The sequence below is a fragment of the Shinella sp. BE166 genome, from assembly GCF_051201095.1.
Classification (GTDB): Bacteria; Pseudomonadota; Alphaproteobacteria; order Rhizobiales; family Rhizobiaceae; genus Shinella; species Shinella lacus.
The window spans coordinates 682218-739888 of sequence record NZ_JBPEHL010000001.1; the positions used below are offsets into that span (position 1 = coordinate 682218).

Genomic DNA, 57671 nt, shown 5'->3' on the forward strand with positions numbered 1-57671 from the left:
GCATCCCGCTCGCCATCAAGCGCAGCTTCGCCTCCGTCGTCTTCGAGCAGGCGGCGATCGATCATGTAGTGGCGCTTGCTGGCGGCGATTTCCGGAGCGACCGCATCGCCGTGCTGCGCGGCGAGGCCATCAAGGACCCGTCCGACCGCACGCCACCCTATTGGCGCGTCGAGCGCGGCGGGCGGATCATGAATTTCTCCGTCGCGCATCTGAATGCCGAGACGGCGGAAACCTTCTTCACCGCGCTCAAGGATTTTGCGCCGGGCGTCATCTGGGCCTATCCCTCCGCACTCGACATGCTCGCCGCCTGCATGGAGCAGAAGGGCTGGCGGCTCGACGTGCCGGTCGTGCTGACCTCCTCCGAGGTGCTGACGGACGAATTGCGCGCGCGCGCCGGACAGCTCTTCGGCGCCTGCGTCGCGGATTATTACGGCCAGGCCGAGCGGGTCTCCTTCGCCTATGCGCTGAAGGCCTCCACCTACCGGTTCATGCCGGCCTATGGGCGGGTGGAACTGCAACCCGTCGGCAACGAGGGCGACGGGCGCTTCCGCATCATCTCGACGAACCTGCGCAACGCCGCGCAACCGCTGGTCCGCTACGACACCGGCGACATCGCGATTGCTCGGGCTGCGCTGGATGCGCAGGGTGCGGCCGAAGTGGCCCTCGGCATAAAACCCTTCGCCCGCATCGAGGGCCGCGAAAGCGAGTACCTGATCGCGCCGGACGGCAGCCGCCTGATCGGCATGAACCACATCCCCCGCTCCATCGACGGCCTTTTGCAGATGCAGCTTCGGCAGACGGACCCTGACCGCGTGCTGGTCCTCGCCGTCGCCGAACGATCTGAAGACGAGACGCTGAAGGCGGCGATCGCGGCGAAGGTTGCCCAGCGGTTGCCCCAGACGATGCGGGTCGAAATCCGTTTCTGCGAGGCAATTGCGCGGGACAAGAGCGGGAAAATGCCGCTCGTCGTGCGCGAGCCCGGCCTTTGTGCGCCGGGATAAGGGTATCCGTAATGTTTTGCCGCTACTGACGCGCTTTCAGCAGCGACTTTCGTCATCACGCCGGGATCGGCAATATTGCAGAGGTTCGCATGAAGATTTCGCTATTTGGCCTGGGTTATGTCGGCGCGGTGACCGCCGCCTGCCTGTCGCGCGACGGGCATGAGGTCATCGGCGTCGACAATCAGCAGCTCAAGGTCGACATCATCAACAGCGGCAATTCGCCGGTCGTCGAAGAGGGCGTCGGCGAACTGATCCGCGCCGGCATCGAGAACGGCCGTTTGCGCGCCACGACCAATGTCGAAGAAGCGGTCAACGCCACCGACATGTCGCTGATCTGCGTCGGCACGCCGAGCCGCAAGAATGGCTCGCTCGACACCGACATCGTGCTGCGCGTCTGCCAGGAGATCGGTGCTGCCGTCGCGCGCAAGAAGCGCCCGCACACCGTCGTCATACGCTCGACCGTGCTGCCGGGCACCATGCGCAACCTCATCATCCCGACACTGCGCGAACATGCCGGTCCAGAGGCGCAGCTCTCCATCGGCAACAATCCGGAATTCCTGCGCGAGGCGAGCGCCGTCTACGACTACGACAACCCGCCGAAGATCGTCGCCGGTGGCGAAGACGAGGCTGTGGCTGCGCAGATCGCGTCGATCTACGACGGCATCGAGGCGCCGCGGTTCCTCACCTCCGTCGATGTCGCCGAGCTCGTCAAATATGCCGACAATGCCTGGCATGCCGTAAAGGTCGCGTTCGGCAACGAGATCGGCAATATCGGCAAGGCCGTTGGCGTCGACAGCCACGAGGTCATGAAGATCTTCTGCAAGGACGAGAAGCTCAACATCTCGCCGCGCTACCTGATGCCGGGCTTCGCCTTCGGCGGTTCCTGCCTGCCGAAGGATGTGCGCGCGCTCTCCTACAAGGGCCGCGAGCTCGACCTGGAGCTGCCGCTGCTCAACAGCCTGCTGCGCTCGAACGAGGAGCAGGTCGCCCGCGCCTTCGACGAGATCATGGCTTACGGCAAGCGCAAGATCTCCATCTTCGGCATCAGCTTCAAATCGGGCACGGACGACCTGCGCGAAAGCCCGCTGGTGACGCTGGTGGAGCGCTTGCTCGGCAAGGGCATGGACATCCTGATCTATGACCGTTTCGTCAATTTCGCCCGGCTCTACGGTGCCAACCGCGATCATATCCTCAACGTCATCCCGCATATCTCGTCGATCCTCGTCGACGATTTCGAGCGGGTGGCGGCGCATGGCGACGTGCTGATCGTCGGCAATTCCGATCCGGAATTCGAAAAACTCCCCGCACAGATGCGGCAGGACCAGAGGCTCTATGACCTCGTGCGCCTGAAGAATGTGGATGAGCTGGAGGAACGCTATGAAGGTGTTAACTGGTAAGGAGGTCGAGGCGGCCGTCGACCGGCCGTTCGACCGGCGTGTGCTCATCATCGTGGAAAACCTGCCCGTGCCCTTCGACCGCCGCGTGTGGTCGGAGGCGACGACGCTTCGCGCCGCCGGCTACACGGTCTCGGTCATCTGCCCGACGGGCAAAGGCTTCGAGGCGCTCTACGAGGAGCGCGAGGGCATCCACATCTATCGCCACCCGCTGCCGATCGATGCGCGCGGCGCACTCGGCTACCTTCGGGAATATTCCGCCGCTCTCTTCCACGAGGCGCGGCTCGCCTTCAAGATCCGCCGCCGGCATGGGTTCCACGTCATCCACGGCTGCAACCCGCCGGACCTGATCTTCCTCGTCGCCTGGCTCTTCCGGCCGTTCGGCATCAAGTTCCTGTTCGACCATCACGACATCTGCCCGGAACTGTTCGAGGCGAAGTTCGGCAAGCGCGGCATGCTCTACCATGTGACGCGCTTCTTCGAGCGGCTGACATTCCGCTCGGCCACAGTCTCCATCGCCACCAACGAATCCTACCGCGACATCGCCATCAAGCGCGGCGGCATGGCGCCCGACGACGTTTTCGTGGTGCGCTCGGGGCCAAAGATCGAGAAGTTGCAGATCCGCCCGCCGAAGGAGGAGCTGAAGAGGGGCTTTGCCCATCTCGTCGGCTATGTCGGCGTCATCGGCCAGCAGGAGGGCATGGACCTGCTCGTCGAGGCGGTCGATCACATCGTCAACACGCTTCACCGCACCGACATCCATTTCGGCATCGTCGGCGGCGGGCCGGAACTCGCGACCATCGTCGAGGACGTGGAGAAGCGCGGTCTCTCGCGCTACTTCACCTTCACGGGACGCGCGCCCGACGACGTGATGCTCGACATGCTGAACACGGCGGATGTCTGCATCAATCCCGACCGCGTCACGCCGATGAACGACCTGTCCACGATGAACAAGATCCTCGAATACATGACGCTGAAAAAGCCGATCGTGCAGTTCGAGACACGCGAGGGCAAGGTGTCGGCGGGCGAATCCTCGCTCTATGCCAAGCGCAACGACGTGAAGGATTTCGGCGAGAAGATCGTGGCGCTGATCGACGATCCGGAGCGGCGCCAGGCCATGGGCGAACTCGGGCGCAAGCGCATCCTCGCCTCGTTCTCGTGGGAGCATTCGGCGCCCGTGCTGCTGGCCGCCTATGAACGCCTCTTCGAGAAAGTCGGCGCGAAGGCCGGCCGATGAGCTCTGGCGGCCTTTCGAACCGGCTTTCCTGGTATGCGCGGCGCCTCTCCGCCATGTCGACGGCCGAGGTCGTGCACCGGGTCGGCGAACTGGCGAAGAAGCGCTCGGCCCGCCTTGCGCAGCCGGGCTGGGCGCGGTTCGATCAGGGCGACGGACCACTTCCGCTCTTTCCGGCCGCCATCGATGTTGCCTCGGCGGATGCCGATCTCCTGGCGCGCTGGGAGCGTGTCGCGGACGCCGCAATGGCCCGGCGGCATCGTTTCCTCGGCGTGGATTGGCCGCCTGCGGGGAACGCTTCGCTCTGGCATTTCGATCCGGTGTCGCAGCGTGAATGGCCGCGGGATCGCTATTGTTTCGACATCAACTACCGGCATAGCGACGTCTATGGCGATGTGAAATATGTCTGGGAAATCAACCGCCTGCAATATCTGCAGCCGATCGCGGCGCTGGCTGCACGGACGGGTCGGGCGGATCTAAAGTCTTTCGTGACGGCCGAGATCGCCGGCTGGATTGCCGACAATCCACCCTTCCACGGCATCAACTGGCCGTCCGGCATCGAACTTTCGGTGCGCGCCGTCAGCGTGCTGGTCGCGACGCGGCTGCTCGGTGCCGACGCCTTTTCGGCGGCTGAAACCCGCGCCATCCGCGCCTTCCTGGCTGCGACCGGCGACTGGCTCAGCCGCTATCCGTCTCGCTTCTCCTCGGCCAACAACCACCTGATCGCGGAGGCCGTTGGCCTCTATGTCATCGCCACGGCCTGCCCGGAGCTGCCGGCGGCATCGCGCTGGCGCGCCTATGCGCGCCGCGTGCTGGTGGAAGAAGTCGATCGCCAGTTCCACGCCGATGGCATCGGCGCCGAACAATCGCCGACCTACACCGCCTTCACGCTCGAACTCTATGTGACGGCCGTGCGCATGGCGCAGGCGGTCGGCGATCCGTTGCCGCAGGCGGTGCTGGACAAGCTTGCCATCGTCGGCGAGGCGCTTTCCTGGTTCATGGACGAAACCGGTGCGGTGCCGCGCATTGGCGATGACGACGAAGGCCGCGTGATCGTCAGCGATCCCGAGGCCGACCGGTTCTACGTCGCCTCCGTGCTCTCGGCCACAGCCGCAGTCTGCGACAGGCCGGACATCGCCCCGCCGGTGGCACCGCCGCATCTGCGCGACCTCGTCTTCGGCCGCCGCCTTGCGCCCATCAAGGGGGAGGGCGTGCACACCTTTGCCGAGGGCGGCTACACGGTCCTGCGAGACCGGGTGCACGACCGCCAACTCGTGCTGGCCATGGACCACGGGCCGCTCGGCTTCCTGTCGATCGCCGCGCATGGCCATGCCGACACGCTCGCCGTCTGGCTCACCTATGGCGGCAGGGCGCTGCTCGCGGATGCCGGCACCTATCTCTACCACGCCGGCGGAGCCTGGCGGGATGCGTTCCGCGGCACGCCGCTGCACAACACGCTGTCGATCGGTGGCGAAAGCTCCAGCCTCGTCTCCGGCGCCTTCAACTGGAAGGCCAAGGCGGAGATCCATGGGCTGGCGGTGAATGACCGCCTCGACGCCTTCTCCTGCGAGGCCGCGCATGACGGCTACAAGGCCCGTTTCGGCGTGGAGCACGTCCGCGCGATGCGGCGCGTCTCGCCGGATACGTTCCGCATCGAGGACAGGCTGGAGGGCGCGGCCGCGCCGGTCGGCGATGTCGCGATTTCGTTCCTGTCCGGCGAGGGGATCGACATCCGCGCCACGGACCGGACTGGCACCTTCGATTTTGTTTTCGAAGGCACGGCGCTGCTGAGGCTCACCGGGCCGGAAGGCTGGGCGGGATCGGTCGTGAGCGGACAGGAGGCGGAGCAACTCGGCTGGCGTTCGCCCTGCTTCGGTGTGAAGACGCCGTCCGACCAACTGGTGTTCCGCGGATCGGCGGCGCCCGGCACGACGATGCGCACGGATTTGAGGCTACTGTGAGAGCCTTTCGCCCGCTCGTCTTGCTCGTCATCATGCTTCTTGGTGCGGCAGGCACGGCAATGGCGGCCGACTTGCCGAGCTTCCGGCGCGGTATCAATCTTGCCCGTCTACACAGCCTGCCGGCGGAGGATCCCACGACCGCGGGAGCCTTCCTCTGGCCGCCATTCCAGGGCCCGCTCGCCCGCATCAAGAATGCCGAGCTTCGGCGCCTGCGCGCCGTCGGCTTCGATTTCATCCGCCTGCCAGTCGCCCCGGCGCCCTTTCTCTCGGTAACGGAAGCCAAGCGGCGCGTGCTCACCGATGCGCTTCTCGACACGGTGCGGCGCTTGCAAAAGGCCGGCTTCGGCGTGCTCGTCGATGCGCATCCCAACCATTCCGACCCGAACTGGTCGGCGCCTAAAATCCTGGCCGATGCCAAGGGCGCACCGTTCCGCGATTATGCCGAATGGCTGAAGCAGCTCGCCGGCCACCTGCGTAAGCTGCCGGCGGATAAGACGGCTCTCGGCGTGATGAACGAGCCGCAGCAGGAATGCCAGCTGAAGACCGCGAACGACTGGATCAACATGCAGCCGCTGCTCTATGCGGCCGTTCGCGAGACCGCGCCGGATCTCGCTCTGGTCCTGACGACGGGATGTTATTCCTCCCCCGAAGCGCTGCCCCAGTTGGACATGACCCCCTTCGACGCCAATACGCTCATCGACGTGCACTATTACCGGCCCTATCCCTTCACGCATCAGGGCCTTCCTTTTGCCAACGAGCCGCTGCGATACATGTCCGGCATCGCCTATCCCGGCCCCGGCGCCGACAGGATCCTGACGCTGGCCCGCACCATGCAGCTGATCGCGGAGCGTCGACGCGCCGGGGACAATGTGCCGGACGACGCGCTCGACCAGGCGAAGGCAACGATGGCGAATTACTACGATGATCCGCCGATCGTGGACGACGGCTATGTCGCGGGTCATTTCGCGGCCATGCGGAAATGGGTCGAGGCTGAAAAGATCGCGCCGTCGCGGTTGATCATCGGCGAATTCGGCGTTGCCCGCCAGCCGGAAGACTTTCCCGAAATTCCGGGCCGCTATCGCTGGCTGAGCGACGTGCGCAAGGCGGCGGAAGACAACGGCTTCGGCTGGGCTTTGTGGGATTACAATGCCGGCGACGGTTATCCCGGTTTCGGGTTGGTTTTTGACAATGAATCACGCAAGATCGATGCCGACGCGATAGAGGCGCTCGGTCTGGACCGGAGCGCGCTGCGCGACTAGGGAAAATCCAGCGTCTTTGCGTCTGGAGAGGCATCTCCCGCACGGCGCGAGGACCAGGTTGAGCGATACGGTAAACAACGGTGTGGCCGTGAGGCAGGAGCAGCGGCAGGTCCGCGCTTCTGACGGCCTGCTCGGCTGGGTTCCAGCGATTGCGATCGGCTATGCGACCATCCTCACGCCGCTTCTCGTGTTCCGCACGACGCCGGCAGTCGAGGACCCGGCGATTGCTGCGGCTGCGTCGGGCTCCAATCTCCTCAACCAGGTCTTCTGGCTCTTCCTGCTCATTTCGACCGCGTTCGCCTTCCGCCATCGGCTTGCGCGGTTCGAGGAGGCGCTGAAGCAGCCGGTCGTCGTGCTCGTCGGGCTCTATATGCTGCTCGCCTTCGCCAGCGTCGTCTGGTCGCCGGCGCCGTCCATCGCCTTCCGCCGCGCGACGCTGCAATTCATCGTGATCGCGACGGTCGTGCTGCCGGCCTTCCTCGTGGACGACCCCAGGGCCCAGATCGACCGCCTCATGGCGGTTTTCTTCGTGACAATCGCCATCAACCTCATCGCAGTGCTGCTGCTGCCGGCGGGCCGGCTCGGCCATCAGGGCATCTATACCCACAAGAACGAACTCGGCCTCGTCGTCGCCTACGGCTTCGTCTTCTGCCTCTATGGCGTCTGGAGGCTAAGCGGTCTCGGCCGGCTCATCGCACTCGCCCTTGCCGCCGCGGCCCTGCTGGAACTCGTCGTCAGCAAGTCGAAAACCTCGCTCGGCCTTGCGCTGCTCATCCCGCTGATCGCGCTTGCGGTGGTGGCGGTTAGCCGGTTTCTGCGCATCAATGCGCTCTATCCGCTGTTCTTCGGCCTGCTCGCCTGCCTGTTCGGCGGGCTTTTCGTCGCAAACCTGGTCGATTTCAGCTTCGCCGACTTCTCCATGCTGCTCTTCGACGACACGACCTTCACGGGGCGTACGATCATCTGGGATTTTCTCGGCGACGTGATCAGCCGCAGGCCGATCCTCGGCCAGGGATACGGCTCGTTCTGGGATATCGGCCTCGGCTCGATCGTGCTCACCGAAGCCCCGGGCTTTGTCGCCACGCTGTTGCAGGGGCATAATGGCTATGTCGACGTCACGGTGGAGCTCGGCTTGGCAGGCCTTTGCTTGCTGCTGTTCTTCCTCGCCTGCGTTCTCCTGAGTGTAGGGCGTGCGCCGAACGATGGGCGCACCGGCATGGCGGAAGCCTGGCTCTTCATGTCCGTCGTCATCGTGACGCTCTGCCACAACATGCTGGAGAGCAGCTGGTTCCGCGGCTATTCCGTGGTGTGGTTGCTCTTTCTGCTGGTGGGCGCGTGGGCACAGACGGGACGGCGCAAGGCGAGGAGAAACCGCGCCCTGGGGCACAGAAATTGAAACTCCGTTAACCATAACGATTTACACCGTGGGAGGGGATTCGTGCGCGCCGCCCCTTATTTGCATGATGTAATTTCATTTCTGCCGAGCGGGTCTATGACGAACACCTCCATGGAAAACCGAGATGGCGAAGGGTTGATCGACCCTTGGGCGATTGCGCGCAAGCTGTATCAACGCCTGCCGCTCATCGCGCTTATCGCGATAGTGGTCGTGGGGCTCACCGCCGCCTATGTCTTCACCGCCGCACCCGTCTACACCGCCTGGACGCGCATCGTCGTCGATCCGGCGAGCCGCAAACCCTTCGAGGACAAGAACGCGCCGTCGCTGCTCGGCAGCGAAGTGCTCGGCCTCGATACCCAGCTCCTGATCGTCTCGTCCGCCGCCGTGCTGGAACCCGTGGTCGCCGAACTCAAGCTGACGGAAGACCCGGAATTCGCCAAGGAGGCAGCCGGCGACGCGCCCGAGCGGCGTGCCGCTAAGGTGATGGCCGCGCTTGCCAAGGCCGTGACCGTTTCCCGCGAGGGCGCGACCTATATCATCTCGATCGGCGTCAAGTCGCAGAGCGCCCAGAAATCCGCCGACCTGTCGCAAGCCATCGCAAAATCCTACCTCCGCGAACAGCAGCAGTTTCAGCTCAACTCCTCCCAGCAACTCGCCGAACAGATCGACAGCCGCCTCGTCGGCCTGCGCGAGCGCGTCCGCGAGACGGAGGAGAAGGTACAAAAATTTCGCGCCGAAAAGCGGCTGCAAAGCGCCGTGGACGGGTCCTTGCTCGTCGGCCAGGAACTGGGCGGCCTGAATGCGCAGCTCGTGGAAGCGCGCAGCGCGCTGGCCACCGCGACGGCGGCGAGCGAGGAGATCCAGCGTTATTTCCAGCGCGAGATCGAGCCGACCGCCCTTGGCGAAGTCGTCAACTCCCCGCGCGTCACGCAGTTGCTGCAGGAATATTCGCGCGCGGTCCGCAGCGAAGCATCGCTGGCCTCGGGACTCCTGCCGCAGCATCCCTCGCTTTTGAGGGCGAAGGCCGAGGTTGCGCGCATTTCCTCGCTGGTGAGGGCTGAAATCCAGTCGATCGGCGAGGGCAAGAAGGTCGAGCTCGACGTCGCCCAGCAGCGCGTGGCGAACCTGGAACGCCAGATGGAGACAGTGCGGTCGTCTTCCAATGTCGGCGAAGAGGACCTGATCATGCTGCGCGAGCTGGAGACCGAGGCAAAATCGACCCGCGCGGTCTATGAGAACGTGCTCGGCCGGGCCAAGGAAGTGGCCAACCTCGAACAGATCACCATGCCTGTCGCCCGTATCATCAGCCCGGCGCAGCCGCCGGAAGACCCGTCCTGGCCCCGCAAGAAGGTGCTGGTCGCGCTTGCCGGGGTGGTGGGCGTGGCGCTCGGTGTCTTCCTGGTCGTGGTGCTGGAAGTCTGGCGCCAGCTTCGCGCCCGCTATTCGCCTGCACCTGTCGTCAGCGAAAGCAAGGTCGAGCCGGTCGAAACCGTGGTGGTGGAAGCCGCGCCGGTGGAAACCGTTCAGGTCACGGAGACGGTCCAGCCCGTTCCCAGGCGGCGCATCGTCTATACCGGCTCGCCCAAGATATCGACCGGCTATCCCAAGCGCTGACACAAGCTCAGGCGTTAACTGTTTCAGCATTTTGGTTTTCGGTAAGGCGGTCCTCGCGGCTATAGTCGCGAGGATGCTGACTACAGTCTATGCCATCATAGCCGTCCTGTTCCTTGTGCTGACCTTCCTCGAAGGCCGGCGAAAGGACTTGCCTTGGAGCCCGTACCGGGCTTTCGGCTTGTTGCTCTGCGCGGTGTGGCCGGCGCTTCTCGTCTATGTGTTGGCCACCGCGGCAATCGAGCATTCTGGCGAACGATCTTCGAAGATCGCGAAACGGCGGGACGGATTTTGAATCCCGCACACTTTTAAAGTGCTTTTGCCTTTGTTATGGCTGACGGCGAAGAGCGTTGGCGCACAGAGGTTCCGTTTTGCCGTCGTAAACACCGGTCTCATCCAGTTTCACCCTCATAGGGCATGCGGCGCGCCTTGCGCTACGCGGCCCTGTGCCATGTTCATCGGGTGGTGGTCTGAGACCGGTTTGGCATTGTCGAAATGTGCCATGCGCAGCCCTCCGGCTGCCCAGCTCTTCCAACACTCGAAACACCGCCACGCCGTGCCCTGACGGGCTTCTCACGACCTCATCTTGGTGGACTTCCTGTTTGGAAGACCAAGACGGTATGTGCAATCTTCTCAAGGTCCGATGGACCATCATTCCCCGGACACCCCCGCAGCCCTGGATCGTTTGCGCCACATGCGGCGGGCCAAAACCCTTCCGGGCGAGCGACAAGCTGCGGCTGAACGCCAACGGAAAAAGGCTCGATGCCTGGCTGATCTACAAGTGCCTGTCCTGCGACAAGACGTGGAACCGGCCGCTGTTAGAACGGCAGGCCGTTCGCGACATCGACCCGGCAACGCTGGTCGCATTGCAGAGCAACGACCGGCAGTGGCTCCGCCGCCACGCCTTCGACATCGAGGCCTTGCGCCACAAGGCGAAGCGCGTCGATACCTTTGCCGAGAGCGATGTCGACAAGGTAGTGCTGGCGGCAGGCCCGCAATGGGGTCTCATGGAGATCACCTTCTCGGTGCCGACAACCGCCTCCATTCGCCTCGACCGGTTGCTGGCATCCGAGTTGGGGCTCTCCCGCACGCGCCTGCACGTCTTTTACGACACGGGAAAACTTCGGCCCGATCCGGAGCGAAAGGACGCCCTACGCCGAGCGCCGAAGGATGGCGGGCGGGCGACCATCGATGCGGCCGATTTGCCGGAGCGTGACGACATCGCGCTAAACGCCAGAGGAGAAAGGCCCGCCTGACGCTGCAAGACCCCGCCACAGATCCAGACCGTTGCATCCGGATCTGTGGCTGGTGTCACGCGCTCATCTGGGGACCGGTGGTCTTGATCGCCGTTTTTGAAGAGGCCCATCAAGGGCCGCCATTCATTACGGCGTGAAGCCCCCGTAGGGTTTCAGGGGGATGACGTCGAAGGCGATCATGCCGGCGGCGGCGAGGGGCAGGGTGGCGAGCGTTTCGTGCACGGCGTCCAGCGTGTCCGCCTCGACGATTTGGCAGGCGCCGGGCTGGTCGCCGCGGTGCCAGATTTGGCGGGTGAAGCCGGCGGCGTAGAGTTCGCGGGCGCGCGCACCTTCCAGCGGCACGACGGGCGCGAAGTCGGCATCGGAAAACCGGTCCGTGAGGCGGCGGGATATGACGAGAAACTGCATGTCGGTTCCTTAGCGGGCGATGGGTGCGGTGCTGGCGCGCACGACCAGCCGCAGCGGCAGTTCGCGCTGGCGCATGTGCTCACGCTGGGCGGGGGTGGCGAGAAGGTAATCGCCGGCAATCGTGCCCATCTCGCGGGCGGGCACCTCGACGGTGGTGAGGTCCGGCGTCGTCAGTTCGGCGATTTCCAGATTGTCGAAACCGAGGATCGAGACGTCGCGCGGCACGCTCAGGCCCTTGTCGTGGCAATATTTGATGGCGCCGGCAGCGATAATGTCGCTGCCGCAGAAGATGGCGCTCGGCGGCTGTTCCGCGGCCATCAGCGCCTGCATGCCGGCACGCCCACCCTCGATCTTGTAGGCGGATTCGACGACCGGAATCTCCGCTTTCCCAAGCCCGCTCTTGACGAGTTCCTCGAGGAAGCCGTTGCGACGCGAGGCGGCGCGGTCGTTGTCGCGGGTGATGCCGGCGATCATGGCGATGCGTTTATGGCCGAGGTCGAGCAGGTAGCGCGCCGCCATGCGACCCGCCTTCACATTGTCGAAGCCGATCGCCGCGCCGACCGCCGTGGCATCGGACGTGTAGGTGTAGACGTAAGGAATGTTGCGCTGCTCCAGCATGGCGAGCGTTTCTGGCCGGTGCGTTGAGCCGACCAGCACGATCGCCTCGACGCCGCGCTCGACCAGAAGCCGCGCCTGCTCGAGCTCCATGTCGACATCGTAGAACGAGGTGCTGATGATGATCGATACGTCCCGCTCAGAAAGCCGGGTCTGGAGGCTGTTGACCATGGTGGCGTAGATTGCGTGGTCGAGCGTCGGGATGATCGCGCCGACGAGGCGGGTGCGCGTGGAGCGCAGTGCGCGCGCCGAGCCGTTCGGCACGTAGCCGAGGTCGGTGGCGGCCTTCAGCACGCGCTCGCGCACGCCGAGCCCCACCTTCGGATTGTTGTTGAGCACGCGAGAGACCGTCGCGGGGGAACAGCCTGCCCGCTTCGCCACGTCGACCAGCTTTGCGTCCAGGCGATCTGTTTCTGTGTTCACGGGATGTGGCCTCCGGATTCGTGAAATCGATTTATCAAATGTCTCTGCTGAAAATGCAAGCTTTGAAGAATATTCAGGAAAGCCAGTTGACAGAGAAATGGAAAAATGTGAAATCGATTTCACGAAAGTTTGGGAGGAACCATGCTTCTTGACGGTATCAGGGTCGTCAGCTTCTGCCATTTCCTGCAGGGGCCGGCCGCAGACCAATATCTCGCCGACATGGGCGCCGACGTCATCAAGGTCGAGCCGCTGACCGGCGCCTATGAGCGGCAATGGTCGGGCGCCGATGTCTATGTGGAGGGCGTCAGCGGCTTCTATCTCTGCGCCAACCGCAACAAGCGCTCCATCGCCATCGACCTGAAGAGCGAAGAGGGCAAGGCTGTCGCGGCAAAGCTGATCGCCGGTGCCGACGTGGTGCTGGAGAATTTTCGCCCCGGCGTCTTTTCCCGGCTCGGTTTCGACGATGCGCGGTTGAAGGAACTCAATCCGGCGCTGATCTTCGCCTCCGCAAGCGGCTTCGGCTCCACCGGTCCGCTGGCGCAGAAGCCGGGGCAGGATCTGCTGGTCCAGGCTCGCGCCGGCCTTATCGGCGTCACCGGGACGCCGCAGGGCGGGCCGACCCCGGTAGGTGCGGCGGTCGTTGATCAGCATGGCGGCGCGCTGCTCGCCATGGGCATTCTTGGTGCGCTCGTCCGCCGCCTGCGCGACGGCAAAGGCACGCGTGTCGAGGGCAGCCTGCTTAATGCCGGCATCGATCTTCAGGGCGAGCCGCTGGTCAACTGGCTGGCTGGCGATATCGAGCGCAAGGCTTTGAAGCGCGAGCGCAATCTTGCCACCTGGTTCCACCAGGCTCCCTATGGCGTCTACCCGGCGTCCGACGGCCATATCGTCGTGTCGCTCTGCGAAACCGAAAACCTGGCGGATGCCGTCGACAGTGACGGGCTTCGCGCGCTGGCCGGCAAGGACCGCTACGAGGAGCGCGACGCTTTCGCGCGGCTTCTGGCGGAAGCCACGCCGAATTTCACGATGGAGGAACTCGGCGAGCGTTTCGACCGGTTCAATGTCTGGTGGGCGCCGGTCAACTATTACGACCAGCTGCTCGACGATCCGCAGTTGAAGCATGCCGAGGTCTTCCGCGAGGTCGATGTGCGCGGGCGGAAAATCCACCTCGTCAACCACCCGAACCGCTACGACGGCAAGGTGCCGGAGCTGCGCGTGCTGGCGCTCGATATCGGCGAGCACACGCGCGAAATCCTCGCCGAGCATGACTACAGCAAGGCCGAGATCGAAGGGCTGATCGCAAACCGCGCCGTGGTCGCGGCGGATGCGGCAAAGAAGGGAGCGGCGTGATGGCTGGGTTGAGGCTCGACAAGACGGGGCTGCCGTTGCCGGAGCGCCCCGCCACGGCCAAGCGCGGCGTCGCCGTCGTCACCGGCGCGCGGCGTGGCATCGGCCGGGCGATCTGCGCGGCGCTGGCTGAGGCTGGTTACGACATCGCGGTCATCGATATTTCCCGCGACGGTGCGGAGGAGACGGTCGAGGGCGTGACGGGGCTGGGCGGCAAGGCCGGCTTCTACGAGATGGATATTTCGCGCACGCAGGATTTCACCAAGGTCATGGCGGCGATCGAGGCCGATCTCGGGCCGATCGACTGCCTGGTGAACAATGCCGGCGTGCAGGTTTCCGAGCGCGGTGATCTCTTGGATGTATCGGAGGAAAGCTTCGACCGGCTGCTGAACGTCAACCTGCGCGGCACCTTTTTCTTCACCCAGGCGGTGGCGCGGCGCATGGTCGAGCGGGCCCAGCCGCCGGAACACCGGTCCATCGTCTTCATCACTTCGGCGAACGCCCATCTCGTCTCGCCGGAAAAGGGGCCGTACTGCATCTCGAAGGCCGGTCTGTCGATGGCCTCGCAGCAGTTCGCGCTGCGGCTCGCGGAGCACGGCATCGGCGTCTACGAGATCCGCCCCGGCCTCATCCGCACCGACATGACAGCCGACGTGGTGGAACGCTACAGCGACGGCATCGAGAACGGCACGCTCTCGGCGATCCGCCGCTGGGGCCAACCGGAGGACATTGCGCGCGGCATCGCGACGCTGGTGACCGGCGGCATGCCGTTCAGCACGGGCGATGTCTACAACATAGGCGGCGGCATGCAGATCCCGCGGCTTTAGCTTTCGGCTGGTTGAGAAAACGATTTCACGGATGATAGGAGAGAGGACATGATGGCTCCGATCCTGGAGATGAAGGGGATCCACAAGCGGTTCCCCGGCGTCTATGCCCTGAAGGATGTCAGCTTTTCCGTCCGGCGCGGCAGCGTGCATGGGCTGATCGGTGAGAACGGTGCCGGCAAGTCCACGCTGATGCGCATCCTCTCCGGCGCGCATCGCGCGAGCGAAGGCTCGGTCGCCATCGATGGTGCAGAAATCGACAACCCGACGCCGGAACGCATGCTGGAACTCGGCGTCGCCGTTATCTACCAGGAACTCGCCCAGACGCCGCACCTGACGGTCGCCGAAAATATCTTCCTCGGCCGGCTGCCGAAAAACGCGCTCGGCCTCGTCAATTGGCGCAAGGCGCGGGCGGATGCGCGGGCCGTGCTGCAGGACCTCAATTTCAACGTCAATCCGGCGGCGCGCATCGATAAGCTCAGCGTCGCGCAGCGCCAGATGGTGGAGATCGCCAAGGCGATCTCGCGCCATGCCCGCATCGTCGTGCTCGACGAGCCCTCCGCCGTGCTGGGCGACAGCGAACTCGTTAATCTCTTCGCCATGATCCGGCGGCTCAGCCGCGAGCAGGGCGTGTCCTTCATCTACATCTCGCACCGGCTGAAGGAGCTTTACGAGATCTGCGACGACGTCACGGTGCTGCGCGACGGGCAGGTGATCTCCAGTACGCCGATCGCCGGCACCACGACGGAAAGCCTGATCCGCCAGATGGTCGGGCGCGAGATGAACGACATTTTTCCCGAACGCGGGACCCCGCGCGACGACATCCGACTGGCTGTCTCCGGGCTCAACCGAAAGGGCGTACTGAAGGACATCAGCTTCGACGTGCGGCAAGGCGAGATTTTCGGCATTTGCGGGCTGGCGGGTTCGGGGCGTACCGAGGTGCTGCGCGCGGTTGCCGGCGCCGACCGCATCGACAGCGGCGAGATCCGCGTCGATGGTAAGGCGCTGTCGGTGAACAGCCCGCGCACGGCGCTTGCCAATGGCATCGGCCTGTTGCCGGAAGACCGCAAGACGGAAGGGCTGTTCCTCGACCAGTCCGTGGCCTTCAACGTCACCATCTCGTCGCTCGGTGCGCTTGCGTCCGGTGGGTTCCTGAAGGCGGGCGAGGAGCGCGCCAAGGTCGCCGAATATATCCGGCAGATGCGCATCAAGACCCCCTCGGACGCCACTCGGGTGCGAACCCTTTCCGGCGGCAACCAGCAGAAATGCGGCATTGCCCGGCAGCTCAGCGCAGGCACGCAGATCCTGCTCGTCGACGAGCCGACCCGCGGCGTCGATGTCGCCGCCAAGCGGGAAATCTACGATCTGCTCGTGCGGCTCACCAAGGATATGGGCGCCGCCGTGGTGATGGTGTCGTCGGAACTGCCGGAGGTCCTCGGGCTCTGCGATCGCATCATGGTGATGCGGCAGGGCGAGGTGTCGGCGATCGTCGACGGCAAAAGCGCCAGCGAGGAAACGCTGATGGCCCACGCGGTCTGGAATTGAGGAGAATGACATGACGGTTCGTGATTACAGCCACTATATCGCCGGCGCCTTCGAGGCCTGGAACGGCGAAACGGTCGAGCGGCGCTCGCCTGCGAGCGGCGAAGTGGTGGCCCGCTATGCGAGCGGCACACCGGCCGATATCGACCGCGCCGTCGATGCCGCACGCAACGCTTTCGAAAGCGGCGTCTGGTCGGAGCTGAGCGGCATGGAGCGCGCCGAAGTCCTCAACCGGCTCGCTGACCTGATCCAGGAGAATTTCGAGCAGCTCGTGCGCATCGAGGTCGAGGAGACCGGCAAGCCGATCCGCTTTGCTCGCGGCGATATCAATGGTGCGGTCGGGCTCACGCGCTATGCCGCCTCGCTCGGCATGCAGATGGCCGGCACGACCTACACCAATCTCGGCCGCGACCGCACCGCGCTCATCATGCGCGAGCCGGTTGGCGTGGTTGGCCTCGTCACGCCGTGGAATTTCCCGGTCCTGATCCTCATGCAGAAGGTGCCGTTTGCGCTTGCCGCCGGCTGCACGGTGGTGGTGAAGCCTTCGGAATTCACCTCCGGCAGCACGCTGGAAATCGCCGCACTCGCCTCGAAGGCGGGCCTGCCGGATGGCGTCTTCAACGTGGTGAGCGGCAAGGGCGCCGTCGTCGGGCAGCGGCTGACCGATCATCCGGGCGTGGACTTCATCTCGTTCACCGGCTCCACCCGCGTCGGCCGCAACGTCATCGAAAGTTCGGCAAAGAACATCGTCAAGACCTCCATGGAGCTCGGCGGCAAGTCGGCCAACATCGTCTTTGCCGATGCGGACCTCGACGCCGCCGTGGACGGCGCGCTGATGGGCGTGTTCTTCAACAATGGCGAATGCTGCGTCTCGGGCTCGCGGCTCTTTGTGCAGTCCGCTGTCGCGGATGAATTCATCGCCCGCGTCGCCCGCCGTGCTTCGGAATTGAAGGTCGGCGACCCTTTCGACGACAAGACCGATATCGGCGCGATGATCGACGAGAACCATTTTGGCAAGGTGCTGGATTTCGTGAAATCCGGCGTGGCCGAAGGCGCGAAACTGCTGACGGGCGGGGAGGCGGCCAAGCTTGGCGCTGGCCACTACGTGCAGCCGACCGTGTTCGACCATGTGACGCCGTCGATGACGATCTTCCAGGAGGAAATCTTCGGCCCCGTGCTGAGCGTCACGCGTTTCGACACGCTGGACGAGGTGATCCGCCTTGCCAATGACAGCCAATACGGCCTGTCGAACTATGTCTGGTCGAAGAACATCGACACCGTCATGACCGTCTCCAAGCGGCTGAAGAGCGGCTGGGTGCAGGCCAACACCATCATCGATGGCGCGCCTCAATTGCCGCTGACCGGCGTCAAGGGCTCCGGCTTCGGCTACGAGATGGGTCAGGCCGGCTTCGAGGAATTCACGCAGCTCAAGACGCTCTTCCTGCACACCGGCCCGCGCCAGCCGGTTTTCGGGAGCTGAGCATGGCGCCGATCACCCTCCTCGTCTCCGATGTCGACCGAACGCTGCTGACGCACGACTACGTCCTGCGGGACGACGTTGCCAGCGCGCTCGCGCGGCTGCGGGCGGCGGGCGTGCAGGTGGTGCTTGCCACCGCGCGGTCGCCGGAGGCGGTGCGGCCCTATGCCGAACGTCTCGGCGCGACGGGCCTTGCCATCTGCTTCAACGGCGGCTGGATCGGCGATCTCGACACAGGCGAAGCGCATGTCAGCACGCCGGTTCCGCGCGACGATGCGCTCGCAGTGATGGCGGCTGCGCAGGAGATCGGCGTGGTCGCGCTCTGGTACGGCGCAGGCGGCGTCAGCACGACTGGCGAGCATCCCCTCGCATTGCGCGAGGCGAAGATCACCGGCGAAAACCTGCGCGTTGTCGATGGCCTCGCAGACCTGCCCGGCGAGCCGGGCAAGATCATGTGCGTCCGCGCCGACCCCGACGACGACACCGGATTTGCCGCAATGCGGCTGCGGTTTTTCGACAGCCTTGCCGTGGCGGGCTCGCATCCGCGCCTGCTTGAGATCGGGCCGCAAGGTGTTTCGAAACGCGCCGCCGTCGAATGGGTCGCCCGGCATCTCGGTGCCGATCAGGCGTCCACGGCTGCGGCCGGTGACGCGGAGAACGATCTCGACATGCTGCACTGGGCCGGCACGCGGCTGACGGTCGAAAACGGCATCGATGAAGTGAAGCGCATCGCGGATTTCGTCGCCCCGTCCTGTGACGCGGGTGGGCTTGCCGTCGCCGTGGACTGGCTGATGGGCGAGCGGATGCCCATAGAGCCGACAAGCACCCCGCAGGGAGGAAGAAGGAATGGCTGACATGGCAACGCGGCAGGAAATGGGACTGGCGCCCGGCGGCTTCTCGCGCATCGTGACGGTGCTGCAAAGCCTCGGGCTGTTCTGGGTGCTCGTGGCGCTCTGCGCCGTGGCCGTCTATCTCTCGCCGAGCTTCTTCCAGTTCGGCAACATGATGAATGTCGGGCGGCAGGTCGCGCTCTTCGGCATCGTAAGCATCGGCATGACCTTCGTCATCCTGACGCGCGGCATCGATCTCTCCGTCGGCTCCATCGTCGGCGTCGTTGCGGTCTCCACGGCCATGCTGCTGTCGGCGGGCTTTTCCATTCCGGTGGTGATGGGCATCGCGCTGGTGCTCGGCATGCTCTTCGGCGCCTTCAATGGCGCGGGCATCGTGCTCTGCGGCATGCCGCCCTTCATCATGACGCTCGGCACGCTCGTCATGGGCCGCGGCATCGCGATGACCATCGCCAATGGCGAGCCGCAGATGCTGGGCGAGGCGACCGATGCCTTCTATTTCCTCGGCGGCGGCTTCCTGCTCGGCATTCCGGTGCCGATCTGGATCTTTGCCTTCGTGGCACTCGTCGCCTTTGTCGTACTGCGCTCCACCGCCTTCGGTCGCCAGGTCTATGCGGTCGGCTCGAATGCGGAGGCCGCCCGCCTTGCCGGCATCCGTGTCGGTGCGGTGCTGATGTCGGTCTATGTCATCTCCGGCATGCTGGCCGCCGTCACTGCACTGATCACCGTTTCGCGCCTCACCGTCGGTGAACCGACCGCCGGCAGCAATCTCGAACTCGAAGCCATCGCCATCGTCGTCATCGGCGGCACCAGCCTGTTCGGCGGCGAGGGCGGCGTGGTCGGCACGGTCATTGGTGCTGCCATCATCGCCGTCATCGCCAATATCCTCAATCTTCTGGGAATTTCGCCCTTCACCCAGCAGATCGTCAAAGGCGCGATCATCATCGCCGCCGTGATGTTCGAGGTCTACCGCCATCGCCAGAAGGCCTGACATTCCGCGGGCGCCGGGGGCGCCGGGATCCATGAGCAATGTTCATCAACGGGAGGAGTAATACAATGAACACCAGTCGCAGACAGTTCCTGACACTTTCGGCCGCCATCGCCGCCGCTGCCGGCACCGTGGGGCTGCCGTTCCGCAGTGCCTTTGCCGAGGGCACGATCAAGGTCGGTTTCAGCCAGGGCACGATGAACCATCCGTGGCGCATCGCCATGGTCGAGGTGAACCGGCAATATGCCAAGGAGAACTACTCCGACCTCGAACTGATCGTCACCGACGGCAACAATGACGCCGCAAAGCAGGTGGCGGACGTCGAAAGCCTGATCGCGCAGGGCATCCAGGTCCTCGTCATCTCGCCGCTCACCGAACAGGCGCTGACGCCCGTGGTGCGCGATGCCATGGCGGCCGGCATTCCGGTGCTGACCCTCGACCGCAAGGTCAATACGGATGTCACCTGCCATCTCGGCGGCCTCAACCTGCCGCTCGGCGAGGGTGCCGGCAAATTCCTGATCAACGCGCTGCCGAATGGCGGCGGCATCATCGAGTTGCAGGGCACGGCCGGCGCCTCGGCGACGAACGACCGCCACAACGGCTTCAAGAGCGTCATCGAGGGCAATGCTGCCTTCAAGGTGATCGCCGAGCAGAACTGCGACTACACGCGCGACAAGGCCGTGAAGTTCATGGAGGACATGGTCCAGCGCTTCAAGCCGGGCGAGATCCAGGCGATCTATGCGCACAATGACGAGATGGCGCTCGGCGCGGTGCAAGTGCTGGAAGCCGCCGGTCGCCTCGAAGGCGTCAAGGTCATCGGCATGGACGGCCAGAACACGGCCTTCCAGGCGATCAAGGACGGCAAGATGTCGGCCTGCTTCATCTACCCGTTCTGCGCGCCGGAAGGCATCCAGACCGCACACAAGATCGCCAAGGGCGAGGCCGTCGACAAGGAAATCATCCTGCCGACCGTCGAAGTCACCAGCGCCAATGTCGACCAGTTCCTCGGCAAGGGCATCTAGCAACATAAGCGCCGGGCCGCGTCGCAAGGCGCGGCCCGTGCGGTTCCATGGAAGGAAGAAAGATGGCATCCGTTCGTCACTACGATAATCCCAGAGGCGTGATCCCCGCCGTGCTCATGCCGTTCACCGCCGACCTCGCGGTGGATGAGAAGGCATATCGCAAGCACCTCGCCGACGTTGCCGGTGTGGAGGGCATCAGCGCGATCACCATCAACGGCCACGCCGCCGAGGTGGCCTCGCTGACGATCGAGGAGCAATACCGCGCGATCGCCGTCACCAAGGAGGTTCTGGAAGAGCGGGTGCCGACGATCGTCGCCGTCTATACCAACTCCACGCTGGAAGCCGCGCGCATCGCCCGCAAGGCGCAGGACGAGGGCGCAAACGGGCTCTTGGTCTTCCCGCCGGAGGTCATGGTGCTCGGTGGCCATCTGCGCCCGGAAATGGCGCGCGAACATTTCAAGCGCATCACCGATGCATCCGACCTGCCGATCATCCACTACCAGTTTCCGCTGAATTCCAATCTCGCCTATCCGCTGCCGACGCTGCTGGAGCTGTGCAACCAGTTCCCCTCGATCAAGGCGATCAAGGACAATTGCGGCGATGGCAATCTGCATGAACGGCAGATCCGCGAGCTGAAGGCGCTGGATCGCCCGGTAAACACGCTGACGACGCACAGCTCCTGGCTGCTCGGATCGCTGGCGCTCGGCTGCGATGGGCTCTTGTCCGGTGCCGGCTCGGTGATTGCCAACCTTCAGGTGGCGCTCTTCCGCGCGGTGCAGGCCGGCGATCTCCATGCCGCCAAGGCGATCAACGACCGGATCTACCCGACCGTGCGCGCCTTCTATGACCATCCGCTGCTCGACATGCACAACCGCATGAAAGAGGCCCTTGTCATTCTCGGCCGCTGGGACGAGGCTCATGTTCGCCCGCCGCTGATGAAGCCGACACCGGCCGAGATCGAAAAGATCCGGCAGTGCCTCACCCGCGCGGGCCTGACTGCGGAAACGCTCTACAAGAAGGTTGCCTGAAACATGACTGTACTCGTGCTCGGCGAACGGCCGGCACCCGGCGTGCTGCGCCTCACGCTGAACAGGCCGGACAAGCTGAACGCCCTTTCCAAGGACCTCCTCGGCGAACTCACCGGCCTGCTCCGCGATGCACGGGAGGACGCCGGCATAGGCTGCGTCATCCTGACGGGAGCCGGGCGTGCCTTTTCGGCCGGCGCGGACATTTCGGACATGCTGGAGCGCGGCGTCGCCTCCTATGCCGATCCCGAGCGTCTGGCGCGGTGGGCGGAGATCCAGGATTTCCCGAAGCCGATCATCGCGGCGGTAAATGGTTTTGCACTGGGCGGCGGTCTTGAACTGGCGCTGCTCTGCGACATCATCCTCGCGGCCGACACGGCAAAATTCGCGACGCCGGAAATCAACATCGGGTCCTTTCCTGGCGACGGCGGCACGCAGAGGCTGCCGCGGCTGGTCGGCCGGAGCTTTGCCATGCAGATGGTGTTGACCGGCCAGATGGTCGATGCGGCACTTGCCGAGCGCAAGGGATTAGTCAGCGAAATCATGCCGCTGGAGGCGCTTGCAGAGAGAGCACTGGAGATAGCTTCGGCGATTGCCGCACAGTCCGTCGCGATCACGCCCTATGCAAAAAGGGCGGTGAAGGCGGCGGATGAACATTCGCTGGCGGACGGGCTGCGCGTCGAGCACGCGCTGACGGTCGAGGCGTTCGATACCGAAGACAGGATGGAAGGACTTCGGGCATTTGCGGAAAAGCGCAAGCCGAAGTTCCAGGGCAGATAGGGGTCCCGAGGCGGATCGGGAGGATGGAATGCAGACATTCGACTATATCATTTCGGGCGCCGGCTCGGCGGGCTGCGTCATCGCCAATCGGCTGACCGAAGATCCGTCCGTGAAGGTGCTGCTGCTCGAAGCCGGCAGCCGGGACTGGAACCCGATGATCCATATTCCGGGCGGCATCGGCAAGCTGTTCGGGCCGGGCGTCAACTGGCGGTTCAAGACGGTGCCGCAGAAGAACCTCGACAATCGCGAGATCTGGTATCCGCAGGGCAAGACGCTCGGTGGTTCCAGCTCGATCAACGCGATGATCTACATCCGCGGCCAGCGGGAGGACTACGACAACTGGGCGGCTCTCGGCAATGACGGCTGGAGCTATGAGGATGTGCTGCCCTATTTCCGCAAGTCGGAAGACAATGAGCGGCTGGTCAGCGAATATCACGGGCAGGGTGGTCCGCTCTGGGTGTCGGACCAGGTCAATCCGCACGAATTGTCCAAGGCCTTCGTGCGCGCCTGCCAGCGCTGGGGCCTGCCCTACAATCCAGATTTCAACGGCGAGACGCAGCATGGTGCCGGCCTCTACCAGGTCACCTGCCGGGGTGGCCGCCGACGCAGCTCCGCCGTCTCCTACCTGCACCCCGTGCGTTCGCGCAAGAACCTCACCGTGATGACGGGTGCCCGCGCCATCCGCATCGTCATGGAGGGTACGCGCGCCGTGGGGCTGGAGGTCGCGCAGGGCCGCTCCGTCCAGATTTTTCGCGCGGACCGCGAGGTCATCGTCACCAGCGGCGCGCTCAACTCGCCGCGCCTGCTGATGCTCTCCGGTCTCGGTGATGCCGACGAGCTGAAGCCGCTCGGCATCAAGCCGCAGGTCGACCTCAAGGGCGTCGGAAAGAACCTTCAGGACCACCTTTGCTCCAACGTGCACGTCACGCTCAAGGAACCTATCAGCTATGACGGTCAGGACCGTTACCCGAAGGCGATCCTGCACGGCATCCGCTGGCTGCTCTATCGCAATGGCCCGGCAGCCTCTGTCATCGTCGAGGGCGGCGGTTTTGCCTCCAGCGAGGGCAATGGCCGGCCGGACATGCAGATCCATGTCGCGCCGGCCATGGTGGTGCGCGGCGGGCAGACGCAGCTCGACGGCCATGGCTTTACCGTCAACACCACGTTCCTGCGCCCGCAAAGTATTGGCTCGATCAAGCTCGCCTCAGCGCGGCCGGAAGACGAGCCGCTGATCGATCCGAATTATCACGGCGCGGAATACGACCGGACCATGTCGCTGAAATCGATCGAGACGACCCGCGAAATCCTCTCCCAGCCCGACATCGCGAAATATATCAAGATCGAGCGCTTGCCGGGGCCGGACGCGAAGACGAAGGAGGAAATCATGGCCTATGTGCGCCAGTATGCCTGCTGCGATTACCACCCCGTCGGCACCTGCAAGATGGGCATCGACGAGACCTCCGTCGTCGATCCGCAGCTTCGGGTGCGCGGCGTGGAAGGGCTCCGCGTCGCCGATTCCTCGATCATGCCGGTCTTGCTCAGCGGTAATACCAACGCGCCCTCGATGATGATCGGCGAAAAGGCCGCCGACATGATCCGGCAATCGCATTGAGGCCGACGATGACGTCCGACAGGCCCGGCATCCTCGTGGTCGGCCCGGAGGGCGGGCGGCGACTCTGGCAGCCGTCGCCGGCGAACGGCTCGGTCGATATCCGCGTGACGCCGGAGGATGTGGCGCTGCGCACGCCCTACAGTTTCGGCGAGCAATGCATCCCGCCGGGTTCACGCGTGCCGGAGCATGCCCATCCCGATCACGATGAATTCTTGCATTTTCTCGCCGGCTCCGGCGTGGCGATCCTCGATGGCGAGGAGCACACGATCGTGCCTGGAACGACGATCGTCGTCGGCGCCAACCGCCGCCATTCCTTCGTCAACACTGGCGAGGCCGACTTGCGGTGGCTTTGGTTCATCCAGCCGAACGGCCTCGAAATCTACTTTGCCGAGGTCGGCATTCCGGTCACGCCGGGCGAAAGCGCGCCGGAACCTTTCAGGCGTCGGCCGGAGACGCCCTATGCCGATGTTTTCGCACCCAGGGAGGCGCGCGCCAAATAACAGGACCAGGCCACCCGTATCTGGTGTAACTTGCGACGCACAGCCCGTGACTCATCAAGGGAGACGTCTGATGACTGCGCCGCACCCCTCCAGAACCCATATCGGCAACCACGCCCTGCATCCCGAAACGCAGATGCTGAACTATGGCTACGACCCCGAACTCTCCGAAGGGGCCGTCAAGCCGCCGGTTTTCCTGACGTCCACCTTCGTCTTTGCGTCGGCGGAGGATGGCCGGGATTTCTTCGACTATGTGTCCGGTCGTAAGGAGCCGCCGGAGGGCAGGGGCGCCGGCCTCGTGTATTCGCGCTTCAATCATCCCAACAGCGAGATCGTTGAGGATCGCCTGGCGGTCTATGAGCGCACGGAGAGCTGCGCGCTGTTCTCGTCCGGCATGTCGGCCATCGCGACGACGCTGCTCGCTTTCGTTCGGCCGGGCGATACGGTGCTGCATTCCCAGCCGCTCTATGGCGGCACGGAAACACTGCTCGCCAAGACGTTCCTCAATCTCGGCGTCTCGGCCGTGGGTTTTGCCGACGGGGTCGACGAAGCCTCGGTGAAGGCGGCGGCGGACGAAGCGGTGGCCAAGGGCCGCGTCTCGGTCATCCTGATTGAAACGCCGGCCAACCCGACCAATAGCATCGTCGATGTCGCGATGATCCGCCGCATCGCGGATGCGATCGGTGAGAAGCAGGGCCACACGCCGCTCATCGCCTGCGACAACACGCTGCTGGGGCCGGTCTTCCAGCGGCCGCTCGAACACGGCGCGGATATTTCACTCTACTCGCTGACGAAATATGTCGGCGGCCATTCCGACCTGATCGCCGGGGCGGCGCTCGGCCGCAAGGCGGTGATGAAGCAGATCAAGGCGCTGCGTGGCGCGATCGGCACGCAGCTCGATCCGCATTCCTGCTGGATGCTCGGCCGCTCGCTGGAGACGCTGCAACTCCGCATGGAGCGGGCCAACAACAATGCGAAGGCCGTCGCCGATTTCCTGCGCGAGCATCCCAAGGTCGAACGCATCCACTACCTGCCGTACAACGCGCCGGACTCGCCCATCGGCCGCACCTTCTCCGCCCAGTGCGGCGGTGCCGGATCGACCTTCTCCTTCGACATCAAGGGCGGCCAGCCGGCGTCGTTCAAGTTCCTCAACGCGCTGAAGATCTTCAAGCTCGCCGTCAGCCTCGGCGGAACGGAATCACTTGCCTCCCATCCGGCAACGATGACCCATTCCGGCGTGCCGCTGGAGGTGCGCCAGCGCATCGGCGTGCTGGAATCGACGATCCGGCTGTCGATCGGCATCGAGCATCCCGACGACCTGATCGCCGACCTGACGCTGGCGCTCGACGAGGCGTGACGTTTCAGGGCGCCGGCCGGGGGAGACGCACTTGCGTCAGCGTCTTGATCCGGCCGGGCCGCAGTCCCTTCAACTGGGTCAGCAGGCTCTTTGCGGCGTCATTGCCATAGGCGCGCCGGCTGACGCCGAGCAGCATGACGCCCCTGTTGCCGCCGGCATCGCTGTAGCGGGCATAGCGGTAGGCGTTCCACTCGACGATATATTGCCCGTTGGCGTCCTTGCTGCTGACAATGAAATCCAGCAAGGCCTCGCCGGCCGCTTCGTTCTGGATCACCTCCATGTTGACGAGCGGGTCGGTCGCCTTGCGCTGCTTCAGCATGTCGACCTGCGCGCGAACGGCATCCATGACGGCGATGCCGCTGGTGACCGTCTCGACCAGCACCATCTGGTCGTATCGTTCGGCGCTCTGGTCGGCCGGAAGGTATTCCTGCTTGATGTAGGTTTTGGAGGGTTGCGAACTCCAGGCGAGCACAAAGGCCTCGCCCTCGAAATCGATCGGTCCGGGCACGCCGAGCCGGTCCGTTGCCTGTGCGAAAGCGGATGTCGCCATTAGCGCGAAGGTCAGAAGGGCTGCGCCGAGGCGAGCGATGGAAAGGGTGGCTGGCATGGCCTGTCTCCTTCGTCCTGTCCGGAAATGGCAAGGCCGCCGGGTTTTAGCCGGCGGCCTTGCATTGTTCGGGATGCTCAATCCGCATCGTCAGCCTGGACCCGGGCACTTCCATTGAGTGTCCTTGCCGCGGGGTTGCCGATGGCGGCGCCGAGCAGGGCCTGGGTCGGGTCCGCCCCCTTGAAGCCCGCCTGCGCGAGGATCTCGTCGAGGATGGGTTTCTGGGCGGTGAAGTTCAAAAGCTGGCTGCTGAGGTCGCCGACCGGATTGCCTGCGCCGTCGCCGCCATTGCCGCCCAGCGCGCCTGCAAGGCCGCCGGCGCTGAAGATGCGGATGTCGGAAATCTTTTCGATCGGCTTCATCGCCTGTTCCAGCGCTTGCGGGATGATGGCGATGCGTGCCCGCGCCAGCTCGAATTCGACGATGGCGGGCGACAGGGCGTTGCGGGCTTCGTTGAGCGCGCGTTCCGCCTGGGCTTCGGCCTGGCCGAGTTCGATGACGCCGGTCGCCTTGATCTTGGCGGCTTCCGCATCGGCCTGGGCCTGGATCTTGATCGCGGCCGCGAGGTTTTCCGCCGCCTGCCGCTCTGCTTCCGCCTTCACGGTGATGGCGGTCGCTGCCTGTTCGGCTTCCTTGCGCGCATCGAGCACGGCGATGCGCTTGGCGCGCTCGGCGATCTCGACTTCGCGTGCGGTCGTCACCTGTTCCTCGGCGGTGATGGCCGAGGCCTTGGCTTCGTCCGCCTTGGCACGCGCAGCCTGCTCCTGTTCGCTCTTCTCCGCGACGGCGATCGCGGCGTCGATACGGGCGGTTTCCGTCACCCGACGGGCTTCGGCTTCCCGCTCGGCAATGCCGCGTTCTGCGTCAATGCGGGCGGTTTCCTTGGCCTGGCGCGCCTGGGAGTCGCGCTCGGCAATGCCCTTTTCGGTGTCGAGGCGGGCGGTTTCTTCGCTCAGGCGCGCAAGCTGTTCGGCCCTTGCCGCTTCCGCGCGGGTCTCGGCCGTCTTGTTGGCGATATCGCGTTCCTGCGACAGTTCGGCGTCGCGCTGTTCGCGCTCGATCGTCAGGCGGCGGAGCGAGGCTTCGCGGTCCTTGGTGGCGATCTCCACCTCGTTGTCGCGCACGATCTGGTTGCGTTCGCGCTTGCGCTCCTCGGTGATCTTGGTGAGCGCGGTCAGGCCCTCAGCGTCGAACGTGTTGTTCGGGTTGAAATGCTTGATGTCCGTCTGGTCGAGGCGGGTCAGCGACACCGATTCCAGCTCCAGCCCGTTCGATTGCAGGTCATGCGCGACGGCGGCCTGTACCGATTTGACGAATTCCGCGCGCTGCTCCTGCAGGTCGCGCAGCGACATGGTTGCGGCCACAGAGCGCAGGCCGTCGACGAATTTCGCCTCGACAAGTGCTTTGAGCGCGTCCGCATCGTTGGTTCGGTCGCCGAGCGTCTGGGCGGCGAGCGCGATGTTGTCCCCATCCGGCTTCACGCGGACGTAGAATTCCGCGGTGATGTCGGCGCGCATGCGGTCCTTGGTGATGAGCGATTCGTTTTCCGCGCGCTTGACTTCGAGACGCAGCGTGCTGAGCGACACCCAGGAATAGGAGTGGAAGATCGGCAGGATGATCGATCCGCCATCGAGCACGACCTTCTTGCCGCCGAGGCCGGTTCGTACATAGGCCTTGTCGCGCGTGGCGCGGGTATAGAGCGAGGTCATGATGATGCCGATGACGACGATAGCCGTCACGATGACCCCGGCGATGATTCCTACCGAGAGGAAGTCCATGTTCGTTTACCCTCCGTTGTTGGAATAAAGGTCGTCCCCCAGTGCCGCCGGCGCAGGGATGGCCTGGAAAAGGCCGTTTGCCCCATCGACGATCAGCACGGATGCGCCCGTCTCGATCACATGCCCCGGCACGGCCTGGGCGCGTAGCGTATGGATGTTGTCATAGCGGTCCTTGATGCGCACCGTGCCCGGATGGCCCTGGTCGAGCGGCCCGAGTGTCACGGTTCCTGTAAGGCCGATGAAATCGGCCTGTTCCTGCACGCTGGTCTCGTCGCGCGGGATGATCTTTGCGAGCCCCCGGCTCGACCAGCGGGTGACGGGAATGGCGATGGCGAGCGCGCCGGTGACCGCCGCATAGAGCGGAAGCGGCTCGCGGAATTGCGAAATGAAGCCCTGTAGGGCAAAGCCGGCGGCCGCAAAGGCCGAGAGCAGGATGACGGCGAGCACGAGGATCGGCACGCCGCCGGCGTTGAGCCAGGACATCCACCCGCCGAGCAGGCCGTGCTCCACGTCGCCCGGCCCGTTCAGGTCGAAGCCGTCGTCGATCAGGCCCGAGGCGGACGCCCCGAGCAGGACCGAGACGAGCTCGACGATGCCGAGGCCCGCCACCGTCAGAAGCGCGATCCAGAAAGGCGCGGTGCCCGGATGGACGATGGAATCCATCAGCGCTCACCGTGCTTGAAGGCGGAAAGGCGCGCCTCGATCGCCTTCTGGCGTTGCAGGCGGCCGAGTTCCTCGACCTCCGCCGTGCCTTCCATGGCCGGCTTCGAGGGAACGCCCGTGACGCGCTCGACGGCCTGGAGCGCATCGGCGAGGCGCTGGTCGTTGCGCTGGGAAGGGGTCGCGGCTGCCGGCACGGTGCGCTCGGCACGCTTGGCGTCCTCCAGCCGCTTCATCGCGTCGGCGCGAGCGGAGGAAATGCTGCGCAGCGTCGCCTCGGCATCGGCGATCTCGCCGGCATTTTCGAGGATGGCCTTCGACAGCGCATCGCGCTGGGCTTCCAGGTCGATCTGCACGCCGGTGGCGGCGCGGGCGAGATCTTCGCGGCCGTTTTCCAGCCCCACCTTGATCTTCTCGTCGAGGTCGCTGATTTCCGCGTCGAGGTCGTCGGCCTTGGCCTTCAGCCGGTGGCCGGCCGCCATGGCGACGCCGAGAGCGGCGCGTGCCTCCTCCGCGATGGCGCCGATTTCCCGCACGGCCTGCTGGGCGACTGCGACCGGGTTCGAGGTTTCGGCGGCATCCACCGCATTGTTGACGACACCGGCGATGACGCGCCCGAGGCGGGCAAGAATACCTTCATTGGACATGGAAGCCTCCTTTTTCGGGTGAACGCCGGCATGGATGCCGGCGTAGAGACAGATGGACGTGCCGGCAAAGACCAACCTTGCCTCGGCAAAATCCGCCCAGCCTTCCTGGTAGCCGCTCGCCGCATAGGGCAGCACGATCCGGCCGTTGAGCGTGGCGATACTGACGCTGTCCGGGCCTTTCACGGCGAAAAGCTTCGAGTCGAGCGGGATATCCGCGACGATCTCCCCGGGCTTTCGCCGGCCGTGATCGCGCAGCGCGAGCGTCACCAGGCGGGCGGGAAGGCCCGTCACCGTGCGGATCTGCTCATAGGCCGCCTGGTGCAGCGTCACGACATTGGCGCCCGGCGTCCTGTCGAGGATCGCCATGGCCTGCTGGTAGGCGGCAAGCGTCTCCGACAGCGCCTGACGCATGTCGGGCGTGGGTTGGAGGACGAGCCTGAGACTGGATGTGAACTTCGTTGCCATGCTTAAATATATAAAGCACTTCATTGGTGCTTTCAAGAGGGATTCCTGACTGGCTCTCTCTTCAACGGATGAGGTGGGCGGAACCTTCGGCCGCGCGGCCCTTCTTTTTCAGGCGAGCCGCGTTATCCTTTACGGCTGCTTGCCCGGACGGCAGGCGGCGCCAACCATCATGGAGCAGGGATGCCGCACCGGTTCGTCGACATCGTCGTCTTTCGCGCCCATCGCTTCAGCCTGGGGCTGGAGGAGGAAACCGGCGTCTATTTTCTTTCGACGCCGGTGAGCGGCTTCAACCGTGCGGTCGAATACGAGGCCTATTTCCGCATCAGCGCTGACGAGTTCGAGCGCTATCGAAGCGAGCCGGACGCGGCGGACGATTTTCTCGAAACCTGCCGCAACCACGGTAATGAAGACCGGCGATTTCCCTAAATCGACGCATGATGGTCGGCCCGGCCTTGATTTTGAAATAAGCCCTTTATGTTGATCGTCTTAGATGCAGTTCGATATTTTCCGAGAAATCAATTCATGCAGTTCTTTTCCCGCTTCCTACGCCCCGTCGTTTCCCTCCTCCTCATCGTTTTCCTGACTTCGCCCGTTTTCGCGCAGGCGCCGACGCAGGCGGCCATTGCGCGATCAGACGTGATCGCAGCGGAGATGAAGGCGCTCTTCGATGGCGGTGACGCCGAAGGCGCACGCCGCAAGGCGGAGGCGGCAAGTGCGGCGTTCAAGGCCGAGGGGGAGGCCTGGCTTGCGGCGAGCTATGCCGTTTCCGCCGCCGATTACACCATGCGCATGGGCGACGCCGCCCGCGTCGACGCTGAATATTATCCGCGCATGCGCGCACTTCTCAAAGTGCTCGATCCGGTTGAAGAAACCCGTGCCAACCTGCTGATTTCGCTGCTGATGGACGCCAAGGGCCGGCTCGGGGAGACGGGCAAGCAGGACGAACTGATGCAACTCTACGAAAAGCGCATCCGCAAGGCCCACGGCAAGGACAGTGAACAGGACATCGACGCCCGGGTGCGCACCGCCTACAGCGTATTGGAAGCGGGGCGCCTGGAGGATGGCCGCAAGAGACTGCGCGCAGCACTCGATGCATCCGCGAAGACGGAGCTGCATGCCGTGACGCTGCGGCACTATACGCAGGCGGGACGTAGCTTCCAGGCGAGCGGGCTCAATGACGACGCGGCGGGCCTGTTCCAGGCGGCCGAGCAGACGGCGGCGATCCGCGCCGAGGTGAAGGAACTTGCCGACTTCTACCTCGCCTATGCGGAATTCCGCACCGCGGTGCCCGACAACGAGCAGCATTTCGTGCCGCTCTATACGATGGCGACCAATCTCTATGCGCGCTTCTACGGTACGGAATCGCCCGAGCTGATCCACGCCACCGACAAGCTCGCCACCGCACTGTCCGACGTCGGGCAATACGGCACCGCGATCGACCTCGAACGCCGCAATTACGAGATCGCGCAGAAATCGCTCGGCGACGACGACACCGTGACCTGGCGCATCGCCAACAATCTCGCCGACCTGCTGCGCGGCATGGGCTCGCCGTCCCGCGCGCTGGAATACGACCTCAAGGTACTGGAGAACCGCACCCGCCATTACGGCCAGAACCATTTCAACACGCTGGTCAGCGCCAACAACACGGCGCAGAACTATCTCGATCTCGGCAATTATGCCGAGGCGCGCCGCTATTTCGCGCTCTGCCTCGATATTTCCAAGGCGCTCGGTGACCCCGTGACGATCGCCGGCATGGAGGCCTGGATCGACTACACTGACCTTCTTTCGGGCGCCAAGCCGATGGATGCGGCCGCCGCCAAGCGCATCGAGGCGATGATCACCGATTCCAACTATCCGGCGATCCTCAGCATGAAGGCGGCCTATCTGATAGCGGATCATGTTGCCAAAGGAGGCGATGCGGCCCGGCAGATCAAGCACTTGCAGCAGGCCTTCAGCATCGCGGCTGGCGAGATGAGCATGGGCCACCCGCTGGCCTTTGCCGGGCGTATCGCGATCGCCAAGGCGAAGGCCGGCACGGACAAGGTGACGGCGGCGAGCGAATTTGCCGGGATCGACGAGGAGATGCTGCGCTGGGTGCATCTCCAGGTGTCGGTCGCCGGCGGGCGGGAGGTCGGCGAGGCGGTGCGGGCAATGGCCGACGGCATGCTCTACGATTATGCGCGGTTTGCCGAACAGGATGCCGCGGCCGTTCCGGCCTTCGCGGATGCCGCGCGGCGCTGGCCGTCGCTCGCCACGGCGGACGCAGACAATGTGCTGAAGCTCGGCCGCATGATCGACAAGTGGGACACCGAGACCGCCCGCCTGCTCGACCGCATCACCCGCCTGTCGCGCATTGCGCGAGAAATCTTTGCCGCCGATGTCGAGCAGGATCTAGCCTATGCCTATCTGTCGGACACCAAGGCGCTGGAACAGCAACTGCATGAACGCATCGTCGGACGCTACCAGCTGGACCGTGAAAAGCTCCTGAACCAGAAACTGCCGACGCCGGGAGAGCTGCTCGGCAAGGACCAGGCCCTCGTCCAGTATTTCGTGACCCGCAAATGGAAGGTGGGCCGCGAAAGCGCCGATCCGATCGAGGATTCCAGGCTCTACGCCATCGTCTGGCGCGGCGGCGCGGCGCCGGTTCTGCGCGCGCTCGGCGATCCGCGCGAAGTGCTGTCGAGCGGCCAGGAGGTCGTCGCGGCCCTCCAGACGCGCGATCGCAGCGGTGGCGACGGACGAGGCCTGCTCGTTGAGGCGAGCAAGCGCGAGTTCGCGCGGCTCTACGACCGGCTGATCGCACCCGTCGAAGGCGACATAAGCAGCGCGAAAACGGTGTTCATCGTGCCGGACGGGCAATTGTTCGCCTTGCCCTTCTCCCTGCTGGAAGACCCCGCCGGGAAGTTGCTGGAAGAGCGCTTCACCCTGCGGCTGCTGACTGAACCGGAAGCACTCTACCGCGCCGTCGAGGACCGCGCGCTGCCCGCGGAAGGCACCGTCGTGCTGGCCGGCGGCATCGATTATGCGAAGGGCGAGGAGGCGGGGGCCATGCCGCTGCCGGGCACGCTGCGCGAGGTGGAGGCGATCGGCAAGGTCCTCGGCGGCCCCGGCCTTAAGATCGAGACCATGACCGGAGCGGGGGTGAGCGAAGGCGCGCTTCGCGAGCGCATGAAGGGCGCGACGCTTGCCCATCTCGCCACGCATGGGGCCTATGGCAGCCCGAAGAACGGCGGCGCCAGCAATGTCGATACGCTGTGGCAGAGCGAGGTCATCCTCGCGCGTTCCGGCGATGAGCGCGCCATGCGCCGCGACGAGAAGGACGGGCGGCTCTACGCCTTCGAGCTGATGGGCTGGGACCTGACCGGCCTCGACCTGCTGGTGCTCTCGGCCTGCGAAACAGGCCGCGGCGACGAGGCTTTCGTCGGCGGCGTGCGCGGCCTGCCGACGGCCGCAAGCCTTGCAGGGGCGAAACGCGCGCTGCTGACGCTCTGGCCTGTCGCTGACGACGGTACGGCGGATTTCATGGTGCGCTACTACGAGCATCTGAAAGGCGGGCAGACATTTGCAGAGGCGCTGCGCAACACGCGGCGCGACGCCATCGACGGGAAAATCCCGACGGCGCGCGACCCGCTCGTCTGGGCCGCCTTCGTGCTGTTCGAGAACTGAGGCATTCGTGGCGGAGAAGACCCGGGAGCGCCTCGTATCGCTCAACCGGGTCCCCGCGCGACCGGATACGGCTTGGGGCGCAGCGCACCCGGTCGTCGGTATCTCCGTCAGCGGGCTGGCGGGAGAATGGTGGTGCGTTCGCGGCAGCGCGCGAGTGCTCCGTGCAGGATGCGCCGGGCGCGATAGGCGTTGATCGGCACCGGCTGGTTGTTCAGGTGAACCCAGTCCAGCCGCCGGTCGATGTCCTTGATGGCGCGTGCGAGACGCTGGGTGGGTGTCGGGTCGTTGGTCAGACGCTTGGTTGTCTGCATTGGCATGAATGGTACCTCGAATCGCTGCTCCGTCATGGAGCGGCGCCAAATTACCCCGCCATCGCGAACGTCCCACCTACCGTCGATTGCGGGCGGCGACAGGGTGCGCGAAGGATGAACGGAAGCCTGCCGTTTTTATTAAAATTGTCTCGAATGGGGATGGCGCGGCACGACCTTGCCCCAGGACGAGACGGGCAGGCGTCGTCCACCGGCGTGTGCGATCTTCTGTGCGGAATGGGGTGCACGTCAGACGAGAAAGCCTGCAACGCCGTGCCTTTAGTGATGCGTCAGGCTTTAAGCGCCCTTGCAGGGCTGAGCCGCAGTGTCAGGAGCGCCGGCAGGATGGAGACCAGCATCGCCAGCGCGACGAACCAGACCGCGAGCGACATGTCCTCGCGTGCGAATTCCACGGGCATGCGCACGGCGGTTGAGGCGGTCAGCGAGGCGGAGATGAGCTGCGCGCCGGCATAGCCGATGAGGATGCCCAGCACGAAGCCGGCGAGGAACAGCAGGAGCAGCTCGCCCCAGACGATGGCCACCACCGAGCGCCGCGGCGCACCGAAGGCCCTGAGCGCGCCGATCTGCCGCTGGCGCGCGCCGACATGCATGATGGTGACGAGCAGGATGGCGGCGATGACGATGACCTGCGTGCCGATGGCGATTGCGAGAAGCAGGCTGCGCGCATCGCCCAGCGTGGCGTAGAGGCGAGTCAGCACCTCGGCGGGAAAGACGGCGAGCGTCGTCTCGCCGCGATATTCCTGGCGCAGGCGATAGGCGTCGGCGATCGTCTTCGGCTTGACCAGCACGGCGGGAAGGCCCGGCGTCTCGGCGTCGAACAGCTCGTCGATGGCGGCATCGGCGTCGACAGGCGCATGCTCGTGATCGTGCTCTTCCGCAGCGGCCTCCTCCGGCGTCTCGCCGGCGTGGTCGTGATCATGATCGTGCCCGCCCGCCATGCCGTGCAATTGCCAGACGGCGCGGATCGGCACGAGGATCGCCCGGTCCCAGGCGGTGCCCGTGGGCGCCATGCGGCCGCTCACCTTGTAGACGATCTCGGTATGGGTCTCGCCGCCGATATCGGCAAGGCCGTGCATCGGCTTGATCTCGGCACCAAGCTGCTTGGGCACGTCCGACCCGACCACCGCATCGCCGAGCCGCGCAAAGAGCGCGCCTTCTGCAAGTTTCGGCGACAGGGCGGAGATGAGTGCCGTCGTCGTGCCGACGACCGGGTGGCCGGCCTCGGAATCGCCGAAGCCGACGGGGGCGGCGAATTCGACGCGTGGATCCGCGGCAAGCTTTGCCAGCACCGCGCCGGACATCAGCGGCAAGGGCGAGGGCTGGAGGAAGACGGCGGAAAGCGCAAGCTGCGTCTCGCTGCCGGCTGCGCCGACGAGGAGGTCGAACTTTTCCGCCGCACGCGCGCTGCCGAGCCGCACGGCGCGCTCCTGCAGCGTGACGGCAACGCTGAGCGCCACGGACAGCGCGATCAGCACGATGACCGCAAGCGCACCGCCCTTGAAGCGGCGCAGATCCGCGAGAATGAAGTTCATCATGCCGCGAGCTTCTCCCCGCTGTCGTCGACGATGCGGCCGCCGTCCAGCGCGATGCGCCGGTCGAGCCGTTCGGTCAGCGCCGGATCGTGGGTCACGACGACGAGCGTCGCCTTCTCTTCGCGGGACAGCCGCACGAGGAGGTCGGCCACCTCTTCGCCGGTCTTGCGGTCGAGACTGGCGGTCGGCTCGTCCGCGACGATCACGCCGGGTTTCGACAGAAGCGCGCGGGCGACCGCGACGCGCTGCATCTCGCCGCGCGACAGCGTCTCGATATGCTGGTCGGGGCGGGCGATGCCGGTGGTTTCGAGCAGGAACAGCGCGCGTTCGCGCTCCGCGGGCGTGAGGCGGCGGGCGAGCCGGACCGGCAGCACGACATTCTCGAAGGCGGAAAGCCCCGGAAAAAGATGAAAATCCTGCATGACGAGGCCGATATGCGCAGCGCGAAAGGCATCGCGGCGCCCGACCGGCAGGCGCGTGATATCCGTGCCGCCCCAGGAAACGGTGCCGCTCGTCGCGGTTTCGAGCCCGGTCACGGCATTGACCAGCGTGCTCTTGCCGGAGCCGGAGGCGCCGGTCACCGCGAGGCGCCCGCCGGAAGGAAGGTGAAGCCGGTCGATCGCAAGCACCGGCGCGTCGAGGCCGGGAAAGCGCATCTCCAAGCCGGAAATATCGAGTTCAAGCATGTTCATGCCGTGTTGAATGCGGCTTCGCGCAGGCGCAGCTGGCTGACAAAGCCGGTATCCGGATCGATCCACGAGCCGTATTCGAGCACGCCCTGCGCTTCGATCGGCGCATTGAACTGCACGAATGTCTGTTTGCGCGCGAGGTAGACGACGAGGATATTGTCCGGCCAGTCGGCATCCGACGAGCAGAACGGGCAAAGCGACATCGGGATTTCCGTCAGCACGAAGAAATCCGCTTCGGCCTTCAGCGGCGGTGCCATGAAGCCCTTGACGGTGACTTCCTGGCTGGCAAGGCGCTTCACCTTGTCGGAGAATTCGAGGCCGAGGATGCCGAATTTCTTGTAGAGCTCGCCGAAGCCGAGTGTGTCGCTGGCAAGGGCCGGACGCGTAAGGGCGAGGGTGGGCAGGGCAGCCAGTGCGCAGAGCATTCGCCGCCTGTTGAAAAATGCGGGGTGCGTTTCCGTCATGGCATGCTTCCTTCTATCAACGGCAATGCGGACAGGCGGCGCGGGGCCGCCTGTCCGTCAGGGGATGAAAATCCCTTATTCCTTCGGCGCGCCGAGGGCGAAAGCGTCGACCAGCACGCGGTAGACGTCGCTCTGTTCCATGTAGCCGCGGAAGCCTTCCGAGCCGGGGCCGATCGCCTGGAGCACGATGTCGTCGACGGCGTGCACGCCGGTGTCGCCGTCCTTCGGGATGTTGCCCTGCACGAAGACCGCGCCGGGAACGTCCTTGTAGGCTTCGTTGGCGACATATTCCTTCGCCTCGTTCTGCACGGCCGGAACGAACGGGCCGTCGAGCTTCGGACGGAAGGTCTCGTAGTGGTCCGGGCCGTTGTTGGCGGACAGGAACAGGCGGCGCGAGACGTCGATGCGATCCGGGTAACCGTCGCCGTTCTTGTCCTCGTAGTTCGGGAAGCCGGCCTCGTCATAGGTGCCGACCTTCTGGCGCATTTCATCGCCCGGCTTGTCGTCGTCGACCGTGCCGATGATGCCGACGCCGTGGGTGTGGTCACCCGTGACGACGATCAGCGTGTCGGGGTTGGCGGCGGCGAATTCGCGGGCGACGGCGATCGCCTTGTCGAATTCGATCGTTTCGACGAGCGCGCGGTCCCAGTCGAGCGGGTGGCTCATCTTGTCGACCGATGCGGCTTCGACGACGAGGAAGAAGCCTTCCGGGTTCTTGGACAGCTTGTCGAGCGCAACCTTGGTCATCTCGACGAGGCCGGGCTGGTTTGGGAACTTGTCGACGGTGCCCTTCTTGAGGAATTCACGGTCGAGCGTCACGTCCAGGTTAGCGGTATGGAAAAGACCGAGCAGCTTATCCTGGTTCGAACCGCTGAGGGCAGCGAGTTCCGTCTTGTCGGTTGCAAGCGCGTAACCGGCATTCTTGAATTCAGCGATATAGTCCTTGTCGTCCTTGCGCTTGGAGCCGGGCGTGTCCTTGCCGAGGAAATAGACCGAGCCGCCGCCGAACAGCACGTCCGGCTTGACGTCGAACAGCATGCCGACGATCTGTTCCTTGTCGGCGCGCTTGCGGGTGTGCGAGACAACGGCGGCCGGCGTCGCGTCTTCGACTTCCGAGGTGGTGACGATGCCGATTGACTTCGTCGTCGTGCGGCGGAGCGCCTCGGCGATCGTCTCGACCTTCGGGTCGTCCAGGCTTGCCGGTGTGCGGTCGGCATAGACGCCGAGCGCGTTGACGCGCGACTTGTGGCCGGTCATGTAGGCCGACATGGTGTTGGCGCTGTCGGTGGCGATCGAGTGCGTCGAGGACGTGCCGATGAAGGCGACCGGCGGGATGTCGTCCATGGCGAGGCGGCCGTTTGCCTTGCCCTCGGTCATGCCCTTGGACATGATGCGGGCACCCGTGCGGTGGGCGACGGACAGGCCGTCGGCGATGAGGAAGATGATGTTCTTGGCCTTCGCCTCGGTAGCGGTGCCGTAAACGTCCCAGTTGACCGACTTTGTCTCGCTGCCGGCCGTCACTTCGACCTTGTAGTCGCCGGCGGTGGCGATCGTCAGGCCGCGCAGCGTCAGCGCGGAGCCGAGAACCTTGTCCTCGGCGCCCTTTTCTTCCGCGACGAATTCAGCCTTCTTGCCGAAGACGGCCTCATAGTCCTGGCCGTTGACGGTGACCTTCACATCTTCCGGCTTCACGACGGCGTCGAACTCGACCTTGAAGTCGAAGGGGGAGCCGACGAGGATGGTGGCGCGATCGATCGGGTAGACGGTCGCGGCATTGGCGGCGCCGGCGAGGACCGTAGCCGATGCCAGGGCGAGGAGGAGTTTGCGCATGGGAAAGCCTCTCTTGAGCGGTGTGTTACCTCCTCCGCATAGGAAACTCACATGACACGCGTATTACCGAGCCGTCCTAAACCCCTTACCTCGTCACACGCCGCCGCTCAGATGCCGCCCATGCAGAGATATTTCATCTCCAGATAGTCCTCCAGTCCGTGGCGCGAACCTTCGCGGCCCATGCCGGATTGTTTCATGCCGCCGAAGGGCGCCGCCTCGGAGGACATGCGGCCGGTATTGATGCCGACCATGCCGTATTCCAGGGCTTCCGCGACCCGCCAGACCCGGCTGAGGTTGGACGCATAGAAATAGGCGGCGAGGCCGTAGATCGTGTCGTTGGCTTCGCGCACCACCTGGGTGGCATCGTCGAAGCGGATGATGGGGGCGAGCGGCCCGAAGGTTTCCTCCTGCGCCACGCGCATGTCGCGGGTGATGCCGGTGAGCACGGTCGGCGCGAAGAACGTGCCGTCGCCGTCGATCCGCCGGCCGCCGCAGCGCACGCTGCCACCCTTGTCGAGCGCATCGGCGACATGGCCCTCGATCTTGGCGAGCGCGCGCGTGTCGATGAGCGGGCCGATCGCGACGTCGGGCTGAAAGCCGTCGCCGACCGAGAGCGTCTGCACCCGCTCGATGAATTTGCGGGCGAATTCGTCATGGACGCCGGATTGCACATAGAGCCGGTTCGCCGAGACGCAGGTCTGGCCGGCATTGCGGAATTTTGCCTGGATCGCGCCGTCCACGGCCGCATCGACATCCGCGTCGTCGAAGACGATGAAGGGCGCGTTGCCGCCGAGCTCCAGGCTGAGCTTCTTCACCTGGTCGGAACATTGCCGCATGAGTAGGCGGCCGACCTCGGTGGAGCCGGTGAAGCTGATCTTGCGCACGGCCGGGTGGGTGCAGAGTTCGCGGCCGACCGCATCGCCTTCCGAGGCGTAGATGAGGTTGACCACGCCCCGTGGAAAACCCGCCTCATGGGCGAGCGCGAACATGGCGCCCGCCACCAGCGGCGTCTGCTCCGCGGGCTTCAGCACGACCGCGCAGCCGGCCGCGAGCGCCGGCGAAATCTTGCGGGCCACCATGGAGGCCGGGAAATTCCACGGCGTGATCGCGCCGACCACGCCGATCGGCTGCTTGATGACCAGCATGCGACGGTCCAGCGACGGCGCCGCGATCGTCTCGCCATAGATGCGGTTGGCTTCCTCGGCATACCATTGCAGATAGGCGGCGGCGTGGGAGACTTCCGATTTTGCCTCCGCCAGCGGCTTGCCCATCTCGGCCGTCAGGATGGCGGCCAGGTCATCCGTGTGCAGGACGATCAACTGGTGCCAGCGCCAGAGCATGTCGGAGCGGTCACGGGCGGTCAGCCCCGCCCATTCGGGCTGGGCGACGGCGGCGCGGTCGATCGCCGCCCGGGTTTCCGCGACGCCCATGTCGGGTAGTTCCGCCAGCAATTCGCCGGTCGAGGGATTAAAGACCTCGAATGTGCGCTCGCTCGCAGGGCTGAACAGCCAGGGCGCGGTGACGATGGTTTCGAAGGGTTTTGGGTCCTTCAGCCGCCGGATAAGGGTCTGTGACAGGGCCAATTCGCTTCTCCTCTCGAATCCAGGGACGATTCTTCCCTTTCTTCGAGAGCTACAGGCGAATTGCGGGCCAAACAATGCTTGCGTCGGCAGGATCGCCGACGCCGTCACGACGGGAGCGCGTTCAGCGCTTGCTGACGATCGCGATCCACGAAAAACCGCGATGCAGCCGCTTCTCCTCGCTGCGTCCGCCATGGGCAGTGGCAAGCTCCGCGGCCATCTCGAAGAGATCGTCGCGCGGCGTCACATGGTGCCATCCGAGCCACTTGGTCACACCCTTGCGAAACCAGCCGGGCAGGCCGCGCATGTCGCCGAAATCGGCGATGTGCAGTTCGCCGCCGGGGGCAAGCCGATTGGTGGCCTCCGCCATGACCTTCTGCCATTGCGGGATCATCGACACGGCATAGGAGATGAAGATGCGGTCATAGCTCTGTTCGCCGAACAGCGCTCGCGGGTCGAAGCTGGCGGCGTCGGCCCGCGCCAGCCGCACCCGGTCCTTCAAGCCAGCGCCGGCAACGGCCTTTTCAGCCGTGCTCAGCATCTCCTGCGAAATGTCGATGCCGTGGAACCGGCTTTCCGGATAGAGCGCCGCCGCCTTCACCAGATTGCGCCCGGTGCCGCAGCCGATTTCCAGCACGGAACTGCTGGGCAGGGGGCGAAGGCCGGCAAGCATCGGGTCGCGGCCGAGCAGGTAATATTTGCGCGTCGCGTCATAGATGCCGAACCGCCGCTGCCAGCGGTAGATGCGGTCCATCAGGAGGGCGTGGTCGGAAATGGCGCTCATCCCGCTCAGCCCTTGAATTCGTAGAGGTGGAAGCCGCCGTAGATCGACGAACGATCCTTGTCGTGCAGCGCACGCGATTCCGCCTCGTGGTAGGTCCAGCGGCCGAGAAGGGTCTCGTCGAGGCGGCCGGGCAGCAGGCTTTCGGCGGGCGCGGTGCGGAAGACCACGCGCGCGCCGGGGGTCGCCGTGCGGGTAATCTCGGTCCACAAGCCGTTGAGCTGGGCGTCGGTCATCCAGTCCTGCGCGTCGAGCAGGATGAAGCGGTCGACGGACTGCGGGGCCTTTGCCGCGAGGAATTCGGTAAGCGAGGTGTTGGTGATGGAAATGCGTGAGGCGCGGCTGCGCACCGCCTCGAAATTCTGCCGCGAGAGATAGGGTGGGAGCGGTGCAAGCTCGCCGCTGCCGTAACCGCGCCCGAAGGCCTGCCAGGCGAAGTAGTTTTCCGACAGCGGGAAGCCGCAGGCGAGCTTTTCGACGCGCTGGCGCAGGATCGTCGCCATGTCGCTGCCGGCGCCCGAAAGCGCCTCATATTGCTGCGGCGGGATGCCGAGGCCGAACAGCGAGGTTTTGCGCGTCGTCGCCCAGCGGATCAGGCGTTTTTCGAAGAGCGGCGCCAGCGTTTCGTCGAAGAAGCGCTTCTGGTCCTCGATCGTGCGGGCCTGGAGCAGGTCGCGCGGATCTGCGCCGTAGAGCCGCGCCATCTTGTGGCCGAGGCCGATGAAGCCGCCGAGCAGGCCGTGACGATAGAGCCGGCGGTGGAAGATCGAGATGCGACGGCGTCCGGTGACGGTGCGGCTTTCCCAGTAGTCGCGCGTCTCTTCGTCGAGATGCGGGCGCAGGTAGAGCCGGTAGGCGTCGAGGTTCCGCTTGTCATCGCCCTGGCCGTAGAACCGATAGAAGGCCTCGTAGTCCGGCAGGTGCGCTGCGGCTGCGAACTTCAGGCGATTGAAGGCGACGTGGGCCGGATTGAGATCCACCGCCTCGATGCGGGCCGGGTCGGCGACGAGATAGGACAGCGCGTTGCAGCCGCCGGACGCGATGGTGACGATGCTGTTGCCCGGTTCGATCCGCAGCGCGGCCATGTCGACGTCCGGGTCTTCCCAGATCTGCGCATAGACGAGATTGCGGAACAACCGCGAGAAGACATATTCGGACATGCCCGAAGGCGAGAGCAGCGGATTGCGGCGAACCGCGCGGTTGAGGCGCTTGCCGACGCCGCCCTTGAGGGCCGGTGAGGTGGCGGTGGGGGCGATTGTCTCGATCATCTGGGCACGTTTCCTACGCTGGAGTGTCCGTCATCACCCGTCGCCGCGACAGGACCGCAAGGCGGCGAAGTGCTCATGCCTCCTGCGGGGAAGGACGATGATCGAGACCGCGCAATCGATGCGCTGAGCCCCTTGTTTGAGTCGTCACAATCGCCTGATGGCATGGGGCAGCGTTTCAACAGATCGCCATGACACGCGCATGACATCCGGCGAGGATGTCCACAGGGCCGCGCGGGCGCTGGCGCCCGACGGTCGCGAAGGATCAACTTCCGCGAGCGGCAGTTGTCGGCCGCCGAAAAAATGTGCAGGCGGCGAGGCGATGCCCCAGTCCCGACACGATCGACGTTTCTACAAGGCCGGACTGATTGATTTTACAATGTTACGGCAATGTACGGCCCGTAAAACGGGACGCGATCTGCCCTATGCCTAGGCCTGTTGCGGGCAAAAACTCTAAAGCAAGACGGATTTCATGAGCGAGCGCACCATCCACACCTCAGAAAACTCCATGCCCGTCCGCAGGTTGTTCTGGCCACGCGCGATCCGCATCGCCTGCCTGGCGGGATGGGTCGCGGCGGGAACGGCGCAGGCGCAGGAGGCTGCGAAGCCGACAATGGAGCTCGCGCAGGTCGACATCACCAGGGTCGAACCGCATGATATCGCAAGTGAAGTCCGCATTGCCGGCTCACTCACCCCGATCCGTCGCTCGACGCTCGCCGCCCGTGTCGCCTCGACGATCGTCGAGCTGCCGGTCAAGGTCGGCGACGTGGTGAAGGCGGGCGACCTGCTCATCCGCTTCGACAAGATGGCGCTGGAATCCACGCTGACCGTTCGCCAGGCCTCGGCAGAGGCCATGCGCGCGCAGCTTGAGCTTGCCGAATCCGTCCAGCGGCGTACCACCGCTCTCGGCGAGCGTGGCGCCTCCTCGGAGGCCGCTCAGCTGGAAGCCCAGGCGAATGTCGCCAATCTCCAGGCGCAGATCCGGTCGAAGCAGGCCGAGATCGCCGATGCCGAGCGCGACCTCGCCAATGCGGAGGTCCGCGCCGCCTTCGACGGCGTGATCGCCTCGCGCCCCGTCGAGCAGGACCAGACGGTCGGGCTGAACACCGAGCTCATGACCATCGTCGACCTCAGCAAGATGGAGGTCGATGCCGGCGTGCCGACGAGCCGCATCCCGATGGTGAGCATCGGCCAGCCCGTCGAACTGAACGTCGAGGGTTTTCCCGACCGGACCTTTTCCGGCAAGGTCACGCGCATCTCGCCGACCGCCGTCGCGGGTTCGCGCGCGGTCCGGGTGTTCCTGGCGATCGAGAATGACGACGGTATCCTCAAGGGCGGCATGTTCACGACCGGCATCCTGAAGGTCGACGAACGCAAGAACATCATCGCGCTGCCCAATTCGGCGATCCGCACCGACCAGGCGGGCAGCTTCGTGCTGAAGGTGCAGGACGGCGTGCTGCGCCGTCAGCCGGTCCAGCTCGGCACCGCCTGGACGGACCGCAGCCTTGTGGAAGTGTCGGGGCTTGAAGCCGGCGAAATCGTCGTCTCGGCGCCGCTTCCGGCACTTGAAGCCGACATGCCCGTCGCCGTCGAGGGGCTGTAAGCCATGTTCCTCACGCGTATCAGCGTCAAATACCCCGTCTTTGCGACGATGATGATGGTGACGATTCTGGTGATCGGGCTGTTTTCCTATTCGCGCCTCGGCGTCGACCAGTTCCCCGAAACAGACCTGCCGATCGTCGTCGTCACGGCGACCTATACGGGCGCCTCGCCCTCGACGGTCGAAAGCGAAGTGTCGCGGCCGATCGAATCCGCGCTGAACACCATCGGCGGCATCGACACGATCATCTCCGAATCCTACGAGGGCCGCTCGGTCGTCGTGGTGCAGTTCGAGCTCGATGTGGATTCGCAGGTTGCCGCCCAGGAGGTCCGCGACCGCGTGGCGCGGCTGGAGGCGGGTTTTCCCGATGCCGTGGACACGCCGCAGGTCACCCGCTTCAATCCGGATGACGCGCCGATCCTGTCGATCGCGGCCTCCTCGTCAAAACGCTCGCTTTCCGAAATCACCACGCTCGCCAACCGCGTCATCACCAACCGGCTGAGCGTCATTGCCGGCGTCGGCCAGATCTCGCTTGTCGGCGGAAGCGAGCGGCAGGTGCTGGTGATGGTCGATCCCGATAGGCTGGAAGCCTATGGCATCGCCGTCACATCGGTGATGGACGCCATCCGCAAGGAGAACCAGGACCGCGCCGCCGGTACGCTGATCTCCGGCATCAACCAGCGCATCGTCACCGTCGAGGGCCGCATTCCCGACGTTGCCGGCTTCAACGGCATCATCGTGGCGCAGAGCGGTGGATATCCGGTCTACCTGTCGGATGTCGCGACCGTGCTCGATGTCGGCGCAGAGGTGACGAGCCGCGCGACCTATCAGGGCGTTCCCTCGCTCGGGCTCGATATCGTCAAGGTGCAGGGCGCCAACACCGTGGAAGTGGCGTCCGAATTGCGCAAGGAGATCGCCGCGCTCAACGTCGAACTCGCCCCAGAAGGGGTGGAGCTGAAGGTGACGCGCGACAATTCCCGCCCGATCGCCGCGCAGGTGCAGGAGGTGCAGCGCACGCTGATCGAGGGCGGCGTGCTCACCGTCGTCATCGTGTTCCTGTTCCTGAATTCCTGGCGCTCGACGGTCATCACCGGGCTCACCCTGCCGATCTCGGTGATCGGCACCTTCGCCGTCATCTATGCGCTCGGCTTCACGCTCAACACCATGACGCTGATGGCGCTCTCGCTGTCGATCGGCATTCTGATCGACGATGCGATCGTGGTGCGCGAAAACATCACCCGCCACCTGCACATGGGCAAGAACCATGTGGATGCCGCGCTCGACGGCACGAACGAGATCGGCCTTGCCGTTCTCGCCACGACGCTGTCGATCGTCGCGGTGTTCTTGCCGGTTGCTTTCATGGGCGGCCTGATCGGCCGCTTCTTCCTGCAATTCGGGGTTACGGTCGCTGTCGCCGTGCTGATCTCGCTGTTCATTTCCTTCACGCTCGATCCGATGCTGTCGAGCGTCTGGTACGATCCGCAGTCGGAGCAGAACGCAAAGCGGGGGCCGCTCGGGCGGCTGATCGCCCGTTTCGACCGCTGGTTCGAGCGTCTTGCGGACCGCTACCGCCGGCTGATCCACTGGACGTTCCGCTTTCGCAAGACCACGGTCTTCGTCGTGGTCGCGATGTTCGTCGCAAGCCTGATGCTCGTGCCGCGCATCGGCGCGGAATTCCTGCCGCCGGCCGACCAGGGCGAGGTCTCCATCGCGCTGAAGGCCACCGAGGGCGCCTCGCTGGATTACATGGCGGCGAAGGTCAGCCAGGTCGAGCGGGCGCTACGCGAATTCGACTATGTCGATACGATCTACTCCACCGTGAATGCCGGCGGTGCGCGCGGCTTCAACGAGGCGTCGGTCGCGGTACAGCTTAAGCCGAGCGACGAGCGCACGGTGACGACCGCCGAAAGCATAGAGCCGATCCGCAAGCGGCTGGCCTCGATTGCCGGCCTCGAAATATCGATCGGCCAGAATTCCGGCACGGGCTCTTCGGAAAAGCCGTTGCAACTCTCCGTGCTCGGCGACGGCGAGGAGGAACTGCGCCGGATTTCCACCGAGATCACCACGGCGCTTTCCGCAATCCCCGGCGCAACAGAAGTCGAATCCTCGATCGAGAACAAGCGCCCGACGCTCGCCGTGCGAATCCGGTCGGAGGCGGCGGCCGACCTCGACGTCTCGATCGCCACCATCGGCGACACGCTGCGCCCGCTCGTCGCCGGCGACGCCATCTCCGTCTGGAACGCGCCGGACGGCGAATCCTACGACGTCATGGTGCGCCTGCCGGCAACGGGACGGCGCGATGCCGCGCAGCTTCGCGACCTCACCATCGCCACCGGCCGCACGGACGACGACGGCAAGCCGATCACCGTGCTGCTCGACCAGGTGGCCGATGTCATCGAGAGCACGGCGCCGGACGCCATCACGCGAAAAGACCTTTCGCGCGAGATCCGCATCGAGAGCAATATCGAAGGTCGCGCGCTCGGCGACGTGACGGCGGACCTCAATGCCGCAATCGCCAAGATGCAGATCCCGGCCGGCTACCGCATCAGCTTCGGCGGCGACGCCGAAAACCTTGAAGAGAGTTTCGGCTATGCGCTCCAGTCGCTCGCACTTGCGGTGATCTTCATCTACATCATCCTCGCCTCGCAGTTCGGCTCGTTCATCCAGCCGATCGCCATCATGATGACGCTGCCGCTGTCCCTGATCGGCGTGCTGATCGGGCTGCTCGTCACCGGCTCGACGCTCAACATGTTCTCGATCATCGGTTTCATCATGCTGATGGGCCTGGTCACCAAGAACGCCATCCTGCTCGTCGACTATTCCAACCAGGGACGCCAGGCCGGCAAGAGTCTTCAGGACAGTCTGGCCGATGCTGGCGCCGTGCGCCTTCGCCCCATCGTCATGACGACGCTGGCGATGATCTTCGGCATGCTGCCGATGGCGATCGGACTTGGCGAAGGCGGCGAGCAGCGTGCGCCCATGGCGCACGCCGTCATCGGCGGCCTGATTTCCTCCACGCTGTTGACGCTCGTCTTCGTGCCGGTCGTCCTCACCTTCCTCGACCCGCTCGGCGCACGCATCGCCGGATGGTTCCCCAAGGGGCCGAAGGAGCGGCGCGAGGAGCAGGGCGCGTAAGGCGCTATAGGACGACGACGCGGTTGCCGGGGTTGGGGCCAGCCTTGAGGCGTGCCAGTGCTTGAGGCAGCTCGTCGAAACCGGCAATCTCGATGAGTTGCGGATCGAAGAGCCCTTCCGAGATGTGCTGCGCGATCTCGGCACCGGCGGCGACAAGCCGTCCCCACTGACGGTCGCAGGCGTGGGCGTGCATGGCGTTGAGGCCGACCTCGTGCAGCGAGATGGTCGTCGAGAAGGCGGGCAGCGGCGCGGTTTCCTGCCGGTCCTGGATGCAGACGAGATGGCCGTTTGCCGTCAGCAAGGGCGCGAGGCTTGCCGCATGGGCGCCATTCACCATGTCGAACACGGCGTTCAGCGGCTGATGCCTCGCCCGCTTTGCCCAGTCCTCTTTCCAGCCGTGCTGGCGATAATCGGTAACGGTTGCAGCGCCGAGGCGAAGCAGGCGTTCAGATTGGGATGCGGAGCCGACGGCGTGCACGACCCAGCCCCGCGCGCTGGCGAGCTGAAGCAGCGCGCCGCCGACCGCACCGGAAGCGCCGGTCACCAGCACATGGGCGCCGGGCCATAAGGCGACCTTGTCGATGGCCTGCCGGGCGGTGAGGCCGGGGCAGGGGATCGCTGCTGCCGCGGCAAAGGGCAGGGCGGCCGGTAGCGGAATGGCGGCGCGCGCCGGGATGACGGTGTATTCCGCGAAGGAGCCCGGCTTCAGGAGGTCGTTGTGGTAGGCGACCCGCGTTCCCGGGGCGATATGGTGCACGCCATCGCCTACGGCCTCGACCTCGCCTGCCCCGTCGACGCCGGGAATATGCGGCCATTCCCAGGAATCGTGGCCCCAGAGGACGAATTTCCAGTCGACGGGGTTGAGACCGACGGCGCGGTTGCGGATGAGCAACTCGCCAGGACCCGGCTCCGGCTTCGGCCGGTCGCGCAGTTGCAGGATGTCCGGATCACCGGTCTTGTCGTGAACCCAGGCTTTCATGTGCATTCCTCCTCAGCAGACCGAATAGCCACCGTCGACGGGGATCATCGCGCCGGTGATGTAGGCGGCATCCTGCGACAGCAGGAAGCGCACGACGGAGGCGACTTCGGCGGGTTTGGCCCAGCGCCCCATCGGGATGCGGGCATTGATGCGCTCGGCCCGCGCGGCGTCGGTGCGGGCCTTTTCGGAGATCTTCGTCTCGACCCAGCCCGGCGCGATGGAATTGACGCGGATGCCACGGCCCGCCCAGGCCACCGCCTGCGAACGTGTGACCGCCGCGACCGCGGCCTTGCTCGCGGTATAGGCGGGCGCGCCGGGCGAGCCAAAGATCGCCCACATGGACGCAACATTGACGATGGCGCCGCTGCCGGCTTCAAGCCTTTCGAGGAGCGCATTGGCGAGCGCAAACCCGGCGGTCACGTTGACGCGCATGACCTGTTCGAAGGCCTCGGTTTCCCATTCCTGCTGGTGGCGCAGCATGCCGGCGCAGTTGACCAGCGCCGCGACCGGCCGCCCTTCCGGCAAGGTGGCGATGCTTGCCGCCGTGTCGGTAATATCGACAGTGTGGAAGGCGATGCCGGCAGGCAGGTCGTCGTCGCGGTCGAGACCCAGGGCGACCACCGCGTAGCCGCTTGCGGTCAGGAGTTCCGCGACGGCGCGGCCGATGCCGGTGCCGCCTCCGGTGACGACGGCGAGGGGCGCACCCCGGTCCTTGTTGGGCATTTCATCTTCCTCTTCGATTGGCGATGGCGGGGCGCATATGGGCCTCCCCCTCGATGGCGAGCATGGCGTCCACCAGATCGGCGACGGTCAGCGTTTTCGGGAAATTGAGCATGTGCGGCACGGCGATCGACGCTTGCGCCACAGCCGTGAGCTGCGAGCGGCTGATCTGCGCGGCGGTCAGGTCCGAAAGGCAGAGCGGCAGCCCTGCATGATGGTAGAGCGCCAGGAGGGCGTCGGGCATGGCTTCGCCCATCAGCCGGTGGTGCACGACGAGACCATAGGCGACCTGCAGGCCATGCGGTCTAGCCTTGACGCCCGGCAGTAGCGGCAGGCCGCGCGTCAAGGCATGCGGCACGGACAGGCCGCCGCTTTCGAAGCCGAGCCCGGCCATCAGGATCATCGCTTCGACCGCGGCCTCGAACGCCTCGGTCGGTTCGCCCGTGCCGGCAGCGTCGTAGGCCGCCCGGCCGTGCGTCATCAGCGTATCGTAGCAGGCCGTCGCGATCGTGCCGGCAAGCCGCGTCGGCCTTGCGCGGAACATGGTGAGGCCGCTGCCGGCGGCGCAGGCGAACGCTTCGGCCTTCTTGGAGAGCGCGTCGCCCAGCCCGGCCGCGAACATCGCTTTCGGCGCGCCGGCCAGCAGCAACGTGTCGACGACCACGAAGTCCGGGTTGCGGGGAAGGTGTCTAACTTCCAGCAGCATATCGTCCTCGTCATAGAGCACATAGTTCTTGCTCGTCGGCGCATCGTTGGAGGCCACCGTGGGAATGGTGATCAGCCGCAGCCCCCGCGTACCGGCAAGCGCCTTGCCCGCATCGATCGCCCGCCCGCCGCCAGCCGCCAGCACGATCGACGGCGTCGCATCGCCGAGCCTGGCTACGAGGTCGTGGCCGGTGTCGGGGCCAAGCCGGCCTTCGAAGGGCAGCACCGTCAGGGAAACGCCTCGCTGCTCACAGGAGCTGCGGATCGTCTGTTCGACGAGCGGCAGGATGTGCACATCCGCCACAAGCACCGCGCTTTGGCCGAACTGGGCTGCGAAGTCGCCAATGCGGGTCAGGATGCCGCGTCCCTGGACATAGCGTCCGGGCGCTCCGAAAACCTTGAGATCGGCGCCGAAAATGGTCAAAGGGGAATTCATGTCTGCGTCTCTATGGATATTTCATATATCATATATTATGTAGTCTAGCGCGCAAGCGCCTTCTTGTCGTTTTCGAGGATAAACCCATGATTACCGGGCATACCCGCTTCGTCCCCCTGCTCGCCCATCCCTGCCGCCATGTGCGCACGCCGCCGCTGTTCAACGCCGAATGTGAACGGCAGGGGGATGACATCGTCATGGTGCCCCTCGACGTTCTGCCGGAACGGCTGCACGCCACCGTCGACAACCTGCGGGCAATCGAAAACCTCGCCGGCATGGTGATCACCATTCCCCATAAGGGAGCAATTGCCGGGCTGTGCGACCGTCTCGTCGGTGCGGCAGCCCTAGTCGGTGCCTGCAACATCGTTCGCCGGGAGAAGGACGGCAGCCTCACCGGCGGCATGTTCGACGGCGAGGGTTTTGTTGCCGGCCTTCTCCACCGTGGGCACGATCCCGCCGGCAAGCGCGTGCTGCTCGTCGGCGCTGGCGGTGCGGCGAGCGGTGTGGCGCATGCGCTGCTCCGCGCCGGTGTGGCCAGCCTGACGATCGCCAACCGCTCGCCGGAAAAGGCCGAAACCCTGGCGGGGCAGTTGCGCGGCCTCTTTGAAAACGCCCACATTGAGATCGGCCCGGCCGATCCCCGCGGTTTCGACATCATCATCAACGGTACCGCGCTTGGCATGCATGCTGGCGATGCGCTGCCCGCCGATGTGGACCGGCTCGACGCGGGCACGGTCGTCGGCGAGGTGGTGATGCAGCCGGATGTGACGCCGCTTCTTGCCGCGGCGGAAGCGCGGGGCTGTGTCGTTCACAAGGGCATCCACATGATCGAGCAACAGGTGCGCCTGCTCGTCGATTTCCTGAAATGAAAGAAGGCCCGCATCGCGCATCGTGATGCGGGCCAGTTTCGCGTGCGGGAGGTTCACACGCGGCGTTTCGCCCGGGCGCCGATGCCCTGCATCAGCACGGCGAGGATGATGATGACGCCCTTGATGATCTGCTGCGGATAGGCCGGCACGCTCATCAGGTTCATGATGTTGCCGATCAGGCCGAGGATCAGCACGCCGATCATCGTGTTCGTCACCGTGCCCCGGCCGCCGGACAGCAACGCGCCGCCGATGACGCAGGCCGCGATCGCATCGAGTTCCAGGCCGATTCCGGTGACCGGCGTGCCGACCGCGGTGCGCGCGGTCACGAAGATGCCGGCGAGTGCCGAGAGCGCACCGCTCAGCGTGAAGGCAAGGAACTTGTAGCGCCAGACGGGCAAGCCTGCGAGGCGGACGGCATTCTCGTTGCTGCCGGTGGCGACGGTCAACCGTCCCCAGTTCGTGCGACGCAGCAGGAAGACGAAGAGCGCGATGACGACGATCACTGCCAGAACCGGCCAGGGCAGGCCGATGCCAGGCAGGCCCTTGCTGCCGAAGCCGGTCAGGATCTGTGCGGTCGGCAGGTCGCGCGGAAAGCGCACCGGCTGGCCATTCGACAGCATATAGGCGAGGCCGCGCGCCATGGTCATCATGGCGAGCGTCGCGACGAAGGAGGCCATGCCGAAGCCGGCCACGAGCGCGCCGTTGATGGCGCCGAGCAGCGCGCCGAAAAGAACGCCGCCGAAGACGCATATCAGCAAGGCCGTCGCGCCATCGAAGGGCAGCGCCGGCATTGCCATCGCCACGCCCATGCCGCCGATTGCCGCGATGGAGCCGACCGAAAGGTCGATGCCGCCGGTGAGGATGACAAGCAGCATGCCGATCGAGACGAGGGCCAGGGGCGCCAGTTGCCGCAGCAGGTTGAAGAGGTTCTGCAGTGTCAGGAAGTGTTCCGACAGCAGCGTGGATATCACCACCAGTGCGGCCAGCATGATGTAGATATTGTAGGTGACGAGGAGGGAAACGAGGCCAGGAGCCTTCGGATTAGTGGACATGCTTGCGCCCCATTGCCAGTTCGATGATGCCTTCCTCGGTGAGCTCTTCGCCGGCGAGTTCACCGGCAAGGCCGCCGGCGCGCATGACGATCACGCGATCGCACATGCCGATCAGTTCGAGCATTTCCGAGGAGACCATGACGATGGCGGCACCATTGGCCGCCAGTTCGTTGATGACGCGGTAGATCTCGACCTTCGCGCCGACATCGACTCCGCGCGTCGGTTCGTCCAGCAGCAGGATCTCGCAGCCCGAGACGAGCCACTTCATGATCGCCACCTTCTGCTGGTTGCCGCCGGACAGCGTGCCGGCCTCGGCGTCTATGCTCGCGGCCTTCAGGTTCAGCCGGCTGCGCAGCGCCTCGGTGGCGCCGCGCTCGCGAGCCTCGCGGATGAGGCCCCAAAGGCCGAGATGCGGATTGACCGGCGTCAGCATGGCATTGTTGAGGATGGGCAGGTCGAGCAGGCAGCCCTGCTGCTTGCGATCCTCCGGCACAAGGCCGATGCCCGCCCGCACGGCATCACCGGGCGAGCGAATGGTGCGGGCACGCCCATCGATGCGGATTTCGCCGGCCGAGACCGGGTCCGCGCCGAAAATCGCGCGCAGCACCTCGGTCCGCCCTGCGCCGACAAGGCCGCCGATGCCCAGCACTTCGCCGCGACGCACCGTGAAGCTGATGTCGGAGACCAGCCCGCCGGCGGCGAGCGCGTCCACCTCCAGCGCCACCGGGCCGGGGGCGGCATGCCGTTCGGGGAAGAAGTCCTTCAGCTCGCGGCCGATCATCAGGTTGACCAGCGACGTGTGGTCGAGCGCGCCGGTTTCCCAGGTTCCGACTGTCGCGCCGTCCTTGAGCACGGTCACCCGGTCGCAGAGGCTGAAGATCTCGTCGAGCCGGTGCGAGATGTAGACGATGCAGACGCCCTGGTCGCGCAGCCGTCGCACCAGGTCGAAGAGCTTTTCCGTCTCGTGCGTGGTGAGCACGGCGGTCGGTTCGTCGAGCACGAGGATCGAGCAGTCGCGCGACAGCGCCTTGCAGATTTCCACCACCTGCTGGCGTGCGATGGTGAGCCCACCGGCGATCTCGCCGGGATCGATATCGTCGAAACCCATGCGGGCGAGCAACTCGGCGGCACGGGCATGCATGGCCCGCCGGTTGACGAATAGGCCGTGTCCCAGCGTCTCGATCAGGATGTTTTCGGCGACCGTCAGGTCGCTTGCGAGCGAAAATTCCTGGTAGATGATCGACACGCCGTTGCGGATCGCGTCCTGCGGGTTCGTTATGCTGACGGGCTCTCCGCCAATGCGGATCTCGCCGCCGTCATGGCTATAGGCGCCGGCGAGGATTTTCATCAGGGTCGATTTGCCGGCGCCGTTTTCGCCCATCAGGGCATGCACTTCGCCCGCGCGTGCCGAAAACTCGGCCCCACTCAAAGCGGCGATGCCGCCGAATTCCTTCGAGATCTGCCGCATGTCCAGGCGATCCATGTCCTGCCTCCCTTTCATCGCGGCGGACCCCGCAAGGTCCGCCGCATCATCCCTGGTGCCGATCAGCTCTTGAGTTCGCCGATCGTCTTGAAGGCGGGGACCGTGTAGCGGAAGAACGGGTTTGCCGTGTCCGGGTCGATGAACTGGTCGGCGTTCTCCTTGGTCACGATCTGCGAGGGGTAGTAGGAGCCGAGCGGCAGGTTGTTGGCATCGAAACCCTTGTCGAAGATCTGGTTGATCAGGGTGATGACGCCTTCGCCGGTGTGCGAGCCGGAGCAAAGGCCGGTGACCAGCATGTCGCCGGACTTGACGAGATCGAGCGCGGTGCGGAAGCCGTCCGCGGCGTTGGCGACCTGGATCTTGCCCTTGAGGTCCTGGTTTTCCAGTGCGCGCAGCGCGCCCATGCCCATGAAGTCGTTTTCGGCGAGGATGATGTCGAGCTTGGAGGAATGTGCTGTCAGGATGTCCTCCGCGGCATCGAGGCCGCCTTCTTCCGTCCAAAAGCCGACGCCCATCGAGACGACGCTGAATTTGACCTCCGGATAGTCGAAGGCGCCGCCGGTCTTCAGCTCCTGGAACTTGTTGAAGCCGGCGAGCATGGCGTCTTCCTTGGAAAGGTTGAGGCCGAGCTGCTGGGCACGCTCGTAGATGATGCCGGTGATCATGCCGTTGACGCGACTTTCCGAGGTGGAATTGCCAACGGTGCCGAGGATCGCGGCCGCCGTGATCGGCTTGTCGGCGCCATAGTGCTGCGCCACGAAGCGCCCCGCCTCGAAACCGTTGCCGTAGGGGTTGAAGAGCACCGTCGTGACGATCGGGCTGTCGTCCGGCACGGTGCCGAGCGCGATCACCGGAATGCCGGCATCGACTGCGCGTTGCGCGTCGGCTGCGGCGGCGGCGAGGTCGGTCGGGTCGAGCACGATGACGTCGACCTTCTTGGCGATGAAGGCATCGATCTGCGCCGACGTCTTCGCCGGGTCGCCATCGGCGACCTGCACGTCGAGTTCATAGCCGTATTCGGCGGCCTTGGCCTTCGCCGTGTCGATGACGCTGACGAACCAGGGATTGCCGAGCGTGATTTCGGTCCAGCCGATCACCAGCTTTTTGCTCGCATCGCGCGGCGTCGTCGGCAGCGCCTTGGCGACATCCGAACGGTCCGCCATTTCCGGGTCGATGACGCCGGAAAGGGCGGAATTCGGCAGGAGCTTGTAGATTTCGTGTTTTTCGGCGGCATTGGCCGCGCTGGTCATGATGGCCAGTGCGGCCGTGCACAGCATCAGCGATGCCGATTTCAAGAACGTCATGGTCTCTCTCCCTCAGTTGAAGTTGGATCGTCCGCTCCGGAAACCCGGAGCGGGATAACGCGCCCTCCCGGCGCGGGCCGTCAGCCGATGATGTCGCGGACGACGGATTCGATGCCGGCCTGGTCGAGCCGGTAATGGGCATAGAGATGCGTCGGCGGGGCGATCAGCGCGTATTCGTCGCGGATGCCGTGGCGCACCAGCCTCGCGGGACCGCCTTCCTCCGCCAGCACTTCGGCCACGGCGGAGCCTAGGCCGCCGAGGATGTTGTGCTCCTCGATGGTCAGGATGACCTTGGAGCGCGCGGCGGCGGCGAGGATCGCGTCGCGGTCGATCGGCTTGACCGTCGCCATGTCGATGACGCCGACGCTGCGGCCTTCGGCGGCGAGTTTCTTCGCGACTTGCACCGATGGGTGGACCGGTAGGCCGCAGGCGATGATCGTTACCTCTTCGCCCTGCGCATGCTCGACCGCCTTGCCGAAGACGAAATCGGCCTTGCTGTTATAGAGCTCCGGCTCGCGCCCGCGGCCGGTTCGGAAATAGATCGGCCGGTCATGGTCGACCGAGGCGCGGATCGCCGCTTCGAGCTGCGGCCCATCTGCCGGCGAGACGATCGTCAGGTCGGCGATCGAGCGCATGGTGCCGATGTCTTCCGTCGCATGGTGCGAGGTGCCGTAGAAACCCATGGCGATGCCGGTGTGGTGGCCGATGAGGCGCACCGGCAGGGCGCAATAGGCGACGTCCATGCGGATCTGTTCGCAGGTCAAAAGGCCGAGGAACGAGGCGAAGGTCGCCACGTAGGGCATCATGCCCGTGGTGGCGAGGCCGGCGGCGGCCGACACCATGTTCTGCTCGGAAATGCCGAAGCTGACATAGCGATCCGGATAGCGGGCGGCGAAGCGGTTGAGGCCGTTCGAATATTGCAGGTCGGCGGAGCCCGCGACGATCGGGTGTCCGGCCTCGGTCAGTGTGATCAGGCCGTTCGACAGATGGTCGAGGCCGGGATTCTTCATGTTCAGTTCCCGGTAGTGCCAGGAATTCGGCGAGGTCGGTCGCAGATTGGCTTGGGTCATCTCAGATCACCTTGGACAGAATTTCTTGGCGCGCGGCGTCCGCGTCGACGGGGTCGAGATAGCCGAGATGCCAGCCGGGCTCGGTTTCCATGTAGGAGACACCCTTGCCCTTCAGCGTGCGCGCGATGATGCAGCAGGGTTTTTCGCGGGATGCATCGGCCTTGACGCGACGCAGCAGCGCGGTGAGTTCCGCGATGTCGTGGCCGTCGACGACATGCACCTCCCAGCCGAAGGCCCGCCATTTCTCGTCGATCGGCTCGATGCCCATCACATCGTCCACCGCGCCGTCGAGTTGGTAGCCGTTGCGATCGATGATCGCGACGAGGCGGTTGAGCTTGTGGTGGGCGGCGCCGATGGCGGCCTCCCAGACCTGGCCCTCCTGCATTTCGCCGTCGCCGAGCATGACGAAGGTGGTGAAGTCGCGGCACTGCATGCGGCCGCCCAGCGCCATGCCGAGGCCGTTCGACAGCGCATGGCCGATCGAGCCGGACGAGAAATCGACGCCGGGCACCTTGCGCATGTCGGGATGATCGCCGAGCGGGTTGCCGAGGCGGGTATAGCCGTTCAGCACCTCGGTCGGGATGTAGCCGAGTTCGGCGAGGATCGGGAACAGGCCGACGGCCGCGTGGCCCTTGCCCATCAGGAAGCGGTCGCGGTCGGGCCATTTCGGGTCCGCCGAAAGCGACATCACGTCATAGTAGAGCGCGGCGAAGATTTCGGCTGCGGAAAACACCGAGGTGTAGTGGCCGACCTTGGCGATCTCGATGAGCCGGATGGTCTCCAGGCGCACGAACTGGGCGCGGTCCCTGAGCCGCGCGATCTCGGCCTCCGTGGGTCGGTAATCGTTTCTCACTGGCTGCGTCACACGCTCCTCCCTTCCTGTGCCGATCCCGGCAACAACTCCTTGCGATGGGGCGAGATAACATGATATATGATATATGTCACTGACAAAAATGGAGGAGATGACGTGAATCTTGCACTGACACAGGCGGATGTGGCCGCGATCCGCAGCCGGATCGCCATCAAGGGCCAGGCCTTCATCGACGGCCGCTTCGTCGATGCGGCCTCCGGCGAGACGTTCGACGACATCTCGCCGCGCGACGGCAAGGCGATCGCGCGCGTTGCCGCGGGCGATGCGGAAGACGTCGACCGCGCGGTGAAAGCGGCGCGCCGGACGTTCGAGGCGGGGGACTGGCGCGACCGGTCGCCGAAGGAGCGCAAGAAGGTGCTCCAGCGCTTTGCCGCGCTGTTCGAAAAGCACATGGACGAACTTGCCGTGCTGGAAACGCTCGACATGGGCAAGCCGGTGTCCGAAAGCCGCAACATCGACGTGAACGTCGTGCTCGATACGCTGCAATGGTATGCCGAGTGCCCCGACAAGCTTTATGACGAGATCGCACCAACGGGTCCTGGCCAGCTCGCCATGATCACCCGCGAGCCGATCGGCGTCGTCGGCGCGGTCGTGCCGTGGAATTTCCCGATGCTGATGGCGACGTGGAAATTCGCGCCGGCGCTCGCCATGGGCAATTCGGTAGTACTGAAGCCGGCCGAACAATCGCCACTGACGGCGATCCGGTTGGCCGAGCTTGCGGCGGAAGCGGGCATTCCCGATGGCGTCTTCAACGTCGTGCCCGGCTTCGGCCCGACGGCCGGAAAGGCGTTGGGCCTGCACAAGGATGTCGATTGCCTGGCCTTCACTGGCTCGGGCGAAGTCGGAAAACTGTTCCTGCAATATGCCGGCCAGTCGAACATGAAGCGCGTCTTCCTCGAATGCGGCGGCAAGTCGCCGAACATCATTCTCGACGACGTGCCGGAGTTGCGCGTCGCGGCGGAACGGGCGGCAACGGCGATCTGCTTCAACCAGGGCGAAGTCTGCGTGGCGCCGTCGCGATTGATCCTCTCCAAGCGCATCCAGGAGCAGTTCCTCGATATCGTCGTCGAGACGGCGAAATCGATCCGCCCGGGCGACCCGCTCGACCCTGCAACAAAGCTCGGCGCGCTGGTGGAAAGCGGCCATCGCGACCGCGTCGAGAGCTATATCGCCAAGGGCAAGGCGGAGGGCGCGCGGCTGGTGCTCGGTGGCGACCGGCCGGGCGATACGCCGGATGGCTACTATATCAACCCGACGATTTTTGCCGATGTGCGCAA

At 65.1% G+C, this 57671-nt stretch carries 48 protein-coding genes (2 of these 48 cut by a window edge); 26 read left to right on the top strand and 22 right to left on the bottom strand.

The window, feature by feature from the left end; all coding sequences use genetic code 11:
- The 8 genes from J2Y63_RS03120 to J2Y63_RS03155 form a co-directional block, all read left to right on the top strand.
- Positions 1-1001, top strand: partial view of a hypothetical protein gene (locus tag J2Y63_RS03120; protein ID WP_435264878.1) — the 3' portion only. It extends 319 nt beyond the left edge of the window; only the last 1001 of its 1320 coding nucleotides appear in the window; its start codon lies off the left edge, out of view; it ends in the stop codon at positions 999-1001.
- A gap of 89 nt (positions 1002-1090) precedes the next feature.
- On the top strand, positions 1091-2398 hold the full coding sequence (locus J2Y63_RS03125; RefSeq protein WP_435264879.1) for a nucleotide sugar dehydrogenase: 1308 nt from the start codon (positions 1091-1093) through the stop codon (positions 2396-2398).
- Positions 2379-3632 carry a glycosyltransferase family 4 protein gene (locus J2Y63_RS03130; protein ID WP_435264880.1) on the top strand — a complete coding sequence of 418 codons (1254 nt, stop codon included), beginning with the start codon at positions 2379-2381 and terminating at the stop codon, positions 3630-3632. Before J2Y63_RS03125 ends, J2Y63_RS03130 begins: the two co-directional genes overlap by 20 nt.
- Positions 3629-5590, top strand: a complete 1962-nt coding sequence (locus tag J2Y63_RS03135; RefSeq protein ID WP_435264881.1) for a heparinase II/III domain-containing protein — start codon at positions 3629-3631, stop codon at positions 5588-5590. Before J2Y63_RS03130 ends, J2Y63_RS03135 begins: the two co-directional genes overlap by 4 nt.
- Positions 5587-6849 carry a glycoside hydrolase family 5 protein gene (locus J2Y63_RS03140; protein ID WP_435264882.1) on the top strand — a complete coding sequence of 421 codons (1263 nt, stop codon included), beginning with the start codon at positions 5587-5589 and terminating at the stop codon, positions 6847-6849. The genes J2Y63_RS03135 and J2Y63_RS03140 overlap by 4 nt, the downstream gene beginning before the upstream one ends.
- Positions 6850-6907: 58 nt before the next feature.
- On the top strand, positions 6908-8245 hold the full coding sequence (locus tag J2Y63_RS03145) for an O-antigen ligase family protein (RefSeq protein ID WP_435264883.1): 1338 nt from the start codon (positions 6908-6910) through the stop codon (positions 8243-8245).
- Between the two features lie 96 nt (positions 8246-8341).
- Positions 8342-9859: a GumC family protein gene (locus J2Y63_RS03150; RefSeq protein WP_435264884.1), complete on the top strand. Its 1518-nt coding sequence runs from the start codon at positions 8342-8344 to the stop codon at positions 9857-9859.
- 617 nt (positions 9860-10476) lie between these two features.
- Positions 10477-11112, top strand: coding sequence for a DUF1062 domain-containing protein (locus J2Y63_RS03155; RefSeq protein ID WP_435264885.1), 636 nt, complete (start codon positions 10477-10479; stop codon positions 11110-11112).
- 126 nt (positions 11113-11238) lie between these two features.
- Here J2Y63_RS03155 and J2Y63_RS03160 read toward each other — a convergent pair whose 3' ends face one another.
- Positions 11239-11520 (bottom strand): muconolactone Delta-isomerase family protein, encoded by a 282-nt coding sequence (locus J2Y63_RS03160; RefSeq protein ID WP_435264886.1) that lies wholly within the window; start codon positions 11518-11520, stop codon positions 11239-11241.
- Between the two features lie 9 nt (positions 11521-11529).
- Positions 11530-12558 (bottom strand): LacI family DNA-binding transcriptional regulator, encoded by a 1029-nt coding sequence (locus J2Y63_RS03165; RefSeq protein ID WP_435264887.1) that lies wholly within the window; start codon positions 12556-12558, stop codon positions 11530-11532.
- Positions 12559-12699: 141 nt separating this feature from the next.
- On the opposite strand from J2Y63_RS03165, the gene J2Y63_RS03170 reads away from it, so the two are divergent.
- The 12 genes from J2Y63_RS03170 (at position 12700) to J2Y63_RS03225 (ending at position 25877) form a co-directional block, all read left to right on the top strand.
- A complete protein-coding gene (locus J2Y63_RS03170) occupies positions 12700-13908 on the top strand; it encodes a CaiB/BaiF CoA transferase family protein (protein WP_435264888.1) in 1209 nt (402 codons plus the stop codon).
- Positions 13908-14732, top strand: coding sequence for a 3-ketoacyl-ACP reductase (locus J2Y63_RS03175; RefSeq protein WP_435264889.1), 825 nt, complete (start codon positions 13908-13910; stop codon positions 14730-14732). The genes J2Y63_RS03170 and J2Y63_RS03175 overlap by 1 nt, the downstream gene beginning before the upstream one ends.
- A 48-nt stretch (positions 14733-14780) precedes the next feature.
- Complete coding sequence (locus J2Y63_RS03180) at positions 14781-16274, top strand: sugar ABC transporter ATP-binding protein (RefSeq protein WP_435264890.1); 1494 nt, start codon at positions 14781-14783, stop codon at positions 16272-16274.
- Positions 16275-16284: 10 nt separating this feature from the next.
- Positions 16285-17751, top strand: coding sequence for an aldehyde dehydrogenase family protein (locus J2Y63_RS03185; protein WP_435264891.1), 1467 nt, complete (start codon positions 16285-16287; stop codon positions 17749-17751).
- Positions 17752-17753: 2 nt separating this feature from the next.
- A complete protein-coding gene (locus J2Y63_RS03190) occupies positions 17754-18602 on the top strand; it encodes a Cof-type HAD-IIB family hydrolase (protein WP_435264892.1) in 849 nt (282 codons plus the stop codon).
- Positions 18595-19587: an ABC transporter permease gene (locus J2Y63_RS03195; RefSeq protein ID WP_256114587.1), complete on the top strand. Its 993-nt coding sequence runs from the start codon at positions 18595-18597 to the stop codon at positions 19585-19587. Before J2Y63_RS03190 ends, J2Y63_RS03195 begins: the two co-directional genes overlap by 8 nt.
- 65 nt (positions 19588-19652) lie before the next feature.
- Positions 19653-20606, top strand: a complete 954-nt coding sequence (locus J2Y63_RS03200) for a substrate-binding domain-containing protein (protein WP_435264893.1) — start codon at positions 19653-19655, stop codon at positions 20604-20606.
- A gap of 62 nt (positions 20607-20668) precedes the next feature.
- Entirely contained in the window at positions 20669-21634 is a 966-nt protein-coding gene (locus J2Y63_RS03205) for a dihydrodipicolinate synthase family protein (RefSeq protein WP_435264894.1), read from the top strand.
- A gap of 3 nt (positions 21635-21637) precedes the next feature.
- Positions 21638-22411 (top strand): enoyl-CoA hydratase-related protein, encoded by a 774-nt coding sequence (locus J2Y63_RS03210; protein WP_435264895.1) that lies wholly within the window; start codon positions 21638-21640, stop codon positions 22409-22411.
- Between the two features lie 28 nt (positions 22412-22439).
- Positions 22440-24023 carry a GMC family oxidoreductase gene (locus J2Y63_RS03215; protein ID WP_435264896.1) on the top strand — a complete coding sequence of 528 codons (1584 nt, stop codon included), beginning with the start codon at positions 22440-22442 and terminating at the stop codon, positions 24021-24023.
- An 8-nt stretch (positions 24024-24031) separates the two neighbouring features.
- Complete coding sequence (locus J2Y63_RS03220; protein ID WP_435264897.1) at positions 24032-24523, top strand: cupin domain-containing protein; 492 nt, start codon at positions 24032-24034, stop codon at positions 24521-24523.
- A gap of 70 nt (positions 24524-24593) precedes the next feature.
- Positions 24594-25877 carry a cystathionine gamma-synthase family protein gene (locus J2Y63_RS03225; RefSeq protein ID WP_435264898.1) on the top strand — a complete coding sequence of 428 codons (1284 nt, stop codon included), beginning with the start codon at positions 24594-24596 and terminating at the stop codon, positions 25875-25877.
- A 4-nt stretch (positions 25878-25881) separates the two neighbouring features.
- Here the strand turns inward: J2Y63_RS03225 and J2Y63_RS03230 are convergent, their stop codons facing one another.
- The 4 genes from J2Y63_RS03230 to J2Y63_RS03245 form a co-directional block, all read right to left on the bottom strand.
- On the bottom strand, positions 25882-26484 hold the full coding sequence (locus J2Y63_RS03230) for a hypothetical protein (RefSeq protein ID WP_435264899.1): 603 nt from the start codon (positions 26482-26484) through the stop codon (positions 25882-25884).
- A 77-nt stretch (positions 26485-26561) separates the two neighbouring features.
- Positions 26562-28262: a flotillin family protein gene (locus J2Y63_RS03235; RefSeq protein WP_435264900.1), complete on the bottom strand. Its 1701-nt coding sequence runs from the start codon at positions 28260-28262 to the stop codon at positions 26562-26564.
- Between the two features lie 6 nt (positions 28263-28268).
- Positions 28269-28925 (bottom strand): OB-fold-containig protein, encoded by a 657-nt coding sequence (locus tag J2Y63_RS03240; protein ID WP_435264901.1) that lies wholly within the window; start codon positions 28923-28925, stop codon positions 28269-28271.
- Positions 28925-30034: a PspA/IM30 family protein gene (locus tag J2Y63_RS03245; RefSeq protein WP_435264902.1), complete on the bottom strand. Its 1110-nt coding sequence runs from the start codon at positions 30032-30034 to the stop codon at positions 28925-28927. Before J2Y63_RS03245 ends, J2Y63_RS03240 begins: the two co-directional genes overlap by 1 nt.
- A gap of 180 nt (positions 30035-30214) precedes the next feature.
- Here J2Y63_RS03245 and J2Y63_RS03250 point away from each other — a divergent pair, with 180 nt between their 5' ends.
- Entirely contained in the window at positions 30215-30460 is a 246-nt protein-coding gene (locus J2Y63_RS03250; RefSeq protein WP_435264903.1) for a hypothetical protein, read from the top strand.
- 96 nt (positions 30461-30556) lie between these two features.
- A complete protein-coding gene (locus J2Y63_RS03255; RefSeq protein ID WP_435264904.1) occupies positions 30557-33700 on the top strand; it encodes a CHAT domain-containing protein in 3144 nt (1047 codons plus the stop codon).
- 107 nt (positions 33701-33807) lie between these two features.
- On the opposite strand, the gene J2Y63_RS03260 is transcribed toward J2Y63_RS03255, so the two are convergent.
- The 8 genes from J2Y63_RS03260 to J2Y63_RS03295 all read right to left on the bottom strand — a co-directional run bounded on the left by J2Y63_RS03260 (position 33808) and on the right by J2Y63_RS03295 (position 42173).
- A complete protein-coding gene (locus J2Y63_RS03260) occupies positions 33808-34017 on the bottom strand; it encodes a hypothetical protein (RefSeq protein WP_435264905.1) in 210 nt (69 codons plus the stop codon).
- Positions 34018-34298: 281 nt separating this feature from the next.
- Positions 34299-35564: an ABC transporter permease gene (locus J2Y63_RS03265; RefSeq protein ID WP_435264906.1), complete on the bottom strand. Its 1266-nt coding sequence runs from the start codon at positions 35562-35564 to the stop codon at positions 34299-34301.
- On the bottom strand, positions 35561-36247 hold the full coding sequence (locus tag J2Y63_RS03270) for an ABC transporter ATP-binding protein (RefSeq protein ID WP_435265033.1): 687 nt from the start codon (positions 36245-36247) through the stop codon (positions 35561-35563). Before J2Y63_RS03270 ends, J2Y63_RS03265 begins: the two co-directional genes overlap by 4 nt.
- 2 nt (positions 36248-36249) lie before the next feature.
- Entirely contained in the window at positions 36250-36714 is a 465-nt protein-coding gene (locus J2Y63_RS03275) for a hypothetical protein (RefSeq protein WP_435264907.1), read from the bottom strand.
- 75 nt (positions 36715-36789) lie between these two features.
- A complete protein-coding gene (locus tag J2Y63_RS03280) occupies positions 36790-38544 on the bottom strand; it encodes an alkaline phosphatase (RefSeq protein WP_435264908.1) in 1755 nt (584 codons plus the stop codon).
- 107 nt (positions 38545-38651) lie between these two features.
- Positions 38652-40127 (bottom strand): NAD-dependent succinate-semialdehyde dehydrogenase, encoded by a 1476-nt coding sequence (locus J2Y63_RS03285; RefSeq protein ID WP_435264909.1) that lies wholly within the window; start codon positions 40125-40127, stop codon positions 38652-38654.
- Positions 40128-40248: 121 nt separating this feature from the next.
- Entirely contained in the window at positions 40249-40908 is a 660-nt protein-coding gene (locus tag J2Y63_RS03290; protein WP_435264910.1) for a class I SAM-dependent methyltransferase, read from the bottom strand.
- 5 nt (positions 40909-40913) lie between these two features.
- Positions 40914-42173 carry a DUF3419 family protein gene (locus J2Y63_RS03295; protein ID WP_435264911.1) on the bottom strand — a complete coding sequence of 420 codons (1260 nt, stop codon included), beginning with the start codon at positions 42171-42173 and terminating at the stop codon, positions 40914-40916.
- A 469-nt stretch (positions 42174-42642) separates the two neighbouring features.
- Between J2Y63_RS03295 and J2Y63_RS03300 the strand changes: the two genes are divergently transcribed.
- Both J2Y63_RS03300 and J2Y63_RS03305 read left to right on the top strand, forming a co-directional pair.
- Entirely contained in the window at positions 42643-43773 is a 1131-nt protein-coding gene (locus J2Y63_RS03300; RefSeq protein ID WP_435264912.1) for an efflux RND transporter periplasmic adaptor subunit, read from the top strand.
- Positions 43774-43776: 3 nt separating this feature from the next.
- Complete coding sequence (locus tag J2Y63_RS03305) at positions 43777-46905, top strand: efflux RND transporter permease subunit (RefSeq protein WP_435264913.1); 3129 nt, start codon at positions 43777-43779, stop codon at positions 46903-46905.
- A 4-nt stretch (positions 46906-46909) separates the two neighbouring features.
- Here the strand turns inward: J2Y63_RS03305 and J2Y63_RS03310 are convergent, their stop codons facing one another.
- Genes J2Y63_RS03310 through J2Y63_RS03320 form a run of 3 tightly spaced genes read right to left on the bottom strand, consistent with a single transcriptional unit; the run spans position 46910 to position 49745 of the window.
- On the bottom strand, positions 46910-47884 hold the full coding sequence (locus J2Y63_RS03310; protein WP_435264914.1) for an alcohol dehydrogenase catalytic domain-containing protein: 975 nt from the start codon (positions 47882-47884) through the stop codon (positions 46910-46912).
- 12 nt (positions 47885-47896) lie between these two features.
- The gene (locus J2Y63_RS03315) at positions 47897-48607 is read right to left on the bottom strand and encodes an SDR family NAD(P)-dependent oxidoreductase (protein WP_435264915.1); all 711 of its coding nucleotides are present in this window, start codon (positions 48605-48607) and stop codon (positions 47897-47899) included.
- 1 nt (position 48608) lies between these two features.
- Positions 48609-49745, bottom strand: a complete 1137-nt coding sequence (locus tag J2Y63_RS03320) for a glycerol dehydrogenase (protein ID WP_435264916.1) — start codon at positions 49743-49745, stop codon at positions 48609-48611.
- Positions 49746-49831: 86 nt separating this feature from the next.
- Here J2Y63_RS03320 and J2Y63_RS03325 point away from each other — a divergent pair, with 86 nt between their 5' ends.
- Positions 49832-50614: a shikimate dehydrogenase family protein gene (locus tag J2Y63_RS03325; protein ID WP_435264917.1), complete on the top strand. Its 783-nt coding sequence runs from the start codon at positions 49832-49834 to the stop codon at positions 50612-50614.
- 53 nt (positions 50615-50667) lie between these two features.
- Here J2Y63_RS03325 and J2Y63_RS03330 read toward each other — a convergent pair whose 3' ends face one another.
- From J2Y63_RS03330 to J2Y63_RS03350, 5 genes are all read right to left on the bottom strand, one after another.
- Complete coding sequence (locus J2Y63_RS03330) at positions 50668-51666, bottom strand: ABC transporter permease (RefSeq protein WP_435264918.1); 999 nt, start codon at positions 51664-51666, stop codon at positions 50668-50670.
- Entirely contained in the window at positions 51656-53149 is a 1494-nt protein-coding gene (locus J2Y63_RS03335) for a sugar ABC transporter ATP-binding protein (protein WP_435264919.1), read from the bottom strand. The genes J2Y63_RS03330 and J2Y63_RS03335 overlap by 11 nt, the downstream gene beginning before the upstream one ends.
- Before the next feature lie 62 nt (positions 53150-53211).
- A complete protein-coding gene (locus tag J2Y63_RS03340) occupies positions 53212-54453 on the bottom strand; it encodes a sugar ABC transporter substrate-binding protein (protein ID WP_435264920.1) in 1242 nt (413 codons plus the stop codon).
- An 80-nt stretch (positions 54454-54533) separates the two neighbouring features.
- Positions 54534-55523 (bottom strand): transketolase family protein, encoded by a 990-nt coding sequence (locus J2Y63_RS03345; protein WP_435264921.1) that lies wholly within the window; start codon positions 55521-55523, stop codon positions 54534-54536.
- Position 55524: 1 nt separating this feature from the next.
- Positions 55525-56388 carry a transketolase gene (locus J2Y63_RS03350; RefSeq protein ID WP_435264922.1) on the bottom strand — a complete coding sequence of 288 codons (864 nt, stop codon included), beginning with the start codon at positions 56386-56388 and terminating at the stop codon, positions 55525-55527.
- Between the two features lie 66 nt (positions 56389-56454).
- Here J2Y63_RS03350 and J2Y63_RS03355 point away from each other — a divergent pair, with 66 nt between their 5' ends.
- On the top strand, positions 56455-57671 hold the 5' portion of the coding sequence (locus J2Y63_RS03355; RefSeq protein ID WP_435264923.1) for an aldehyde dehydrogenase. The gene runs 316 nt beyond the window's last position; only the first 1217 of its 1533 coding nucleotides appear in the window; the start codon lies at positions 56455-56457; its stop codon lies beyond the right edge, outside the window.

Bases quoted from the DNA above. Each gene is read 5' to 3' on its own strand.
- J2Y63_RS03225 (WP_435264898.1), top strand. From the start codon at position 24,594: ATGACTGCGCCGCACCCCTCCAGAACCCATATCGGCAACCACGCCCTG.
- J2Y63_RS03265 (WP_435264906.1), bottom strand. From the start codon at position 35,564: ATGATGAACTTCATTCTCGCGGATCTGCGCCGCTTCAAGGGCGGTGCG.
- J2Y63_RS03135 (WP_435264881.1), top strand. From the start codon at position 3,629: ATGAGCTCTGGCGGCCTTTCGAACCGGCTTTCCTGGTATGCGCGGCGC.
- J2Y63_RS03260 (WP_435264905.1), bottom strand. From the start codon at position 34,017: ATGCCAATGCAGACAACCAAGCGTCTGACCAACGACCCGACACCCACC.
- J2Y63_RS03205 (WP_435264894.1), top strand. From the start codon at position 20,669: ATGGCATCCGTTCGTCACTACGATAATCCCAGAGGCGTGATCCCCGCC.
- J2Y63_RS03320 (WP_435264916.1), bottom strand. From the start codon at position 49,745: ATGAATTCCCCTTTGACCATTTTCGGCGCCGATCTCAAGGTTTTCGGA.
- J2Y63_RS03325 (WP_435264917.1), top strand. From the start codon at position 49,832: ATGATTACCGGGCATACCCGCTTCGTCCCCCTGCTCGCCCATCCCTGC.
- J2Y63_RS03310 (WP_435264914.1), bottom strand. From the start codon at position 47,884: ATGAAAGCCTGGGTTCACGACAAGACCGGTGATCCGGACATCCTGCAA.
- J2Y63_RS03230 (WP_435264899.1), bottom strand. From the start codon at position 26,484: ATGCCAGCCACCCTTTCCATCGCTCGCCTCGGCGCAGCCCTTCTGACC.
- J2Y63_RS03210 (WP_435264895.1), top strand. From the start codon at position 21,638: ATGACTGTACTCGTGCTCGGCGAACGGCCGGCACCCGGCGTGCTGCGC.
- J2Y63_RS03220 (WP_435264897.1), top strand. From the start codon at position 24,032: ATGACGTCCGACAGGCCCGGCATCCTCGTGGTCGGCCCGGAGGGCGGG.
- J2Y63_RS03160 (WP_435264886.1), bottom strand. From the start codon at position 11,520: ATGCAGTTTCTCGTCATATCCCGCCGCCTCACGGACCGGTTTTCCGAT.
- J2Y63_RS03180 (WP_435264890.1), top strand. From the start codon at position 14,781: ATGATGGCTCCGATCCTGGAGATGAAGGGGATCCACAAGCGGTTCCCC.
- J2Y63_RS03190 (WP_435264892.1), top strand. From the start codon at position 17,754: ATGGCGCCGATCACCCTCCTCGTCTCCGATGTCGACCGAACGCTGCTG.
- J2Y63_RS03300 (WP_435264912.1), top strand. From the start codon at position 42,643: ATGAGCGAGCGCACCATCCACACCTCAGAAAACTCCATGCCCGTCCGC.
- J2Y63_RS03250 (WP_435264903.1), top strand. From the start codon at position 30,215: ATGCCGCACCGGTTCGTCGACATCGTCGTCTTTCGCGCCCATCGCTTC.
- J2Y63_RS03125 (WP_435264879.1), top strand. From the start codon at position 1,091: ATGAAGATTTCGCTATTTGGCCTGGGTTATGTCGGCGCGGTGACCGCC.
- J2Y63_RS03290 (WP_435264910.1), bottom strand. From the start codon at position 40,908: ATGAGCGCCATTTCCGACCACGCCCTCCTGATGGACCGCATCTACCGC.
- J2Y63_RS03215 (WP_435264896.1), top strand. From the start codon at position 22,440: ATGCAGACATTCGACTATATCATTTCGGGCGCCGGCTCGGCGGGCTGC.
- J2Y63_RS03245 (WP_435264902.1), bottom strand. From the start codon at position 30,034: ATGGCAACGAAGTTCACATCCAGTCTCAGGCTCGTCCTCCAACCCACG.
- J2Y63_RS03280 (WP_435264908.1), bottom strand. From the start codon at position 38,544: ATGCGCAAACTCCTCCTCGCCCTGGCATCGGCTACGGTCCTCGCCGGC.
- J2Y63_RS03330 (WP_435264918.1), bottom strand. From the start codon at position 51,666: ATGTCCACTAATCCGAAGGCTCCTGGCCTCGTTTCCCTCCTCGTCACC.
- J2Y63_RS03240 (WP_435264901.1), bottom strand. From the start codon at position 28,925: ATGGATTCCATCGTCCATCCGGGCACCGCGCCTTTCTGGATCGCGCTT.
- J2Y63_RS03170 (WP_435264888.1), top strand. From the start codon at position 12,700: ATGCTTCTTGACGGTATCAGGGTCGTCAGCTTCTGCCATTTCCTGCAG.
- J2Y63_RS03130 (WP_435264880.1), top strand. From the start codon at position 2,379: ATGAAGGTGTTAACTGGTAAGGAGGTCGAGGCGGCCGTCGACCGGCCG.
- J2Y63_RS03315 (WP_435264915.1), bottom strand. From the start codon at position 48,607: ATGCCCAACAAGGACCGGGGTGCGCCCCTCGCCGTCGTCACCGGAGGC.
- J2Y63_RS03175 (WP_435264889.1), top strand. From the start codon at position 13,908: ATGGCTGGGTTGAGGCTCGACAAGACGGGGCTGCCGTTGCCGGAGCGC.
- J2Y63_RS03150 (WP_435264884.1), top strand. From the start codon at position 8,342: ATGACGAACACCTCCATGGAAAACCGAGATGGCGAAGGGTTGATCGAC.
- J2Y63_RS03270 (WP_435265033.1), bottom strand. From the start codon at position 36,247: ATGCTTGAACTCGATATTTCCGGCTTGGAGATGCGCTTTCCCGGCCTC.
- J2Y63_RS03235 (WP_435264900.1), bottom strand. From the start codon at position 28,262: ATGGACTTCCTCTCGGTAGGAATCATCGCCGGGGTCATCGTGACGGCT.
- J2Y63_RS03275 (WP_435264907.1), bottom strand. From the start codon at position 36,714: ATGACGGAAACGCACCCCGCATTTTTCAACAGGCGGCGAATGCTCTGC.
- J2Y63_RS03195 (WP_256114587.1), top strand. From the start codon at position 18,595: ATGGCTGACATGGCAACGCGGCAGGAAATGGGACTGGCGCCCGGCGGC.
- J2Y63_RS03295 (WP_435264911.1), bottom strand. From the start codon at position 42,173: ATGATCGAGACAATCGCCCCCACCGCCACCTCACCGGCCCTCAAGGGC.
- J2Y63_RS03305 (WP_435264913.1), top strand. From the start codon at position 43,777: ATGTTCCTCACGCGTATCAGCGTCAAATACCCCGTCTTTGCGACGATG.
- J2Y63_RS03255 (WP_435264904.1), top strand. From the start codon at position 30,557: ATGCAGTTCTTTTCCCGCTTCCTACGCCCCGTCGTTTCCCTCCTCCTC.
- J2Y63_RS03200 (WP_435264893.1), top strand. From the start codon at position 19,653: ATGAACACCAGTCGCAGACAGTTCCTGACACTTTCGGCCGCCATCGCC.
- J2Y63_RS03185 (WP_435264891.1), top strand. From the start codon at position 16,285: ATGACGGTTCGTGATTACAGCCACTATATCGCCGGCGCCTTCGAGGCC.
- J2Y63_RS03335 (WP_435264919.1), bottom strand. From the start codon at position 53,149: ATGGATCGCCTGGACATGCGGCAGATCTCGAAGGAATTCGGCGGCATC.
- J2Y63_RS03340 (WP_435264920.1), bottom strand. From the start codon at position 54,453: ATGACGTTCTTGAAATCGGCATCGCTGATGCTGTGCACGGCCGCACTG.
- J2Y63_RS03155 (WP_435264885.1), top strand. From the start codon at position 10,477: ATGTGCAATCTTCTCAAGGTCCGATGGACCATCATTCCCCGGACACCC.
- J2Y63_RS03345 (WP_435264921.1), bottom strand. From the start codon at position 55,523: ATGACCCAAGCCAATCTGCGACCGACCTCGCCGAATTCCTGGCACTAC.